Source organism: Zooshikella ganghwensis DSM 15267, assembly GCF_000428585.1.
Taxonomy (GTDB): domain Bacteria; phylum Pseudomonadota; class Gammaproteobacteria; order Pseudomonadales; family Zooshikellaceae; genus Zooshikella; species Zooshikella ganghwensis.
In genome coordinates this window covers 1-44,972 of record NZ_AUAF01000032.1, presented here as the reverse complement: position 1 = coordinate 44,972, position 44,972 = coordinate 1, and the positions used below count along the sequence as shown (strand labels likewise).

The following is a 44,972-nucleotide window of genomic DNA, read 5'->3' as shown; positions in this document are numbered from 1 at the left end:
CTATACCCTTCACGAATGATTTCTAGGTTTTGTTATCTTCACTCCTCACCCCAATCACCTATTAATATAGGCTCATGGGACTTCGTCACTCGATGGTCGCACCTAAAAGCCCTTCGTATTGGGTATCCATCTCAATATCCGCGCAAACCTGTTTATATCCACCTCCAATCTCGTTGAAATAAACATTAATGATAACGATGTACTGCTTAGCAAGATAAACGCTGGGTAATGTTCGTTGAACTGTTCGCAATAACTAAACCTTTAGGAAGGTATTTTAGTGTGTTTAATATCTCATTAATTATTTTAACTGCCTTGTTATTTATAAATTGATATTCCATAAACTTATAAAATGATGATGTTATGCTTATGACTTTGTCACGCAAATATATGTTTAACTTCAGTTTTTAGATGTGCTTTGATGCTTTCTATATAAGTCGACTGGTTTGCTTAATGGATTGGTTCTTGTTTTTAAGGCGAAATAGTTTGTTTGATTTTTTTGAATGATGTTAGAGAAATAGATATTCACTGTGCAGTCTGCTGAATTATTTGTTTAAATTGTAATAAATAAATGTTGTTTAAATGGATTGGATTGAATCCGTTTTAATATCGTGAAACAGAGAAATATAATGGTTGTTTTATTTCACGTTTTTTATATAAAATATAATGCGTTAAATATGCTTAGCCATAATCAAAACAGTAAAGTGTCCTGCTTTTTTATTTAAAAAATCAAACCTTATTACGAAACATTTTTATAAATACAAGCATGAGTACATCAGGGTATTTGAAGTGGTTCGTAAGGGGCAATACTAAGCGTCAATGGAATAGCTGACAAGCTGTAGTTTAGCTGTTGTATAGGTATATTTTATGAGAAAAACACTTCTGGGTCTTTTAATTACACCATGTTTAGTCGCCCCAACAGTGAATGCAGACGATGCATTCTCATTGCCTAAACGAGAAGGATTTTATGTTGGTGGAGGGTATGGCCTAGCGAAATATCAAGATGGCTGTGATGGAGTTGACTCTAGTTTTGCGTCGTCTATAACGGATTGTGATCGAAAAGATCAAGGTTACAAAGCATTTGCAGGCTATCGTTTTAATGATTTTTTTGCACTGCAAGGTGGCTACTATGATTTAGGTGAAGCCACTGCTGATGCTGAAAATGGCTATAAGGGTAGCTGGGAAACAGCTCATGGTTCACGGGAAATTAAAGGTTATGCCGTACAGTTAGTGACACTATACCCGGCAGATGAATACCTGGATATCAAAGCAATGATAGGTGCTTTTCATTGGCAATCTGAAACTTCAGCAACAGGCTATTCTGCAAGTCAGGCTATATTCTCTTATGACAATGATGAGCGTGGTACAGACTTAATGTATGGTGTAGGGGTTAATATTCATTTAACCAATCAGCTGTCGCTTGGCATTGACTATGAGCGCTTTAACAACGTAGGTGATGATCGTTACGTTGATGACGATGATATCGATTTTATTAGTGGTTCAGTTCAGTATACGTTTTAATATATTCAGTAACCACAAAAAAAGGCACCTAATGGTGCCTTTTTTAATGGGGTGAAATTATTGTGGTTGAGGATAAAGTGAGGGAAGAATATTACCCTCATGTTGAGGGGGATTTGACCTAAGCTGCTTTATTTGCTGGAGCAGTTGGTCATAAAGCTGACTGGGATCTTCTGCTGAATTACTTTTGCCATAGCGTGATTGCTGTAGACGATTAAATAATTGCTTCAATTTTTCATCATGCCAAAGATGTAAGCAGTTTACCAGAGTTGCTGCCTGTGGGGCTTTTAAATGCAGTTGGCTCCAGGCTATAAAAGTCTGACAAAGTGTTGGGTAGTCCTGTTGTTGGCAGGCGTTTTTTAATGCTTTGAATGCAGATGATTCTGTGTCGTTTTTGTGGTTAACGGTTAAGGCGCTGTCAATATTACGAACTGCAACCTTGGCTTTAAACCACCAAAGGATAAGTGTACAGATCCATAACAAAGCAAATAACAGACTTAACCACATCCAGCCTGTTGCTTGGGGTTGATCAATAGTGTCAGGAGACGAATGATCATTGGGTAATTGGCTTTGGGCTGTGTTACTGTCATTTATTTGAGTAGACGTTGAGGTTGCAGGGTTTGTACTTGCTGGTTGTTCGGTGGTGGTTTGACTACCCGGGGCCGCAATCACCTTAAGCGTTCTTGCGGGTAGCTTAGCTGTTCTCGTGCGTTGTTGTGCGGTGTCAAACCAGGTGTATTTAACAGCAGGCAAGTTGTATGTGCCTGGCTTAGTAGGTACTAGGGCAACAGACTCTTGTCGACGCCCAACAATGCCATTAGCTGTTGCCAGGTTTTCAGTTTTGGTTTGATCAGGATAGGTCTTTAGTCCAGGCATATTTAAAGAGGGGAGGGGTGGAAGTTGCGCAGCACTCATTCCATCAGCCGTAATGGTGATTGTTCGAGTAATGGAGTCACCTACCTGTAGTTGCTCACGTTCACCACTCCATTTTTCTTTTAGGGTTATATCGGATGCAGGTAGCCAGGGTTGATGCTTAGGGTAATCACTTGGTGCAGCGAGCACCATTAAGTTGATAGGTGCCGTATTGACCTGGACAGGTTTACCTAGCGTGCTGTTAAAAAAGCGGTCAAAAGGCTGCTGGCGAAAAACTTTTGTGGCAGTAAAGGTTTGCTGAGGAATGGTGATTTCACCACTTTTTTGCGGAAAGATCGCATATTGTAGCTCAATCACACTGAAGCGTTTGCCATTGATAATGCGGTCAAAAGAGCGAGGTTTTCCAACCGGTTTGACAATAGCATCTGCAATCTCTAATTCTGAAATTTCACGATCACTGTATAGTGGAACTGAATGAAATATCTGTACTGTTAATAAAGCCTGCCCTTGAACAAAAACTTCTTCTTTGTCCAGTCTGGACTCCATGAATACATCAACATTGCCATTGTTGACATTTGCGTTACCTTTTTTGACATCAAGAGTGATAGGTTGGCTACGTTCTCCATCTAACGTGATAGGGGGAATAATCACATAACCCCTGCGCTTAGGTTTAATGGTAACAATCCAGTCTGTCCAGGCCTGGCTTTTACCGTTAACTGACTGAAACTGGCTACGTTGCTGGGTTGATAAGATACTGAAATGTTCTTTAAGGGGCGTTAAATCAGGTTCGTTAAAAAACTGTTGCTTATCACTTCGCAACGTTAACTCTACTGTTTCATTTTCGCTGATTGTAGTGCGATCAACGGATGCCGTCAGTGTCGCATAAGCAGGAAGAGTCACTCCTCCGACACAGCAAAGCAAAAAGCATAAGCGAAGGTATAACCAAAACACGAAAGGGAAGTCATGTTTTACCATAGCGTGTCATCTTCCTGTTGCTGTTGATTGCGCATGCGCTGTTGGTACAAAAATTTACGGCGTAATAAGCCACTAGGATCATCTGGAATTTGGCGAAGCCAGCCTTCTATTGCTTGCTGATTTTCGGTTTGCCCGTCATCAGCTTCAGCATGTTGAGGGGCAATAGCCTGGCTGTTTTCACCCTTGGCATTATCAGGTTGTGGCGAGCTGGGCTGTAGTTTTTCATTACCTTTGGCTAGCTCATTTTCTTGCTTTTGGGTTTCAGGCTCAGTGTGTTGGTTATCTTTAGCGGCTTTGGATTGCTCACCTTTTTTTGGGTTTTTTTCTTGTGAGTTGTCTTGGTGATTCGATTGCTTCTGTTGTGTTTGTTGGTTACTAGGCTGTGAGCTGGTATTGGACTCACTTGCTTCAGACTGGTTATCCATTTGCGGTGATGGTTGCCCAGCGTTTTTTTGGTCTTGGGATTGACCCTGCTGTTGGGATGATGAATTCTCTTGTTGCTGTTGCTGTTGCTGTTGCTGTTGCTGTTGCTGTTGCTGTTGCTGTTGCTGTTGCTGTTGCTGTTGCTGTTTTTGCAGTAATTTTTCCAACAAAGCTTTATTGTGTTGAGCATCATTATGTTTTGGCTCAAGCTTTAAGGCTTTTTCATATGCATCAATAGCCTCCTTAAGCTGGCCTTGTTTAGCCAGGCTATTGCCCTGATTGAAAAAGCCTGTAGCGGTCTTAAGCTGGCCAAATAGTTCGGCAGCTGTTTTATAGTCCTTGCTTTTATAGGCTGCTGTGGCTTTCCAGGCAGGATCTTTGAACAGTGCTTGTGCTTGTTTAGGGTTATTCTGTTGTAGTGCTTTGGCGCCTTGCTGATCAGGGGTTTGCCACAAGTCTTGCCAAGCAGCGGCCTGTGTAGAAGGAGATTGCAGTGGTAGATAAAAACATAATAATAATGAGACTAGCCATCCACGACGAAATGCAAGCAACGCAATAGGCAGAAGCATAAGGGTTAACCAGACTCCTTGGTCTTGCCATTGGTCGAAGCCTTGCTGAGTAATCTGACGCTGCTGTGTGCGATTATTTTTAGGCAATACATTGTGTAAATCATTGTCAGTCAGCGTCAAGTTACTATAAGTGCCACGATTTTGATTGGCTAAACGTGCGAGTCTTTTGCTGTTTCGCTTGGCAATAATAATGGCACCATTATCATCTTTTAATAAACCCTGGTTGCCAAGCTTGATGGGGGCACCTTGATCAGTACCTACACCAATAACACTCAGTGATACAGGCTCATCAGCTAGCAGCTGACTGATATCTTTTAAGGCTTGCTTAGTAATACCATCAGTCATTAATAACAGGTGCCCTTGGCCTTTGCTTCCTTGTTGTAACAAGCTCAGTCCTTGTTTGATGCCAGCAACTACATTATTGCCGACACTTGGCATGATTTCGGGCTGAAGTGCTTTAGTGAGATTGGCGACAGTTTTAGTATCTTCTGTGAGTGGACTGACGACAAAGGCATCTCCTGAATAGGCGACAAGTCCAGTGAGCCCTTCTGTTCGAAGCTTGAAAAGGTCTTGGAGTTTTCGTTTGGTGGCAACCAATCGACTGGGCTTAACATCTTCGGCATACATCGAAAGCGTTTGGTCAACCACAATAACCAGTGGTGTTTCACTTCGGAGAACAGGGACACTGATTTGCTTCCAGCTTGGGCCGGCCAGTGCAATGGTGGCAAGAAGCCAGCCAAAAAATAAAGCAATAAGTGGCCAGCGATGTTGGAAGTGTTGTGATTGTTGACCTACTAAGTAGGGTAGCAATTCTGGGGCAATGACTTGCTGCCAGGTACCACGTTGCTGTTTGACATACCATAATGCAATGGCCAGTGGAATCAGTGCAATGAGCAGTAATAGCCAGCCTGGACGTAAAAAGTGAAAGTGGGTCAAGATATCCATTTAAGACTTCCTCATTGACCTCCGCTGACTGGATTGGGCAAGGATAAATCCTGCCCAAAGCAAACTAATTAACAAGGCAAAGCCCAATGGCCAGTAGTGCAGTACTTTAATTGGACGGAATAATTGCGCCTCTTGTTCAACGGGTTCGAGTTTATCCAGCTGTTGATAGATGTCTTCAAGCTGTTCTGTGTTTTTGGCTCGAAAGTAGCGACCGCCTGTTTTTTCAGCAATGGTTTTTAGTGTTTTTTCATCTAAGTCACTTGAAGGGTTTACTTTTCTTCGGCCCAGAGGAGACCCTAAAATGCCTGGCTGAATCATTTCCTCAGCGCCTACCCCAATGGTATAGATTTTAATATTTTCTTTAGCGGCTAGCTTAGCAGCCTGCAAAGGTTTGACCTGGCCTGCACTATTATTACCATCAGTCAGTAAAATCAGTATCCGACTTTCAGCAGGGCGTTTTCTTAACTGTTTAATGGACAAGCCAATGGCATCACCAATGGCGGTATAGCTGCCGGCCATACCGATAAAAGACTCTTCCAGTAGAATACGTAATGTGTCTTGATCAAAGGTTAGCGGGGCTTGTAAATAAGCTTGGGAACCAAACAGGATAAGTCCTAAGCGGTCCCCTTTACGGCGGGTTAAAAAGTCATCCAGTACAGACTTAACAACCGTCAGTCGGTCAACATGTTGGCCATTGAGGGTGAGGTCTCTTATTTCCATACTTCGAGATAAATCGACAGCAAGCATAAGGTCTCGTGCATTGCTTGATATGGGGACAGGATCTCCCACCCAACGAGGCTGACTTGCCGCCAAAAGTAAAGCTATCCAAATCAGTATGAGAAAAAACAACGACCAGCGTCGTCTTACTGTTGTTGATGAAGATGAGCTATCTGTTAGCTGGGTAATCGTTCGGTAAAAAGGTACATGTAATGCTGATTCCTCCCGGGGAGCTGGTCGGAATAGCTGATAACAAAGCCAAGGCAATGGCAATAAAATTAATATCCAGGGCCAGTGTAATTCAACCATGATGCTTTTTTGGTCCAGTTAATTAACAGCGCATGCAAGTGTTCAGTATTGCAGAGTGGGTTAGGTTGATAGCTTGTCACTCCAAGGGCTTGACCAACACCTTCTGTAAAGGCTTTGGATTGACTTGCCTGATCAAGGATTTTTAGCCACTGCTGGCCACTGAGTGAGGCTATATTCGCACGTGACTGTGTTTGTAGCAGGGTTTGTTTTAAATACTGGTTAGCCTGGTGCAAATAGGTGCTTGTGGCTTGATGCTGTTGATAGTGCTGCCAAATTTGATCAAGCTCAGCCAAGAGGCGCCGCTTATGTTGGAAACGCTGCCAATACCGAAACAGATGCCAACCACAAAAAATAATAACAGCAATCGCCATTACCGCTAATATCCACCAGCCTGGTGACAGAGGCCACCAACTGATGGGCGGAGGCTCATGAATAGGCTTTAACTCGGACAGGGCTTGTGTTAGCTGAGGATTGAGGGCATTCATACAACACGTTTACTCCAGGGTGAATGAAATACCTGTTTTAGTTGATCAATGGCTGGCTGTTGAGTTGTCAGGGGGTGAAATGCCATCCGGTAGCGACGGCAAAATGAAATTAAGGTTTGCTGATGCTGTTGAGCTTGTTCAGCAAAGCGTTGACGCAATTGCCTTTGCTGAGTATTGATTGAGCAACGTCGTTGACCATCAGTAAAGGTATAGTAACCTGGTGGTGGTAATTGACTCTCCAGAGGGTCCTGAATATGAAACATGAGCACATCATTATGACTGGCAAGCCGCGATAAATACTGACGTGCACGTTCAGAAAAGCGTAAAAAATCACTAAAGATAGCGACAGTTGAACCCGGTTTTATCAGTCGGCAAGCATGACCCAGCACGTCAGCAAAGTAGGTGGTAGAGGGGGGCGTAGGCTGTGTCGTCATACTAAGCGCATGATTATACGCATGTATATTATGTAACAACTGCAGTACAATTTTCTTTTGACGCCGGGGTTTGATTTCTTGATGGTTTTTCTCAGAAAAAACGATACCACCCACCCGATCGCTATTGGCCAAGGCTGCCCATGCCAGCGCTGAGCCAGCTTCTGCAGCAATCACTGACTTAAAGTCACCTTGACTACCAAAAAACAGTGACTGGCTCTGATCTACCAGAATAAATACTGGGCGTTCTCGTTCTTCCTGAAATACTTTGGTATGTGGCTCTTGGCTGCGGGCAGTCACTCGCCAGTCGATTGTGCGTACATCGTCACCAGGCTGATAGACTCGTACTTCGGCAAATTCAATACCCCGTCCTTTACGACTGGAGCGGTATTGTCCACTCAATGCACTTTTGGCAATGCGTGGTCGAAACAGGCTTAGCTCCTTAGAATGAAGGCGCAGCTGAATTAAGTCATCTAGTGATGAATAGGCTCGATAAGTCATATTAATTAGGCTATTGGCACCACAGAAATTAATGTGTCTATGACTTGTTGCGGACGAATACCTTCAGCTTCTGCTTCAAACGAAAGTAAAAGGCGATGGCGTAATACATCATGGACAACGGCTTGCACGTCATCAGGGCTGACAAAATCTTTGCCCTGTAGCCAAGCGTAAGTCCGGGCACACCTATCAAGGGCTATGGTGCCGCGAGGGCTGGCGCCATACTCAATCCAACCGGCTAGCTGCTGGTCATATTGGCCTGGATGGCGGCTGGCTTGTATAAGCTGCACAATATACTCGATAACGCTGTCAGCCATATGTAAATCAAGTATTTCCTGGCGTACAGCAAAAATAGTTGCTTGAGATACAGGCTCAGAGGGTGGCGCTGGGGTATGGCTTTTGGCTTCCCCGCGCACTAGTTGCAAGATTTGTCGCTCAGCGGCTGCATCAGGGTAATCAATAAGAACATGCAATAAAAAGCGATCAAGTTGCGCTTCAGGTAATGGGTATGTTCCTTCCTGCTCAATAGGGTTTTGAGTTGCCATCACCAAAAACAGCTCAGGCAGTGAATAGGTTTGTTTACCAACACTCACTTGCCGTTCAGCCATAGCTTCTAGCAGGGCAGACTGAACTTTTGCGGGGGCTCGGTTGATTTCATCCGCCAGGACAAGATTATGGAATATAGGGCCTTGTTGAAACTGGAAGGTACCATTTTCTGGGCGATAAATATCCGTACCCGTCACATCGGCAGGGAGTAGATCAGGCGTAAACTGAATACGGTGAAAATTCGCTTCAAGCCCATGGGCTAGCATTTTGATAGCTTTGGTTTTGGCTAGGCCTGGAGCACCTTCTACGAGCAAATGGCCATCCGCCAGTAAGGCAATAAGCAGGCGTTCAATGAGATGCTGTTGCCCAATAATGACCGTAGCCAGATAATCACGTAATGCATTTATGGCAGCTCGATGACTCATACACCTTATCTCTTTGTAAAACTCATACGACACATCATGCCAACACAGAGTGTCCGGTAATGAATTATGTTTTAGTGTTTAGTCCTGCTAGCTATGGGGGTTATGCTATGGTTTTTCAATAGGACTAAACATTGGTTTTTTCCCTTTACACATTTATACAGCGGGCTGTATTCGGAAAATACGACTTAAGAGGCTTTTGAAAGTTCCCCTATAATTTTGAGACTAATTAGAAAAAGCTGCTGGCTTGGGTGACTGCGCCAACAATACCTTTTGAAGCATACTACGTTATCCCTTGCACACCAGTTATTAATTTTTTAGCTACCTTGTGTAGTGTTTAGCTTCTCTTGGAGTGAGTGGTATGGGCTATATTGCGGCGGATAACAAAGCGGACTTCCTGGCCAAACTAGTCAATGAGCTAGAGTCTCATGTGCCTAAAGAGCAGTATGAGCCACTTGGGGCTTTTACTCAGCAGTTTTTTTCTGTCACGGCCTTTGAAGACCTCGCTCGGCTTAGTAAAAGTGATGTTATTGGGAGTACATTATCACTATGGCGTTATATCCGGTATCATGATCCCGCTCAACCAAAGATAACGGTTATAAACCCTGAGTATGAGCATCATGGCTGGCACTCCACGCATACAATTATTCAAATATTGCATCAGGATTTGCCTTTTATTGTTGACTCGGTGCGGATGACATTAAATCAGCGAGGGTCAACGATACACTATCTACAAAACAGTGTTTTCAATCATCTGCGTGATGCTTCGCACCACTTAGTGCTGTCTGGAAAAAACACAACGGATACGGTTAAACATAAAGAGGCAGTACTTTACCTTGAGATTGATCGGCTGGATAGTCAGTACGAACTAGAAGCATTACAGCAAGAAATAACAGCTGTTTTATCGGATGTTCGTCTGGTGGTGATGGATCATAAAGCTATTACGAAGCGGGTAGTGGCCTTGGCTGAACAAATTACTCAATGGCCTGTGGGGGAACACGATGAGATTGAAGAGATCAAAGCATTTCTACAGTGGTTAATTAAAGATAATTTCACGTTTTTAGGTTACGAAGAATTAAAGGTTGAGCAAAAAGGACAGCGAAAAACCATTAAACCAGTAAAAGGGATGACTTATGGTCTACTCAAATCTGGAAGGTTATCCTCGCAAGTGGACTGTGATTTTTACGATAATGAATCAATCGTTAGTTTTGCAAAAGCTGGAGAGCGGTCAACGGTTCACCGGCCTGCGTACCCCGATTATATTTCGATTAAGCAGTTAAATGAGCATGGCGACGTTGTTGGTGAGGCTAGAATTCTTGGCCTTTATACTTCACCTGTTTATCACCAAAGTCCACACCATATCCCTTTATTACGTAAAAAAGTAAAGCAGGTTATTGCTAGGTCTCGTATTCATCCTAAATCACATCATGGTAAAGAGCTTAATCAAGTACTTCAGGTGTTGCCGAGAGAAGAGCTGTTTCAAATGTCATTTGATGAGCTATACCACACGGCATTAGGCATTTTACAAATTCAGGAACGGCGGCAAATCCGGCTGTTTATTCGACAGGATAAGAATAAACTGTTTTATTCATGCTTAGTGTATATTCCTCGGGATGTGTACACCACACGGTTGCGGATAAAAATGCAACAAATTCTGGAAGATCGATTAAATGTACAGGATGCAGAGTTTACCACTTATTTCTCTGAGTCGGTCTTAGCACGTGTACACTTTATTTTACGCGTCAACCCTGATCACGAGCATGATTATAACTTGCAAACTTTGACAAATGAAATAATACAAGTTGCGTATTCATGGGAGGATGAATTTCGAGACACACTGCTTGAAGCAAAAGGTGAGGTGTTAGGCAATCACCTTATTGCGCAGTATTCTGATGGATTTCCTGCTGGCTATTGTGATGTTTTTTCACCCCGTACGGCGGTTGTTGATATTGGGCACCTTGAGTCTTTAAGTATTGATGAGCCTCTTGAAATCAGCTTTTATCAGTCTATTGATGATGTTGAAACCACACTGCACTTTAAGGTTTATCACTATTTTCAACCTTTACCGCTGTCTGATTTAATACCGATTATTGAGAATTTAGGTTTAAGGGTGGTGAGTGAACACCCTTATAAAATTCGTAAAAAATCAGGGGAAATTTTCTGGACCCATGATTTTACTCTGGAGTATGCGCTTGAGCAGCCAGGTAACAGCCAACAAACCATCAATTTTCAGCAGGTTAATCGTATTTTTCAGGAAGCTTTTCGTGAAATATGGTTTGGTCGAGCGGAGAATGATGGTTTTAATCGGTTGATACTTGGGGCACAGTTAAACTGGCGTCAAGTGGCGATGTTGCGTGGCTATGCACGCTACTTAAAACAGATTCGATTCAGCTTGAGCCAACCTTATATTGAGTCGACATTAATTCAAAACATTGTCATCACTAAGCTGTTGGTTGAGCTGTTTAATATTCGTTTTAATCCAGAATTTGAGGGAACAATTGCACACCGACAACAACAGCAGCAGGCGATTGAATATCAAATTGATGCGGCATTGGATGAGGTTAATGTATTAAACCAGGACCGTACCTTACGTCGCTATGTTGATGTTATCAGTGCAACATTACGGACTAATTTTTTTCAGTCGGTGGATTCAAATACGTCGAATACCAGTAAACAGCCTAAGGCGTATATTTCATTTAAATTTGATCCAACGCGTATTCCTGAAATGCCTCTGCCTCATCCTAAATACGAAATATTTGTGTACTCTCCTCGGGTAGAAGGTGTTCATCTGAGGGGCGGAAAAGTTGCCCGAGGTGGGTTACGTTGGTCAGATCGGCTAGAAGATTACCGTACTGAGGTGTTAGGACTAGTAAAGGCGCAACAGGTAAAAAATGCCGTTATTGTGCCTGTGGGTGCAAAAGGCGGCTTTGTGCCTAAACGGTTACCCACTGGCGATCGAGAGGCGATTATGGGCGAAGGAATTGCCTGCTACCAGCTCTTTATTCGTGGGTTATTGGATTTAACTGATAATTTGCTTGCAAATGAACTCACTAAACCACCACAGGTGGTGTGTTATGATGATGAAGACTCTTATTTGGTTGTCGCTGCGGATAAAGGCACCGCGACTTTTTCTGATATTGCCAATGAAATTGCTCAAGAGTATCAGTTTTGGCTAGGCGATGCTTTTGCTTCAGGTGGCAGTGTAGGTTATGACCACAAAAAAATGGGAATTACCGCGCGTGGAGCGTGGGTGTCAGTTCAGCGTCATTTCCGAGAGCAAGGTATCGATGTCCAGCAAGAGACTGTTTCTGTTCTTGGTATTGGTGATATGGCTGGTGATGTATTTGGCAATGGTATGTTGTTATCAAAACAAATTGCGGTGGTGGCTGCATTTAACCACCAGCATATTTTTGTTGACCCAAATCCAGATGTAGCCGCGTCATTTGTTGAGCGTCAACGGTTATTTAAGTTACCTCGCTCAAGCTGGATGGATTATGATCAGGAGCTGATTTCTAGTGGTGGTGGTATTTTTTCCATAGATGCAAAATCGATCCTTATTTCTCCTGAGATGAAGCAACGCTTTGGTATACACGCACCTAGATTAACACCAAATGAGTTAATTCACGCCTTGTTAAAGTCGCCTGTTGATTTGATTTGGAATGGGGGTATCGGTACATATATTAAAGCCCAACGGGAGACGCATAATCAGGTAGGGGATAGAGCCAATGACTCGCTACGTATTAATGGTATAGATCTGCGTTGTAGTGTGGTGGGGGAAGGTGGAAATTTGGGAGTGACACAACTTGGTCGAGTGGAGTTTGCGCTTAATAAGGGAGCCATTAATACAGACTTTATAGATAATGCGGGTGGCGTGGATTGCTCAGACCATGAGGTCAATATCAAAATTTTGCTAAACAGTATTGTTGCTAACGGGGATATGACCATTAAACAGCGAAATCAGTTGCTGGAAACCATGACTGATGCTGTGGCTGAGTTGGTGTTGCTAAATAATTATCGACAAGTGCAGGCTATCTCTCTTGAGGCATGGCAAGCGCAACAGAAAATAGATGAGTATCAGCGTTTTATTCATCACTTGGAAGCGCAGGGAAAACTCAATCGTCGTATTGAGTACTTACCGGATGATGATACGCTTGCAGAGCGAATAGCACAGCATCAAGGTTTAACCCGCCCGGAATTATCAGTATTGATTTCTTATAGTAAGTCTGATTTGAAAAATGCACTGGTAAGTTCTAAGGTGCCTGATGATCCCTATTTAGCACAAGAAGCGCTTACTGCTTTTCCGGCTGTGCTTGCTGAGCGCTTTGGCGAGGAAATTCCCAAACACCGGCTTCATCGCGAAATTGTCGCAACGCAATTAGCGAATCATTTAATTAACATGATGGGTATTACCTTTGTTCACCGTATGCAGTTGTCAACCGGAGGCGATGCGGCTGAAATTGCTCAAGCGTTTGTGATTGCTCGGGATGTTTTTGCTGTCAGTGATTATTGGCAACAAATTGAGGCTCTAGATAATCATGTGGCTGCAGCACTTCAGTTGCAAATGATGCAGAATTTAATACGTCTGTTACGGCGTGCATCGCGTTGGTTTATTCGTAATCATCGAGCAGACCTGTCACCCAGTATCTGTGTTGCTCACTATGGGCCTCGTATGCGCGAGTTTATTGAAGTGTTTCCAACATTGCTTAATGAAGAAACATGTCAACGCTGGCAAACTGAAACAGACGAACTGATAAATCAGGGTGTTCCTGATGTGTTAGCGGGGGTTGTTGTTGGTTTTCGTCATGTGGTGAGTGGTTTAGCGATTATTCAGGCGGCAGATCAAACTGGATGTCCCTTACCATTAGTCGCACGTGTTTATTTTGCTATGGCTGAACGTTTACACTTAAACTGGTTTACACAAGAACTTGGTAAATTACCTGCGGATAATCACTGGCAATCGTTAGCCCGGGAAAGTATCCGCGATGAGCTGTACTCTTTACAGCGGGCATTGACAGTGAGTGTGCTGTTAACAGATACCTCGGCTAAAGAGGCTGATATTGAGGCTGTTGATATTCCTGCGTTAATACAACGTTGGGTAGATGCTAATGAAGTTTTAGTCAAACGTTGGGACTCTATGCTGGATGATTTACATAGTCAGGGTGCTTCTGAGCTTGCGATGTTTACGGTGGCAAATAGAGAGCTGACTGATATTGCACGATGTGGCTTGGTAGAAAGTTAGTAAGATACTAACGTATACTGGGCCACTAAAAAGGCAGCATTAGCTGCCTTTTTACATAAAAAAACAAATGTATTTTTTAGTGTGGATTGATATAGAGGTATTATATGCCCAATGCGAATGGTTTTTAGGTGCGGCCATCGAGTGACGAAACCCCATGAGCCTATATTAATAGGTGATTGGGGTGAGGAGTGAAGATAACAAAACCTAGAAACCATTCGTGAAGGGTAAACCTTAAAGTTTGATATTGTGAGTATGTCATATGGCATGTTACTTTTACAGAAAGTTTTTACAGAATATCCCTAAAGCAGGGCAGGATATATCCTGAAAAAAAGTATGTGATTTTTAGTGGCTGTTAGTGCGTCAATATTCTTTTTTGTGGTTGTATACCCTTTGCGGAGCAACTTCAATGAAGGAGCTGGTGTAATTATAAATGCTTGCATTATCAACGAATAATAATTTTAAAATAATATTGAGAGTACCTCTATAAAGGCACTTATTACTTAACAATTATAAAAACTATACCCAAAACGAAGGGTTTTTATGTGCGCTATTCATAGTGCACATAAAAATGATTCGTGAAGGGTATACTTTAACAATATGGTGAACATTATGCATCTGACTATCAATTCAAAGAAAGTTATATTTGGTTTAGCGATGGGATTGCTTTCATTGACAGCAACGGCTAGCACAGAAAGTTTAATTTCAAAAGCACCTGAGGGTGCAAAAGTGTATTTTATTAGTCCTCAGGATGGCGAAACCGTATCAAAAACAGTGACGGTCAAGTTTGGGTTACAAGGTATGGGCGTTGCACCTGCAGGTATAAAAAAAGAGGGTACAGGACATCACCACCTGTTGATTGATGTTGATACATTGCCTGATATAAAGCTGCCATTACCTGCGAATGATCATATTAAACACTTTGGCGGTGGGCAAACAGAAACAACGATAACGTTAAAACCAGGAAAACACACATTACAATTACTAATGGGAAATTATTTACACATTCCTCATGATAAACCCATTATTTCAGAGAAAATAACGATTACTGTTAAGTAATAAAACGGTTTTATCTTGAAACAATCTTCTGGCGATTACCATTGTGTAATGGCTAGAAGATGATTAATAAGCGTTCATTTATTTCTCTAGAGAACCATTGTGATATTCTTTATTTATAGGCGCTTAATGGTAGTGAACGCAGTGGTTGCATGCGCAGTATAGTTTTGTGACAGCTTCCAATGAGGGAAGGGGATAATCCAGATAGCACTTGAATGAGTATGCTATACTCATCGCACAATTTTATTTATTGTGGGTAGTGTTGTGTTATGCATGCACTTTACTCTCTTGTATTGTTGAATAAGTGTTACCCTGGCGTTGATGAAGCTGCTGCAAAAGTCAAATTGGCGGGTATGCTTAAATTGGATAAGCAGACGCTTGAGCGATTGCTAGCAAAACAAGAAGTTGTTATTAAGCGTAAATTGGATAAGGAAGCGGCCCAAAAATATAGTGATAGCCTTAGTCAAACAGGCTTTATGGTATCCATTAAAGAAGAAGCCCCACCTATTGAGTCATCATTAAGTCTTGTTGCGAAAGAAACTACAGACAAGTCATCAGAGCCTACCTGTCAGCCAGATGAAGCCCAACCTGAGGCCGGTAATGTTTACCGCTCACCACAGGTTGATGTTGATATTAGTCGTCGAGTTTTTTGTCGCCATTGTGGTGCTCAACTAAGTGCTGAGGCTTACTCTTGCCCAACATGTGGTGCTAGGCAAATTATTGGTAAAGAAAAAAATAAATATGTTGCAGGCTGCCTGGCTATATTCTTGGGTTTTATAGGTGTTCATCGCTTTTACTTAGGTCAATGGTGGGGAATATTCTATATCTTGCTGATTGGGACTGGTTTATCGCTCATTATTTCCATTATTGAAGGTATTGTATTTTTATGCACCCCAAAATCAAACTGGTTACGTCGATATGGTAATGTGCCTGCAACCACACCTGTTGCAGCGATTATCGTGGGTATCTTCGCGTTTATAATTATCGTTGGGATATTAGCGGCTATTGCTATTCCTGCTTATCATGACTACGTTGTACGCGCTAAAGTCAGTGAAGGATTAGCCTTTTGTGAGCGAGCTAAAGAGCAACTAGCGCTCTATATTCAAGCAAATAATAGTTTTCCTGAAAGTAATACACAAGCCGGTTTGCCCGAAACGATGGGTAATGAAATTGTATCGTCCATTCAAGTTTCTAAAGGTGGGGTATTAACGGTTAAATTTCATAAAGAAGTCACTCATCAACCAGGTCAGACAATAAAACTTCGCCCTTCATTAGTCAATGGGCAGGTGGAGTGGGACTGCTTGGGGGGTAATCTAGCGCCAAAGTATAGACCTAGTACATGTCGCTCATCGAGTGACGCTCAGAGCAAAGTTAAAGAAGTTGTATCTGAAGATGGATCCTTATCAGTCACTGTCCCCTCACGTTGGAAAGTGATGGAGCAATCACATGACGAAGCAGTTTTGCAGGTGGGCCACTTAAGAGATGAAAACTACCTTATTATATTGGCAGAGAGTAAAGTTGATTTTGTTGAAAGTGTTGGTATTAGTGAGTATGGCGAGCAAGTGACGGATACTATTTTGAATAATTTAGCACAATCAGCGTTGATCTCTGGGCCAACAAGTCTGGAGATAAATGGGCAACCTGCACTCAGTTATGAAATTGTGGGGCAAGCTCAACGGGTAAATATCTATTACTATTTGGCTGTCGCGCAAAGTGATGAAGCCTATTTCCAGCTTGTCACCTGGACACTTAAATCAAGAACGAATAAAAATAAGCCAACCTTGCAGCAGGTTATTAAGAGTTTTAAGACGCATTAGTGCGCTGGGCAATTGCAAAACAAAGATTAAAAAGTGATATGGGGGATTGTCGGGGAGCACAGCTATCGAAACAATAGATTTGGCGGTGAGGGAGGGATTCGAACCCTCGATACGCTGTTAACGTATACACACTTTCCAGGCGTGCTCCTTCAGCCACTCGGACACCTCACCAGAAGCGTTGCCCAATGACACCGGGCAACGGCGCGCTAATGTATAACAAATACTGATAAAAGGCAAACGCAATTGAGTTATAGTTTAAGTTGATTGTGCAGTGTGGATCTATTGATTATTACTATTTTTGTTCATGAAAGGGCAAGCTAGCGTTTCTTCAGGCTCCATGTACTGGTAGAGCTTAGTACGCCGTTTGAATATACTTTGTACTCAATGCGCAAAGCTTTATATGAGCGTTTGATGGTTGTTATAATTTCTCTTCTTGCAATACCGCCACTTTTATTAACAGTACCTTTTACATCAGTTGTAGTCGAAGGACCTTTTGAGTTGATCTTGATTTGACTATATTGAACAAAGGAAATCTCGTTTTGACTGATGGTCTTAACCTTTACGTCTCCTGCAGTGCGGTTTTTGTTTAAACGTAAAAAGCCGTTACTGGAGAAAAGGCGGAATATTTCTGTACGTTGTTTACGCTGTTCGATAGCGTCCATATCAGCGGTAATTACAATATCTTGCTGGCTGAATACATCAATTTCAGCTTTTATGGTAAAGTTATCCGCCTTTTGACGAGGGTTCTTCTCTGTTCCCAAGCAAAAGAACCCTGTCGCAGTACCACGCCAGTTGCCACGTAAATTTTTAAACATATTACGTATGCTGCTTGCCTGTGTGTTTGTTAGTTTAACGGGCTTTATCTCTTCAAAGGTTTGACCTGACTTCTTTTTTAGGGGGGATGGTGAAAAGCACTCACTTGCCTGTGTGGGAGCGATACTGAGACAGAGATAAAGAGCGATTAGGATTGTTGGGGCAACACGCATAGTAATAATTTACTCTTCTTAGTGTAGGTCAAAGATAGTTCAATATGCTTTATACTGGGCATTATGCATTGTATTTGTAGCTTTTGCTAGAGGGCTATTAGTGGTAATATTCAGGCTTTTAAAATCCTTAGATATCTTTTTTAGGAAGCGCTTTGCGATTCTTAGTTTTAGGTCGTGCTAATTTATACAGGTTCAACTGCTTCCATCAAGTGTTCGTTACCCCCTTAACACTATTGATAATGGCATCGTGTCAGCTTATTGATATATGTGATAATAATTTTAGTTGAAGTAAATAGTGAACAAAATGACTAAAGAGGTAAAAATGAAAACTCAAATGATAAAAGTACTTGTAGTATTGTATGGTTTAATGTTTTTTAGCGTGTGTCAGGCTGGAACGTGGAGTACAGCTGGTCAAGTTACTGAAATTAATTTACAACCAACAGGGGATAATAGTCTGTTTCCAGAACAAATATTTTTCAATTTTCCAGAAAGCTCAATTTCCAATTGCTCTAGTAAAACACTTTATCATTTAATCGGGTAATGAGAAACATATCGATAGAATGTTCTCAATGTTGCTGACAGCGCGATCTTCAGGGAAAAGTGTGAGGATTTATGCAAGTGGTCGTTGTGATAGCTGGGGGGCTACCATCGTTGATGGAATCATAATCCAGTAAGTTAAAAAATTAAGCGGCTAGTACTAAGCCAAAGGAAATTTAATCGTTAGGCGTAGTGTAAATATATTATGCTGGCTGAATTAAGGGGTAAGTAAGGAGTTTTTGTGTTTAAAAGCATGAAGTTAGGACGTTTTAGTTTTATAGTTACTCTTCTCTATTTTAGTTATGGTTATGCTCAAGCAGAGGAAATGAATGAGGCTATTCTGGGGGATTACCAACAACCTAATACAGGTGCGTTTAGAACGAATATTAACGATAATGTCAATGAGTCAATTGATCCATTTACTGGAATATTACAGCGGCATTATATTGACTTGGTAATGCCGGGTAATGGTGGTTTAGATATCAAAGTTCATCGAGTGTATACGAAAAAACAAAGTGAAGACTTAATTGAAGATAATATGCTTGGTAGAACTTCAGTAGGATTAGGCTGGGATATTCACTTTGGTCGGATATTGACAAATGCATTTTTAAATCATTCAAACTCACCATCGAGTTGTAGGAAAAATTATGTTCACTTCAGGTATAACCCAGTTCTTCAGATGCCTGAAGGTGGGCGCTCTGTCTTATTGAATTCTACTTCTAATGAGTATGCATATAAAACAAAAAGTCAATGGATTGCAAAATGCCTCCCACGTAATCATAGTAGAAAGAAGGGAGGCCTAAAAGTTTATTCGCCTGATGGCTTAGAGTATATCTTTGATATATATGGTCGCTTGCCAGGTGGTAAAAAAGTTTATTATGCTTCCAAGATATCAGATACGAAGGGAATGGGCTAACCAAAACAGTTCGCCGAGGTGATTTAACGCAAAGTATTCATTTTAATGCGCTTGGCTTGCCTTATAAGACCCTACAGGCTGGTGGTGGTAAAACCATTTCACAGGTAACTAAATATGATATTTTAGGGAGAAAAACAGCTATTAGTTATCCTGCTTATGGACATAATCCTGCTAAATATATCAGCTTGGGCTATGATCCACTAGGTCGCATTACTCGTAAGCAGTTCCCCGATGGTTCTGTTGAAACCTATACCTATCAAGGTAATACCCTGCAAGTAAAAGATGCGAAAGGGCGGGTGACTAAAACGACCTATGTGGGGTATGGTGATCCTGAACAAAAAGAAATTTCCAGAATTGATGCACCTGAGGGGATGTCGACGGTTATTAGTCGTAACCCACTGGGTATGGTCTCTGCCGTTTCTCAAGGAGGGATAACCCGACAATTTAAGTACAATGCTAAGTTGATGCTTGATCAGGAAATTAATCCTGAGCTTGGTGTGACACAGTACTACTATGATAATGTGGGTAATGTTACCCGTAAACGGGTAGGTGCTGGTGGTACATACCGTTATCAGTACGATAATCTTTATCGGTTAACAGGTTTATATTACCCAACGAACAGTTCAGGCACACCTGATGTACAATATCAATACGATGCGCTGGGAAATGTCACACAGGTAAACAATGAACAAGTTACCTGGCAGTATACTTATGATGCACACAATAATTTGGTTAAAGAAATAGCGACACTTAAGGCCAAGTCTGCTTCAGCAAATTACACAATTCAGTATGCCTATAATGCCAATGATGTATTAACCCAAGTAACTTATCCCAGTGGGCATGTTATAGGGTTGACTCCTAATGCATTAGGTCAGGCGACCACGGTGGGGCATTATGCCAGTCAAATTGCTTACCATCCTAATGGTCAGTTAGCCAGTTTACGCTATGGTAACGGTCAGATACTGACGGTTTCACAAGAAGCCAACCGACAGCGGCTAAACCGTATTCAAGTGAATGGCACTAATAGTGTTGTTGATTTAGCTTACCAATATGATGTTGTGGGCAATGTGGTAAAAATAGCTGATGGAATTTATGGCTTCAATAATCGAACGTTGGGCTATGATGGATTAAACCGTCTTGTAAGTGCCCAAGGGAAATGGGGTTCTGCTCAGTACAGTTACAATTCTCGTAATGATATTACCCGCAAAGTGTTGGGTAATAAAAGCTACAATTATGGCTATGATGGACAGGGTCGCTTACAGCAAGTAACAGGAAGTCAATCCTACCAGTTTTCTTATAATGGTGTTGGCAGTGTAACCAGTAATGGCTCATTAACATTTGGCTATGATGGTAGTGGGCTTAATGTAGCTCGGGCTTGTTATACAGCTAATAATAACTGTCAAACAGATCCTGACTTTTTCTTTCGCTATGATGGGCATAACCGCCGGGTGGCTACACTTAATAAAAGTGGAAATACCTACTACACGTTGTACAACAAGTCGGGCCAGTTGCTTTATGAAGAAGATGCTGTGTCAGGTGATGTGACAGAATATTTTTATCTAGCGGGACAGCAAATTGCTAAACGTCAAACCTGTAGTGATACTGACACTGACCAAGACAAGCTGCCTGACTGCATTGAAAAACACTGGGGCTATGATGCTAATAATTCAGCTGATGGTCTAGCTGATAATGACGGTGACGGTATTTCAAATGGTGAGGAGTATCACCTAAAAACAAATCCTGAACTAGCTGATTCTGATGGTGATGGTATTAGTGATAGTGATGAAATCAAGTATGGATTTGATCCTCTGGTGAAAGATGCGGATAAAGATCTCGACCAAGATGGCTTAACAAATCTTCAAGAGCTTGAACTTGGAACCGATCCTACTGATGCTGATACCGATAATGATGGTCTCCCTGATGGTAGTGATCCTCAGCCAACCTTTAATGTGGCTGTGTTGATTCCTATCCTCCATAACTTGTTGTATTAGTGCAGGGAGTATTTGTAATGATGAAAGCATTTTTTCAATCCTTATCCATGTTTAATTTTGCATTAAAGCAAAAACAGTTAACTTATGGGCTACTTGTTTGGTTACTTACGGTGATGGTTTTGCAGCCTGTTCCGGCTGCAGAAATTATCACTTATTATCATAATGATTTAACGGGAACCCCCGTTGCTGCCAGTGATGAGAGTGGTAATTTGTTATGGCGCGAAGAATATACACCTTACGGTGAACAATTAACCCAAGACAAAAAGTCTGACTCTAACCGTCGTGGTTTCACTGGCCATGTTCAAGACCGAGATTTAGGTCTTGTTTATATGCAAGCACGTTATTATGACCCCGTACTTGGTCGTTTTCTGGCGTATGACCCTGCAGGTGTAAATCCTGAGTTGCCTTTTACCTTTAATCGGTATGCCTATGGGAATAATAATCCCTATGGTTATGCAGACCCTGATGGTGAATTAGCCTTTTTAATTCCTGCGGTTATTTGGGGTGTTGGTGCAGCAATGACTGCTTATGACACTTACCAAACCTACCAAAATGAAGGTGCGGCAGCGGCTGCGCAGTCTCTTGCAGTGGATGGTGCTATTACGGCAGTTTCTGGTGGTGTAGGAAAGTTAGCCACTAAAGCAGGGAGAAGCGTATTTAAATGGGCTAAGCGTTCGCCCTGCGGATGTTTTGCTGCAGGTACCTTGGTTAAGACGAAAGAGGGTTTAAAGCCCATTGAAGAGGTTAAACTGGGTGACCTGCTTGCTGCAAAAGATGAGGAAACAGGTGAAATTGCCTGGAAGCCAGTTATTAAGCAGCATATCTATGAGAATCGACCCTTAAATACGTTGGTGCTTCAGACTAGTGCGCAAAATCCAGTTGAATTGACCGTTACAGATGACCATCCATTTTGGGTAAAAGGAAAAGGCTGGGTTAAGTCTGTAAATCTAAATGTCGGCGATGAGGTTGCTAATTACGAAACAGGTTGGCATAAAGTCGTTAGTTGGACATCTTTAAATACTGCTGGCACAACTTATAATTTTGATGTTAAAGACTACGAAAGTTACTTTGTTAGTGAGCAGCTTGTTTGGGTGCACAATGGTGGACCGTGTGATGTAAAGACGCCACATACAGTAAATACTGGTGGTAAAGCTCCCAAAACCTCAGATCCAAACTCCATAATAGAAAGTCGAAGAGCAGATGGTTCATCAAGTGCCACATATTATGATGATAAGGGACGAGCATTTAGTCGGGAGGATTACGGTCAGCAAAGTACTCATGGTTCATTAGGTCAGCGTGCAGATGGGCGATCAGTAGCTCATGAACACAGGTTTGACTACAATGAACGTGGTTTCCCTATTAAGCAAGATGTTTATAGAGAACTTTCAGAAAGCGGTAAGCCTGTGGGCCCTTGGATAAAAAAGAAATGAGTGAGACTATTATTGGTTATATTAATTCAATCAATAGAAATGAGTTAATAGCTTTGGAAAGTGAGATTCAGCAAGAAACACCTTTTGGTTTTAAGTTTACAGACGATTTAAATTTGTATAACTACCCAAAGTGTTTGTTACTTCGTAATGATATTGTGCAGTTTGTAATATCTGATTCAAATGAATCAAACACTGCGACAATATTGCTTAATGAAAATGATTACGATCCTGATGATGAGTCTGAAAGTGATTTTCAAAAGCAATTCCCTTCATTGTTAAAAGATAGGATTTTTGAAATTACGAAGATTATTAAATTATTGGTAGATAAGATATCGGTTAGAGAGTTAGGGTTTTCAATTAGTTTCTGTGATGAAATAGAGCAAGTAAAACACAGCTCTATAGAATCATTTGAAAGAGTGGTTGTTACTGACTGTATTGAAAGTTGTCCACCAAATACACTCTATATTATAGACAAGTAAGAAATAAGGAGGTGTTTGCCGTTTCCTTGGGGCAAACAGTTCAACAGGAGCTATCCAACCGTTGTTTGTCATCAGTACAAATTGAAATACAATCGGTATTCATTGAGCATGAAAGGTTAGTAAGCTTGACACAAATTTTACTGGCTAGGTAAAAAGGCTGGCTGATTGTCACTGAACCGTCTGCCGCAGGGAGGCGGCAGCCGAGCCTCCAAGGAGGGATTCACGGTGTGTTCAGTGGCAGTTAGGCTGCCTTTTATGAAGGCGGGATTTGTCATTCATAATATTTAAACGATCTGCTTATGAGCAGGGATAAATTATAGAAGCTTTTTAGTGGCTAAAGTGTAAATTTGCACTTTATTAATCAGGTAGTAATCGGGAAATATATGAGACTCTTTTTTAGAATAACTGCATTGGTTTTATCATTAGTTACACTCAGTCTACATGCGTCAGATAACACGCGAGCAAAGGTGGTTTATGCGGGTATAACGGGTGCTGGAACAGTATTTGTTAATGTTTTAACTGTTATCAATGAGCCTGGTTGCGAAAAGAAGTCTCTTTGGATACCTTCAGAGTCAACAGTGAAAGCTCATGTTTTAAGCACTGCACTTGCGGCTTTTGCGGCAAAGCAAGATGTATATGTTCAGACAAAAGGCTGTTATAAAGGTTACCCGACACTGGATAACTCAGATAATTCGTGGTTTCATATTTATCCTGCTGAGTAATGATTAAATTGATGCCTTTGTTTTTTTGAGTATATTTTTTACCCTAAATAGTCAAGGGCATCAATTAGTTTTTAGATCTATTTTCTACTTATTAAAAATAGCTCGCCCTGAATTAAGGATATGTTTTGGGTCCATCCATTGCTTTAGCATTTTCATGGGGCGCCAGTAGTGGCCAAAATGCAGACTCCAGTCTTTTTGTTTCATAGGAATAGCCCCCACAGGATAGTAGTAACCTCCTATTTGTCGTGCACCTTCATAAATATCACGATTCAACACCATTAATTCTCTCGTGCGCTCTTTAGTCGGAGGAGTGGCATTACGCATTAGTGAAAAATAAAAGAAGTGCTTTTCGTTTGGTTTTCTTAACAGTGGGGTAGACATATTACATTGATTAAAGCCTGACAGTAGGATAGGACCTCCTCCTAAGTCTTCAGGTTTTAGGGATTGTAATGTTTTATTTATGAAGCTTTCTGCTTTTGACGCTGGTATTAATAAAGGACACCAGGGGTGTGGATAATCCCAAAGGCCAGTACTACGGAGGTATTCTACAATAGGTGCTAAACGATTCAGGAAAGTAAAATATGGCATATCCTGTACAGTTAAGGCTTCTGGGTTATAGTTAAGTCCTTCCAACAGGGCAGTATTTTCTGGGGGCTGGTCTGAGTTATAGTACTTGGTTGCTTGTAGAATAAATAGCCAACCACCTGTTTCACTGGCTTGCACGCCACCTTGTACACCATCAAAGCGATTGCTTTCAATAAGCAATAAGTTATCTTTACTAAAGCTTGCAAAATCGGTATATACCAGTTGAAAGTATCTTGCCATTGAAAAAGCAGGCTGAAGCTTAAAACGAGCACTTACTATTACTCCAAACTGGCCCAAACCTGCACGAAGTGCATTAAATAACCAACCATTACTTTTCGCTGAACATTGTAAAAGTTGTCCTTGAGCCGTTACGATTTCTATTGACTCGACGATATCCGTCATGGCTCCATGCTTAAAGGACTGAGCACCAAAACCTCCCACAGAAATTGCACCGCCTACAGTGATTTCTAAAAAGTCCACGACAATTGGTAATGTTTTTTGGTGCTCCAGTAATGTTGGCATAACATCTAACCAACGGGCACCAGCCTCAACGTGAAGTGTTGTATCGGTGATTGATTGTATTGTGTTGAGTGATGAAGTATCGATCACAACACCCGCTTCAGCTAGCGTCTCACCATCTGTTGAAAAGCCTTGTCCTTTCGCGCTGACAAAGATTGAGTGTTGATTAGCAAACTTCATTAATTTAATGATGTCATGTTTTGATGCAGGGAAAAGTACGGCTTTGGGCACTTTATACTCAATATGACCAAAGTCTTCTGCAGCTTGAGTAAGGGTGTCAGTATCGGTGAGCAGTTGTCCCTCAAAATCAGGGAAATCAGTAGCTAATATGCCATCGGCATATTCATTTGGATAGGTTGCTGTTGTAGCCCAAGTGCGGGTCACGGTATTAAATCCAAGTACGACACTTGCGGTAAGAACGCCTTTGACTAGGTTTCTGCGAGACAATCCTTGTTTCATTTACTGATTACTCCATGTTGAATAGTTTGCGATGAATATTTCTTGCTCAGGGTATAAATACTCTCATTGGGTACAAAAGTGACTGGGTTAGAGTATTAACAATTTAATTATTATTTTGCTAATTGAGGGTGATACAAACTTATACCCAAAGTGAAGGATATCATCATAAAAAAATTAAAAGAAAGAAGGCAATTAATAACGCTGACAGTATGGTCTTTTCCTGACGATCACTGTAAGTTTGTTTTTTAAGCGAAAAATTGAACGAGGATAGGCGTGTGGGTAAGCAGCAACCCCCTGTTATTTTAACGATTGCAGGCTCTGATAGTGGTGCTGGTGCGGGGATTCAGGCAGATTTAAAAGCAATTAGTGCTACGGGGGGCTATGCGTGTACGGTTTTAACAGCGGTTACGGCGCAAAACACCTGTGGAGTATTTGATGTATTTTCTATGTCATCAGCACATGTTGCGAAACAGCTTGATGCCGTATTTACAGATTTTTCAGTGAAAGCAGTTAAAACAGGGATGTTAGTTAATGCGGAAATTATTAAAACAGTCGCGGCTAAATTGAGTGATTATAAACCACAATGGTTAGTGGTTGACCCGGTTCTGGCTTCTACAAGTGGTAAAACACTCCTTGAAAAAGAAGCCATTAACGCACTCAAGGATATACTTTTTCCATTAGCAAATGTTGTTACCCCTAATCTGATAGAAGCAAGCCTCTTGGTAGGGGAAAAGGAAGATGGCTATACAGATGATAAAATATCTGAGCTGATTATTCGGTTACGAGACTTAAACACCAAAGCGGTGTTATTAAAAGGAGGGCACTCATCTAATCAAAAAAAGTGTACTGATGTTCTAGTTTTGCCGGATAAGCTTAAAAACTTTTCTGCCGCAAGAGTTGTTACGCCCAATTCTCATGGTACAGGTTGTACACTATCTGCTGCATTAGCTTGTTATTTAGGCCAAGGGTTAGCACTGGAGATAGCGGTTGAAAAAAGCAAGTGTTATTTGACGGAAGCGCTAAAAAACAGTGCATCCTGGCAGCTTGGTAAAGGGTGTGGTCCTTTAGGGCATTTTTTTGATAGGTAATAAGCTATACCCAAAACGAAGTGTTTTTATACCCCAAGGGCACAAGGGTGCGGCCGTCAAGCGATGAAGCCCCTGGGCAAGTTTACTGCTGTGAAACTTGCGGTAGCCACTTTAATTGATATAAAAGCGCTGCTGGGCGGTTATATTAATAAGTGACTGGGGTGACAGTTAAATGCTCCTCGGCAATTGCTCCTGCTTTGCTCTACTACATGACATCCATGTCATTATGCATAAACTGCATTCCCACCATCCTTGGCGGTCAAGAGCGCTGACAACAAACCCTACTAATGTGTCGGGGACACATTAGAACAGCTTCGCTGGCCCGTTAGGGTGAGCGCTATGGATAGCGCACATAAAAATGATTTGTGAAGGATATATCTAACACGCCAGCGATCTTTATCAGAAACTTTTAAAAAAGATAAAGAGATTAAGTTAAATTAGTAACCTCGATTTTTCAACGTACTTCAGTTAAGCTAAGCACCGTTTCCCTTTCAAGTTGTCGGTGAGTAGTATGCAGTTTGCCGTTGATAAGGCGTATTGTATTAGCCTTAAGGAACGTACAGACAGGCAGGAAATAGCAAAAAAAAATTTGAGTGTGATAGGCAATCCTGTTGAGTTCTGGTTAGTTGAAAAAGATAAAGATAACCCTGAACGAGGGTGCTATAATTCGCACAGAGATATTGCTCGGCATGCACTTGAGCAAGGTTTTCAGCGGGTTTTGATATTTGAAGATGATATTCTTTTTCATAAACAAGCCTCACCGAGTCAGCTTAAACGTATTAATAACTTCCTATGCTCAAACCAAGGTGACGTTTTTTATTTAGGCGGGTTTTTAGGTCGTCTTTGGTTGACTTATCGTCCTAATATTGCAAGGTGTAAGCTGTTTTGCACACATTCTTATATTTTGCAAAGAAGTGGTTTGGAGAAACTGGCAGCTGCTGATTATCATCACGAGCCTATTGATATTATTTATAAGCGTGAGTTTGACTCTTATACAGCATTTCCTATGCTTACCTCGCAGTTACCCTATTCGGTTGTAGCAAGTGATATTGCCAGTCATCGGTTGGAAAAAGATAATGCTGAATTCACGGATGAGCATTGGCATTGGAATCGACGCTATCAATACTGGTCAGCATTAAAAAACATCAAGTACACACTATTGAACCGTCCGAGTTATTGGAAGCGTAAGCGGCAAAGCAAAGAGAACAAGCCTGCCGTTGCAGTTACAGACTGACATCACAGGATGTGAGCTTCATACAACACTTGAATGACAACGTTTTTTGCTTTTATCTGGCAGCTTTAATTATTTATAGCTAAGGTTACTAACATAACTATTGGAAATAGTGTTGTCAGTACCTGTAGCTAAGGGTGCTAAACCATGGAAGGTTCGTTAAGGTGAAAGGAAATGCCTGATTCACTCCAAAGTATGACTCAATGGGCTACTCAAACCCATACTTCTTCACCTGGAGGCGCGAGTAATGCTCAGCTCCAGCAGCGAGCGCGTACCATCTACGACACTCATTCTCCAGGCTCAAATCAACTTAGCCAACCGCAGCAAATGAATCATTTGCTTTCACTGCAACAGTTACATGCTAATCCTAGTATTCCTGTGCAAGTATACCCCCAGGGTAATCGGGGTGAATCACCAGCTCAATATATGTTAAGACGTGGGTTTCGTAGGGCTGCACATAAATTTTCTTACCGAATCATGCCTCTGACTGGGCCAATTCATAGTCGTGCACGGATTACCCTAAATATTGATCCGCAACGGTCGCAACAAGTCTCTCAAGCGATGGCTCAAGAGTTGACAGCAAACACAAGTGTACGTCAAACGAAAATGATGGGACCTGATCGGCTTGGGCAGCGTACCGATGATGCGATTATGTACATGCGCCGTCATAGTTTTGATACTGCAAAAACGACAGCGCAGAGCCTGGCACAAAGAGTTAATGATCCAACGGCTTTTGTACAGCATACACCTTATGGTATGGAACCTATTCCGGGTATGCCAGGCATGTCTTACTCTGAAGCACACCCATCATTAAGTAGTAGTCACGGTACAGCGCGTAAGCAAATTATTGCTAAGGCAGTTGAATCTTTTCGGGCACTGGGGGGGAATAGAGATACGGATCAAGAAAATATGGCAGGCCATGTTGCTTATCATGCCTATCGAATGGGGTTTAACCCTAATGCGCCGGCATTTGTTGTCAAGCGATCCCACAAACGGCTATTGCAGAGTATTCGTGACTATCCAGCGCAGAAGCGTAATGCAAATATTGCAAAAATTACAGGTACCTCAACACTCAGAGCCAATGCCTTTGCGCAGCGAGTATTAAGAGCTCATGGCATGCGTTAAGAAATAAAGCTGCTTTATTTCTTATGTATTCATCGCTATAGGCTCGTTGACCCAGCGTGTTTCACCATCAAGCATTTCCAGGATAATAGGCTGGGTGTTACACAAATCAGCAATTACTTCTGCCAGTGAATATGAGTGCGTTGTTATAAAGAGCTGTGAGTATTTAGCTGCGTGGCCAATCAACAGTGTTAGGGCAGGTAACAGGTCAGGATGGAGACTGGTTTCAGGTTCATTTAAGGCCAGCAGACTCGGAGGACGGGGACTGAGTAGTGCTGCCGTCAGACATAAGAAACGTAAAGTGCCATCTGATAGCTCGCGGGCTTCAAACGGGCGGCGTATGCCGTCTTTTTGCAAGTAAATAGCAAATCGACCGTGGTTAGGTAGAATCAAAAGTCTTGAGTCTGGAAAGGCTGTCTCGATAATTTCATGTAAGGTTGACTCATCTCCGGTTTCGATAATCGTCTGTAAAGCCGCAGCTAAGTCATTGCCATTATGACTGAGTACGGGGGTCAGGGTACCGACTTGAGGTTGACGAACCGCAGCTGGTGGGCCGGTATCAAAATAGTGATAAAAGCGCCATTGCAGTAACAGCTCTCGGAGAGTGAATAACTCAGGATACAAGTGAGGTTCCTGTAACTGAGATAATACTGACTCACTAGGTAAAAGTGTTACTGGGTATTCGTAGCGTTTTCTATCCGCATGAGTTAGCCATACCGAGGTTGCTTTTCTGGTTAGCAATGTGTTGTTTTGACGACGTTTCGCTTTCAGCCAGACGTATTCTTCCCTAAATACTGGGTCAAATTCAAAGCAGGTATTTGCGGGGGTTTTGGGCGTTAGCCCTGCATGTAACTCGTAGCTCAACTCTTCAAAAGAAACAGCAAGCTTGATCCGGCGAGGTGTTCTTTTGGTATCACTGTGTCGTTTTTCGCCAGCCCAAAGTGCTAATGGCATACCGCCTTCATAAATGATGGATGAAGCAAACTCACCTTTTGCAGCTTTTGATAATAAAAGCAGGGCACGGTATAAGTTTGTCTTTCCGCATCCATTTGGACCTACCAATACATTCACAGGATGGAGTGGCAGTGACAGCTCACGTATAGAACGGTAGCCTTCGATATGAATTTGTTTGATCATCAGCTTAATGTTAATGACTGCATCAAAATCGAGAAGATGCTTTTTAGCTTAGCATCGAATAAGTAACTGAGCTTGACTTGGGTGTAACTCCTAGGTTTTAAAATTGCTCTGAAAGTAGAGCGGAGTTTTAGTATGCAAGCAAGTCACTTAGCAAAGCGGGTAGGTGTTACCGCAGAGACAGTCAGGTTTTATACGCGACAAGGCCTGTTATCACCCCAGCGTAATCCGGCAAATGGTTATCATGATTACGGTAGGCATGATGAACAGCAGTTAAATTTTATCTTGAAAGCAAGAACACTGGGTTTTAGCCTAAAAGAAATCATGCAAATTTTACAGCATGCAAAACATGGTGACTCACCTTGCCCTATGGTGAGGGACTTATTAGCTCAACATATCCCTCAGGTTAAACAGCAAATTACAGAGTTAAGTACATTACTTACTCGAATGGAAACAGCGCTGAGCCAGTGGGCTGTTATGCCTGATGGTGTCCCCAAAGGTGACTCAGTGTGTCAGCTGATTGATAACTGGCAACAAAATGAATGAACAGACTGCTTTTAGTAACTCGTTAGTAGTTATAAGCGGTGAGTTTGTATAATTCAGTTTCTTATAAATAGCCTAGGGGTTGTTCAACTATAGTAATTATTATGCGTAATGAGAGTGAGCTTGTTAAATATCAAGTGTGCTTCATTATGCTTACAATAAAAGCATTATTTTAAGTAGTACCCATTAATGCTAATTAAAATGGCATAGGAAGGCAATTATGTGGGGCAATTCATTATCACTATTGTGGGGGCAGAGAAATAGGACAAAACGAGTCTCCCCTATATGTCGTATAAAACTTATTGCCTTTTTGCTAATGACTGTAAAGATTATGGGTTGTAATACTAAAGAGTCATTAATGGGTGAGGAAAGAGCTGAGCAAACTAGGGTGCCAATTGCAATTGGGGTTATGGCTGGTGAGCAATATAGTAACTTCTGTAATTTTATGCTGGAAAATGATGCCTATCTTTTTAACCCTAGGCAGCCACACACATGGAAATTTATTTTTACTCGTTTTGCTAGTGGTGCTGAGGCAAAAATGATCATCAATGGTCGACTAAGGACGTTGCAACTATCAGAGATTCGTGATCAGTTTGAGAAGTTTACGGTGCGGGACGAACCCACAATCAGTGTGGAATTGATAAAATCTAAAACGAATAACACCATCAATCATATGGAATATCATGGTCAGCTAACAATACGTCAGTTTGCAGAGCAGCTTTCATTTGATGTGGTTGGTTCATGTCATGTTTAGTGCGATCTACAAATAACATAAATATACCCTTCACGAATGATTTCTAGGTTTTGTGATCTTCACCCCTCACCCCAATCACCTATTAATATAGGCTCATGGGGCTTTGTCACTCGATGGCCGCACCTAAAAACCATTTCTATTGGGTATATTTGCAGCAGTGGGCTGACTATCCCTCCTGCTGCAAACAATTGATTTGCAAAGTGTATACTTGAACTATAAAGGACGTCTAATTAAGTCTTCGTTGAATTGTTTTTGGTTATCACTGTCTTGCCCTGTATGACGTAACATGACCGAAGGCACTTTAGCTTCAATACCAGTCCATTGCTTTAGCATTGCAAAGGCTTTTTTCTGATCTTCTTCACTTACCGTTAAAATATCCGTGCCATGATTTCCATCCTTAACCCAAAAAGAATGAGTACTACGCCTGCCTGAGTTAGGTAAAAAGAAGGCACCTGCAGTCCAAGGATCAATGTCACCGTAAAATAACATCAGATTGCTGCTTTTTAATACAACGAAATTAGCGATATCCCACATCGCTCGGTAGTCAAAAGCTTGAGAAGGCCACTTCGAAACATAAGGACGATAGTCGTTAGGGTCATACTGCAGCAGGTCTGTTATATGCCCTAGCATAAGGCGAGGATAACCGAGCTGGGTAATGGCCTGATAAAAGTATGGCTCATAAGTTTTTCGGCCAATGTCACTCAAGAAATAGAGAGGTCCCCAATCTACCATAAACTGAAAAAGATCTGCGTCTGAGGCATCGTTTGTGGGAATATCTTTACAGTTAGCAATATCACCATATTGCCAGAACTGAAAATACAGTTCGCCTACGGTCATATCCAGCACTTGATCTAAACCACCTTCAAGACTGAAATTCATACCTTGCTCATTACTATAACGCTGAATATAGGCTTTCATGATATCCCGTCGTTTTAGTAATTCTCGCTGATACTGCTTTAAAGCGGCGCGACAGCCAGCAGGCCCAACCTGTTGTTGGAATGTGACATAACGCGGATCAAGACGGCCAAAGCTTTGAGGAGCCACATTCGCCACCGTACCATCAACATCATCAGGGTAAAAACGACGATGATAAATTGCGGTCATTCCTCCTTTACTGCTGCCACGAGAAATCCATTTTCCGGTATAAAAGGGGCGTATTGCTGTGACAATTCGGTGGTGGTCTGCAGCTGCTTGTTTAATGGTTAGATATTGCCAGTCTTTGGGTTCCGGGGTGGATTCAGCAAAAAAACGATGCTCTATTTTCAGTTGGTTGGCATTGAGTACTTGGGTTAAGTTATATCGGTATGTGCTCACTGCAATGGTATAACCATTAGTGGCTAAGACCATAGGGGCATTTTGGTCTTTATGGAGTAACACCATTCGTTGTTTAAACGAACCTAACCAAGGACGCTCATGGTCAATGGGCTGACTATATCGTATTAAAATATATCGATAGCCAGAGGGGGGATTATTAAGCTCTTCTGCTTCCATGCCGGGAATAGCTTGCAAATAGCTTAATATATCTTGAGATGCATGAGCCAAGAGAGGTTGAGCTGAACTCCAGCTAGCCCAGAATAATGTCAAACATAGCAAAAGACTGCGTATTATTATTCTATTTATTCGCATAAAGTGAGTTATCCTAATCCATGGTGAAAAATATACCCTTCAGTACAGGTATAGATCTTGGGGTTAAATTAATTGCCGAGTTACGTGAACAGCAGCAAGAATTGATAGATTCCCAAAAATAGTTTTTTAATGCAAGGACAACACCTGTTGTCCTTGCATCTTAAGTTTAGGATTCGTTTTAATCCGAGTTTATTGTACCCAATAGCGTGCTTGCCAACCTTTTCCACTGACAATGTCATCGCTGGTAAAATGGATTAATAAATTGCCACTCTGGCTGGTAATCGTTGTTGGGAGGGAGGATCCATGGTACCGGCCAAGCATGGGGGCTGCAGTTGTAGTACCATCATAAATAGTGACAAAGTCATGATTTCTTTCAGTATTAAATGACTGAAATTGCAGCTTTAACTGGCCTGCTACATTTGGTTGGAGAATAAATTTACAATCACTGTTTACGGGATAATTCCACTGCTGACTGCCATCACTGATCTCTCCTTGGTTAGCGGTAAGGTACTGCGTACTTTCGCAAAAAGGAATATGGTTTAAAGATGGACGAGGTGCGGCTCTTACAAAAGCCATACGTTGATTAAAATTATAATTTCCTCGCGGTGCTGGCGAGGTTAACTGAAAGTAACCATTCATGTTTCCACCCCAACCCCAGTTCATATGAAAGTAGTCATGACCATCATAACCATCGACAATCCATGCATGACCGGCGTTACCACTGAGTCCCGTTAAAATGACGACACGTTTTGCCTGTAACTCATGGATAATAAGGTCGCGCCAGGCGGGAAGGTTGTCAAACTGGCTGACGTACTCAAAGCCATTTGTAATATAGTTAAAGTGTTTTTCTAGTGCATTTGGGATAAAACGCATGGGGGCTAAAGATAAGCTTGAACCATAAAGTGTTTTTACCGCCGTACCACTGTGGAACATCAGTGTGGCAACATCATTATTCGCGGCTAACAGCTGGTCTGGCATATTATCCCACTGATAATAGGTTGTACGGTAATCGGTTGAGATAGTGCCTTGATCAGAGTAGGTGTAGCTATTATGACTGTAACCGTGTTCAGGGTATTGATGGTATTTTAGAAACTGAGCAACTGCAGTCGCTACACAGCCTGTCAGCGACTCGTTGGGTATTAAATCATTATAGAAACCATTTTGTGACCACTTTGTTGTTGTTAAGGGGGCAACGGATGTATTTGTTGTAGATCGCTTGCTCCTTGCATTACGTGAGGTCGCAGGCTTGGTATTAGGTGCTGTATAGTCAGTCAGCCAGTTCATGAGTGGTGAGTGATTCTGTAAAAATGTCATCTCACCGTGAGTATTATTATAAGCCAAAATTGGATTGCGTTGTTGTTGTGCTGCGACAATCACAAAGCCTTGGTGATTTATTTGAAAAATATAAGCTTTTGCTTTGTTATTGTTATCGTATTTAATTTGAGCATGAGTTACATCAACAGTATTTGTAGCATACTTGTTTTTAAAAAACTGGGTAGCAAGGGTTTGGGCGGAAGACTGGCTAATGTCTGCAGAAAAAGCGGTTGATGTAAAAGATAATAAAATACAGGCTGTAAACTTAGAAACTTCATGAGTGGTCATTGCCTTTTTAGCAATGTTATTGGATATACATTTAAACATAACACCTTTCCTTGGAAGATACACTTTTAGTGAAGGGTATCTTTAATCAGTTGTTTAGGGCCTGTTAACACTATTTGAATCACCACTGCCGTAGACTATTTTTTCGCCTAGCAAGGCACAAGGAATGCTGTGTAGTCATTCTACATAAATGACTTGTAACACTGCTAGGTGGAAAAATAATCACGGCCCGAAGGGTTATGACGGTAAAAGCACTACTTGTTGTTGCTCATTGTTCATTTAGAACAACTAAACTTCACTCTTCGCGCCTAGATTAGTGCTTTTACCGTCATAACAGTGATATTCAAGTAGTGTTAACAGGCCCTAGTTAAATAAGTTTTTTGGTTAAATAATGAGTACTTTAAAAAATCACAATTTTAAGAGATGCCCTAAAAATAAGTACGGATGTGCTCTTTTATAGTAAAGTATAAGCGACATGAATATATCAAACTACACGAATAAATTCAGCAAAAAGGATACACTTGGTTTTTACTGAATTTATTCAATAGCGAACTGCTTTATGCGATCTTCCCGTTATGTTTAACTAAGCTTTCATACTATCTCATATAAATTTTGCTCGATGTGAATTTTGTGAGACAAAGGTGCTAAGAGTAAACGTTTATACGACTTTAATCTTTACTCATCGTCAAATAATTCTAAGCGCCAATAGTTTAAAGTACCGGTATAGCGTGAGAATACATCTTTCACATTGAGCTGCCAGATACCACCTTGTTGCAAGTTATCTAGTTTTATTTCGTAGCGTGCGTTGAGATCTCGTTGGCCTTCTTGAGACATATAAGGTTTCAGTAAAAAGCGGTGTCCGTTAGGTGGCGTTACGCTGATTGCAATATCACCAATATCTGGATGAGTAATATCTACGGTTATTCTAGCGCGAATCACGGTATTACCTAAGCCTACTTTTATATCACTATTAACCCCCTCAAAATCTCGGTCAGGTATCGCAACAGATGTATTGTTGCGGTAGTCTATAACGCGCATTTCATAACTACCTTGAAGAGAGACCTGCTGGAAAGCTGTTTGTCCATAAAGCATTAGGTAGTAAGTACCAGTCTTAGGTTGATCAATTTGACAAAGTTCTTCATTGGTATTTTTAAGCGGACGGCAATCCCAAATAAAACGAGTTGGTTTGTCTTTGTGGCGCATATAAAGATCGACGTTGCCAGCCCCGCCCCAAATTTTAAATGTCAAATTATGCATGCCAAAAGGAACAGGCATTTGAAAAAATAAGGCTTGTTTTTTATCTGCTGATAGTCCTGGTAGCGTTTTTTTATGTTCTATTTTAATGACCGAGTCATTGGGGGATTGGCAGCTAGCATTAACCCCCACTTGTGCAAATGCTGACTCAACATCATCAGCATTGAGTTGCAAGTCTTTTGCGGCTTGAACAACACCACAACCACCTTCATTGAATTTTGTTTCAGGGCGCCAATAAAGCTGGTTTGCCAGCATAAAGGGGGTGAAGGCTTGGCGAACATCCCAGCCTGGGGTGGTGGCAAGTAAGTAAAATGCCTTATTAAAAACACCGGATGTATAGTGTACATCCAAACCCCAAGTATAATCATCAGCATGGTCGATAGAACGGCCATCACGAGTAGGGTCTGCAAAATAACGTAAAGCACCTGAGGTCTTCGTTATAGTACTACCTACCATCCAGTCATTTTTTTTATTGAAGTAATACTCAGCGACTTCCCCTGCAATGTCTGAGTATGACTCGTTAATGCCACCTGGCTGTTTGCGATAAATTAAATTTGAGTGTTGCTCGGTAAAACCATGTGCAACTTCATGGGAAACAACATCAAGGCTAACTAAAGGGTAAAAGGATTTATAACCATCTCCAAATGTTACATTACGTCCATCCCAGAAAGCATTTTCATAATGCTGACGGTAGTGAACCTGAATAGTTAAACGCATGGCTAAAGGAACAATTTTAAACCACTCTTCATACATGTTGAGAATGGTTGTGCCAAAAAAATGAGCATCGTTTAGTGGAGAAAAAGCACCATTAATGGCTTTATAGGTGTTATTAGCGCAGGGGAATTGATGCACCTTGCCACGTGCAGTATGGTGGTTGAGGTCAACGGTATCAATATAGGGACCTGTCATACGACAGTCGTCGCTTACAGTTAAGAAACCATAGTCTGACCCGTAGTGATAAATACCTGTTTTTTCATTACCTCCCGGTCCTGTTGCTTGGCGGGTAGTTAATCCTTGCCAATGGTCCAGAATGTCTTTACTGTGCGCACTAATAATGTAGAACGGTCGTTTTGGTTTGATGGTATGAGCCACAGGGGTATGAGCCATAAATGATACAATATAAACAAGTTGAGCTTGACCTTGTTTATCAAGATAAATGTAAAGCGTTGCTTTTTTATTAGTGATAAGTGTTGGGTTTCTTTCATTTGTTGCAGTATGTGAAGAGCTTTGATGAAGGAAGATATTTTCTGCCGCTAAAGCAATGTTGAGTGCTTGTGGGGATGAAAGTGAGGGTTGTATTGATTCTATATCTGATTGAATATCTCTCAGCAAAAAACCTGAAAAATTCAGTAACTGATTACGATGGTTATAACTGGCAACAAGGTTTGAATTCCATACAGGAATGCCTTGATAGTATTGTTGATAGCGATGTTTTATAAGTTGTTCACTCACTTCAACTTTGGTGATCAGTTGTAAACTTTCTGATGACGTTAAATGAGTTAATGTCACAAGCGATTGAGAATCTGATGGATGGGTTATTGAAATAGATTCCATTGTGGCGCAGAATGCATTAAAACTGTACGGTAGTGCATAAATTAAGAGTATACTTAAGATTATTCGTTTAATTGTGCTGAAAGCACAGAAATGGAAGTGTGCATCATTAAGTAACATGTCGTATGTCTCCATGACAGATAGCGTCCTAGTGCTAATGACTGTAGACTTGTATTGGTAAGTTGCCAAATAACAAGCGTGGCTTATGATTCGCAGTCTCGTTAATGAGCAGCAAAAAATGGATTGTTTTTAGTGTTGACCATGTATTGAGCTTAGGTATTAATTTGGATTACTTAAATAGAGCGATAAAGTAAATAATGAATAAAACGATTGGGAACAAAGTTGTTTCACATTGTCCAGTCTGTACTGCAGAAAGTTTGCAGGTTTATCATCAGGATAAATATCGAATTTATTTACAGTGTGTTACTTGTAGTTTTATTTTTGTGCCATCGGATTATCATTTAACGGCAGATGAAGAAAAACAGATTTATGACCAGCACAAAAATGCTATTTATGATCAAGGTTATCGACGTTTTTTATCGCGCGTAGTGGAACCATTAGTGCCTAAGTTAGCGGCTAATGGGCAAGGCCTTGACTTTGGTTGTGGACCAGGACCTGCGTTGGCAGCCATGCTAGAGGAGAGAGGCTTTGGTGTGAATAAATATGATTTATTTTACTACCCAGATAAATCAGTACTTAATCAAACTTATGATTTTATTACGGCTACAGAAGTCATTGAACATTTAGCTGATCCATTACACTACATTAAATTATGGTTGGTGATGTTAAAGCCTGGAGGTTGGTTAGGGTTAATGACCAAATTAGTGACTAATCAACAGGCTTTTACCCATTGGCATTATATTCGGGATTTAACACATATCTCGTTTTTTAGCCCCCCAGTGTTTGAATATCTGAGCACTTGTTTGCCCATTTCATTTGAAATTATCGGGAGCGATGTGATTCTTGTTCAAAAAAAACGCACTATGGACATAAAGCCAAAATAGCCTGAAAAGCACCTATAGCTAAAGTCTATATAATAACCTTCGAATACGCCGTGAATCCTTCCTTAGAGGCTTGCTTGCCGCTTCCTTGCGGCACTATGCTTGATGGAGATTATTCATTCTTTGTGTCGTCTATTATAAAAACGGCAAGTACTTTGGGACCATGAGCGCCATAGGCTAATGTTTGTTGAATGTCAGCGGTTTTAGATGGGCCTGATATAAATACGATATTTGATGGCATCACTGAGGGCCAACATGTGTGGTTAAGCAGGGCATCAAAACTCTGAACAATTTGTTGGGTATAAAGTACGACAATATGAATAGGGGGAACCAGTGATAGGGTGCGTGGTTCAATGGGGGAGGGTAGAAGAACAAGTGTTCCCGTATCAGCAATCGCAGCTAGGCAGTTAGTGATGGCTGCATTGCCTTCATCAAATAAATGATTTTTCCACTGTTCTATTGGTTGTGCATAAGGCTTAATTGTGCGTGGAAATGGTGCAGTTAAGGGGGAGGTTGTGGTTAAAATGTGGTTAATATTTTCAGGAATGGGATCTCCCGTGAGTAAGCAATTAACTTTTTGTTGGTTAAGAAACGTTAAAAGCTGTTGTTGGCAGTCGTAAGCTCCCCCTAAAACAACATGAGCATGTGCTTTCTCTAATTGTTCTATCAATAATTTAACCTTATGCCCTGGGTTGGTGATTACCGAGGAATTTGATTTATCAATTGTTTTGTTATTTTTATCTTTATTATCTGTAATCGAATAAAGAGGTTGTTTGATTTTAGCCTGATGTAAACGATTAAGTATTTTGGTGCGTGCATCCATGACTTTATTTTCTAATGACATATTTTTTAATTAGCAAGTTATTTATTTTTTAGGCGCTGGTGTAATGTGCTTGAAGCGGGTCTTGGTGGTGTTCGATAGAGGGTCCAGCCACCTAACTGTCGAGGTAATAAAATACGCCACTTGGTAACTAAGTAGGTCATAAAATAATAGAGCTTAGGGTGACAGTTAATCCAACTCCACGTTTTCCAGATAAGGTGTTGTCCACGTGAATACTTTAGGCCTGTAATAGGCGTTGGTTGTTGGGGAATAGTCGTATGATTACAATGGTTCGTTTGATACTGTTGTGTGGCTTCTTGTCGCCATCGAAGTAGTAATTGTGGGATGGGAATGTTAACAGGGCAAACTTCACCACAAGCGCCGCATAAACTGGAAGCAAAAGGTAAATCAGCTGCATTATCTTGTGTTTCAAGCTGAGGTGCTAATATTTTACCGATAGGGCCAGGGTAAGTTGTGCCATAACTATGTCCTCCTACGCGGCTATAAACGGGACAATGGTTCATACAGGCACCGCAACGAATACAGCGAAGAGTATCGCGTAATGAGGCATCTTGCCAAAGTTTGCTGCGACCGTTATCTAACAAAATAACATGTACTTTTTCTGGGCCATCTTTTTCTCCCTTTCGTCGTGGTCCTGAGATCATGTTGATATAAGTTGTAATAGATTGTCCTGTAGCAGAGCGGGTGAGTAAACTTAATAGGGGGGGTAAATCTGTCAAAGAAGCAATGACTTTTTCGATACCCATCAGTGCAATATGGGTTTGGGGTAAAGTGGTACTCATTCTGCCATTACCTTCATTTTCAACCAGCACCAGAGTGCCTGTTTCGGCCACAGCAAAATTAACACCGCTAATACCTACAGTTGCATTTTCAAAGCATTGTCTTAGATACTGACGAGCCTGCTGAATTAGGATATCTACATCATCTTGGTAGATACCAGAAATGTGTTCTTTAAATAGCTGTGCAATTTCTGCCTTGTTTTTGTGAATGGCCGGCATGATGATATGAGAAGGTGTTTCTTTGGCCAGCTGTACAATAAATTCACCCATATCGGTTTCTAAGCAGGGTATGCCTTGTTGTGCAAGGTATTGGTTAAGATGTATTTCTTCGCTCACCATCGTTTTGCCTTTTACCACAGGTGCTGGTGAGAGGTCAGGGTTTGAACTGGTGGTTTCTTTAATGAGTCGAGTGATAAGTATATTAGCCTCATCTGGCGTTTCAGCCCAGTGGACTTGAATACCATTGTTAATTAACTTGGCTTCTAGTTGTAGTAATAACTGTGGTAAATCGTTCAGCGCAGCGGTCTTAATTGATGTACCTTTTTGTCGTAAGGTTTGCCATTCTAATGGGTCATTGAATTGTTGCTGACGACGCTTTATTAAATAGTCCATCGCATTACGGTAGCTGTGTTGTAACTCCTCATTTTGGAGCACAGAGGATGCTTTCATTTCGAATGGTGATGATGGCATATACAAACGTCCTTTGTTGCAATAATCATTGAGCGCTGTGTTAGGGTTTCCTTGGCTGACATCGTTGCCGTAAAAAGCTGGCTAAATGTTCTCCCTGTAGTGGTGTTTTTTGGCGCTTTGCCAAGCAGCCATTAATGTTAAGTAAGCAAGCACAATCAGTACTGATAAGATGCTGAATATTGGTTGCCTCTAGTGCTTTACACTTATCATTAACCATTGCACCTGAAATTTCAGTAAATTTGACTGAGAATGTTCCACCAAAACCACAGCATTCTTCTTCATGAGCTGGTGATACCACTGAAACATTATGCAGTTGAGATAATAGCTGCTGACTACACTGGAGGGTATCCATCTCCCGTCGTGCACTACAAGCTGTGTGTAATGCAGCGTGTACTGGTTGACCATAGTCAGTGAGGGTAATTTTTAAGTGGTGATATAAAAATTCGCTAAACTCGACGATACGTTGGCTAAACCGGTGAGCTTGTATAGATTGAGGGTGATTATCAGGGAAAAGGTGTGTGTAATGATGTTTCATCATGCCTGCACATGATCCTGATAGTACAACAATTGGCCAGTTTTCTGGGAATGCTGCAATTTGTGTAAGGGCCACCTGTTGGGCTTGTTGAGGATAACCACTGGTATAGGCAGGTTGCCCACAACAGGTTTGTTCAGGGGGAAAATGAGCTTTGATATTGTATTGTTCTAGAAGTGTAATGGCATCAATACCGGCCTCAGGAAAAAATAAGTCAATGGTGCAGGTACCATAGAGATAGACATGTTCTGTCGTGGTCACTTAAAAACTCCTTTTCAAAATTTACCACGATTTATACTTTGTGCTGAAAGCGTAGGGTATATCTTTCGGCACGAGTTATATAATAACGCATATAATGGCTGATGTAGATAAACAGATTAATCACTCGAGATTTTTTTTAAGGTGTGCAATACGATTGAGTAATCGATCAATTTCTTTTTTGCTGTGTTGAAAATGGGAAGATAAGTGAATCTTATAGTAGTTTAAATTCTCCAACTGTTGCTCTATGGTTTTAAAACTGTTTTCAACACTTTCTGTTGCCGATATTACGTTTTTTTCATTTGATGTTAGGTCAGAATCAATATTATTGATTAAAGCTTTATTAAAAGGAATATCCAGAGATTGTAGTTGGGTTGTAAGAGGGAAATCATTCTGCGTTGTTGACTTAGACTTTTTCTCGGAAGTTAATTGATATAAGTTGTTAACGGCATCAACTAAGCAGTCAAGCTCATCATAAGCTTTTGTTGGGTTTCGGGATAACGTTAAGGGTTCAATCAGTGTGGCATTTTCTTGTTCGTTAATGTAACGGGCAATCGTTATGATATGTTTGGTGACCAGCTGCCAAAAAACAATTAGCAGCACAAAAGCGACAATGGCAGTTTTGGTACAGTTGGATAAAAAAATAACAATAAGCTTCTCCCATAAGCGCCGGTAGGTTTCACTTAAGTCTGCTACAACGGTGAGTTTGCCGAGTTCGACTTGCTCTGAATTCCATGGCGTAATGGTTAGAGGGAATGTTTGTTCTGTTAAAAAACGCGAGGATTCGGGTCGTTGACCAATCACTTGTGTTGTATCGCCTGACTGCTGTACTAGCTTGACCAAGACGACTTCAGGTATTTGTAGTAAAGACTGTAGTTGAGTATCAATCTGTTTTTCATCAAATGACCATAATGATCGGTTAAGGTTAGGTAAGCTTGACTTTTCAATTTGCAAAAATATTTTATTGACGCGCTGAATGTCTTCAAAGTAGTCATAACTTAATTGAATAGCTGTGGTACCAACAGCAATCATGGTGCTTACGCTGATGACGACGACCAGTAGTTTGCGTCCAATTGGGCTATAAAACTTAAATTTTCCCATAGAGGTGGTTTTAATGCTTGTTAGTGTCGAGCTTATTTTTTACTTTTTTTGTTGAGATAAATCTACATCCTACCTTTAATGGAATCCAATATGTAAATCGCTTTATAAGGTTTTGTTCATAAAAGCAAAGACTCAATAAAAAAAGCAGCAACATAAGCCTCATATGAAATACCAGAATAATTTCACTCCCCAAGCAATAGACTAGTCCAAGATGCTTCAACTGGCCTGTCAGTCTTTCGGAGGAAAGAGCTTTGTAGTTGTTAAAGACTCAAGTTATGATTGGGTATAAGTATTTTTCCGAGATTGACATTAATAATGGTTAATATGCGGCAGTTAAGGGTAATCAGATATGGGTAAGCACACTCAAAAAGATTTTTTTCCTCTTTCTATTGCTATTTTGACGGTATCTGATACGCGAGATGAGGCTACAGATACATCAGGGCAGTATTTGGTTGATGCAGTAAAACAGGCGGGCCATACATTGCACAGTCGATGTATTAGCAAGGATGATATTTATCAATTAAGGGCTATTGTTTCTGGCTGGATTGCTGACAGCTCTGTACAAGTTATCCTTGTGACAGGTGGTACTGGTTTTACAGAGAGAGATTCGACGCCTGAAGCTCTGTTACCCTTATTTGATAAAACAGTTGATGGCTTTGGTGAGCTATTTCGGCAAATATCCTTTCAAGAAATTGGTACATCTTCACTACAGTCTCGTGCACTGGCGGGTTTAGCAAATCATACCTTAGTGTGTTGTTTACCTGGTTCGACGGGTGCTTGCCGAACGGGCTGGGAAGGCATTTTGAAGCAGCAGCTTGATGCTCGTCATGGGCCTTGTAACTTTATTCCACATTTAAACATGATGGCAGCAAAGTGTGATACACGAAAGTAAAAAAACATTATTAGCTTAGGCTGAGCACTTTAATATAAAAGCGGGTGAGTTAGAGAAGGGGATAACGGCTGAAGGGAACCAGCCGTGAGTTTGCTATATTACTTCACATCATATGATGCCTTAACACTAATATTTTCATAGTTCGAATAACCATTAATCATGATGTAATAGTTGTTTGCGGGTGGTTTTTTGAGTGCGCAAACTTCTTGCTGTTGAATCATGTATGGTCGGCATGCCCAGCTTGTTAAGGTTGGTTTACTTCCTATTTTAACATATAAGTCAGCATCACCACTGCCATCGTCGAGTACAATGGAGAGATTTTTTGCATTCTGAGGTACTTTAACGACGAAGTATTTTTTTGCACCTTTTTTACCTGAAATACTCGTAACGGCCTTGCCATTTTGTAGAACATCGACATCAGGATCTGGGTTCGGGTTCGGGTTCGGGTTCGGGTTCGGGTTCGGGTTCGGGTTCGGGTTCGGGTTCGGGTTTGGATTAGTGTCAGGAACACCTGGATTACTTATTCTGGACCAGGCGCAGTAACGCTGTCCATGTCCTTCCAGCCAAAAGTAATTACAGTCGGAGTCGTAACTGTCCCGCCCGGTATGTACTTTATAACCGGAAAGCTTTGCCCCATTTAAGTGTATAAAGCTACCGTTGTGTTTTAAGCTAAAGTGTTGGTGTGGCCCAGTGGACATTCCACCATTACACAGCGCTTGTGGTTTATTATTTGCTTAATTTGCCAGTCGCTGATTGCGCTCAACAGTTTGGCCACTGTTAACAACGACATTGCCAAGGTGGTAGTAAGTGGTGGACCACCCTCCTTCATGAACGACCTCAACAAAGCACGATGAGTGCTTTTTGACCTTTCCACCTGCTGAAGCAGTAACCCATTTGTTCGAAGTATCAGAACCCCAGCTACCTCCATTATTTAAATCCAATGAGGATTGAGGGTAGCTACCACTACCGGTATTGGTATGACTACCGCCAATACGCCAGTATTCACCTTTTGGGTATGGAAGTTGTAAAAGGTTATCTGGTGGTAGTTGGGCAAAAGGATAACTGTTGTTATTGGGGTTGTTGGTAAAAAATTGTGCTGAATCGGGTGCTGTGTTGGCTTGTTCAATTGGGGGGAAAAGCCGCTGATACGTTTGATAGAACTGATCTGCAGTTGGGTGGGCGGGTGCGCTATCCATTACGTCATCAGTAATAATGATGGCATCATCTTGTTCTGTTGCATTATCCTCTTTGGGGGTAAATTTAAGGCTCTATATGGATTCCTAGGGGGTTATATCAATAGCTCTATTAGATCATTAAGTAAGCTTTTTCCTCGGCACTTTATATTGTACACAAACTCAAATAATGCTAAATAAAAAGGTAGTTTTTCTTGAGAAATACCTCGATGAGGTCTTAACCATGAGCGTAGTAATGACCAACAACCTTCAATGGTGTTAACATGTACTTCGTGAAAACCATCCCCATCTTCATCACGAGCATACTCCCCTTTCCCGTGACAAACGGTTTTATGTTGATAT

The 44,972-nt window shown here is 41.3% G+C and carries 36 protein-coding genes, 1 tRNA gene and 1 pseudogene; 17 read left to right on the top strand and 21 right to left on the bottom strand.

What is annotated here, in order from left to right:
* Window positions 1-85: 85 nt before the first annotated feature.
* Window positions 86-250, bottom strand: coding sequence for a hypothetical protein (locus tag F607_RS34010; protein WP_157365412.1), 165 nt, complete (start codon window positions 248-250; stop codon window positions 86-88).
* A gap of 614 nt (window positions 251-864) precedes the next feature.
* Here F607_RS34010 and F607_RS0109625 point away from each other — a divergent pair.
* Window positions 865-1,518 carry an outer membrane beta-barrel protein gene (locus F607_RS0109625; RefSeq protein WP_027707925.1) on the top strand — a complete coding sequence of 218 codons (654 nt, stop codon included), beginning with the start codon at window positions 865-867 and terminating at the stop codon, window positions 1,516-1,518.
* Between the two features lie 57 nt (window positions 1,519-1,575).
* Here the strand turns inward: F607_RS0109625 and F607_RS28995 are convergent, their stop codons facing one another.
* From F607_RS28995 to F607_RS0109595, 6 genes are read right to left on the bottom strand one after another with little or no spacing between them, the layout of a single operon-like run.
* Window positions 1,576-3,363, bottom strand: a complete 1,788-nt coding sequence (locus F607_RS28995) for a BatD family protein (RefSeq protein ID WP_051311236.1) — start codon at window positions 3,361-3,363, stop codon at window positions 1,576-1,578.
* Window positions 3,357-5,300, bottom strand: coding sequence for a vWA domain-containing protein (locus F607_RS0109615; RefSeq protein WP_027707924.1), 1,944 nt, complete (start codon window positions 5,298-5,300; stop codon window positions 3,357-3,359). The genes F607_RS28995 and F607_RS0109615 overlap by 7 nt, the downstream gene beginning before the upstream one ends.
* Window positions 5,301-6,326, bottom strand: a complete 1,026-nt coding sequence (locus F607_RS28990) for a vWA domain-containing protein (RefSeq protein WP_038290843.1) — start codon at window positions 6,324-6,326, stop codon at window positions 5,301-5,303.
* The gene (locus tag F607_RS0109605; RefSeq protein ID WP_027707923.1) at window positions 6,296-6,811 is read right to left on the bottom strand and encodes a DUF4381 domain-containing protein; all 516 of its coding nucleotides are present in this window, start codon (window positions 6,809-6,811) and stop codon (window positions 6,296-6,298) included. The genes F607_RS28990 and F607_RS0109605 overlap by 31 nt, the downstream gene beginning before the upstream one ends.
* Window positions 6,808-7,743 carry a DUF58 domain-containing protein gene (locus F607_RS0109600; protein WP_038290841.1) on the bottom strand — a complete coding sequence of 312 codons (936 nt, stop codon included), beginning with the start codon at window positions 7,741-7,743 and terminating at the stop codon, window positions 6,808-6,810. The genes F607_RS0109605 and F607_RS0109600 overlap by 4 nt, the downstream gene beginning before the upstream one ends.
* A gap of 5 nt (window positions 7,744-7,748) precedes the next feature.
* A complete protein-coding gene (locus F607_RS0109595; protein WP_027707921.1) occupies window positions 7,749-8,711 on the bottom strand; it encodes an AAA family ATPase in 963 nt (320 codons plus the stop codon).
* 358 nt (window positions 8,712-9,069) lie between these two features.
* Between F607_RS0109595 and F607_RS0109590 the strand changes: the two genes are divergently transcribed.
* The 3 genes from F607_RS0109590 to F607_RS32725 all read left to right on the top strand — a co-directional run bounded on the left by F607_RS0109590 (window position 9,070) and on the right by F607_RS32725 (window position 16,817).
* Entirely contained in the window at window positions 9,070-13,947 is a 4,878-nt protein-coding gene (locus F607_RS0109590; protein ID WP_027707920.1) for an NAD-glutamate dehydrogenase, read from the top strand.
* Window positions 13,948-14,556: 609 nt separating this feature from the next.
* Window positions 14,557-15,003 (top strand): DUF4399 domain-containing protein, encoded by a 447-nt coding sequence (locus F607_RS0109585; protein WP_268967637.1) that lies wholly within the window; start codon window positions 14,557-14,559, stop codon window positions 15,001-15,003.
* A gap of 266 nt (window positions 15,004-15,269) precedes the next feature.
* Window positions 15,270-16,817, top strand: coding sequence for a pilin (locus tag F607_RS32725; protein WP_051311234.1), 1,548 nt, complete (start codon window positions 15,270-15,272; stop codon window positions 16,815-16,817).
* An 80-nt stretch (window positions 16,818-16,897) separates the two neighbouring features.
* Here the strand turns inward: F607_RS32725 and F607_RS0109570 are convergent.
* Both F607_RS0109570 and F607_RS0109565 read right to left on the bottom strand, forming a co-directional pair.
* Window positions 16,898-16,988 (bottom strand) — tRNA-Ser (locus F607_RS0109570).
* A gap of 146 nt (window positions 16,989-17,134) precedes the next feature.
* The gene (locus F607_RS0109565) at window positions 17,135-17,803 is read right to left on the bottom strand and encodes a hypothetical protein (protein ID WP_027707918.1); all 669 of its coding nucleotides are present in this window, start codon (window positions 17,801-17,803) and stop codon (window positions 17,135-17,137) included.
* Between the two features lie 322 nt (window positions 17,804-18,125).
* Between F607_RS0109565 and F607_RS0109560 the strand changes: the two genes are divergently transcribed.
* The 6 genes from F607_RS0109560 to F607_RS0109535 all read left to right on the top strand — a co-directional run bounded on the left by F607_RS0109560 (window position 18,126) and on the right by F607_RS0109535 (window position 23,878).
* Window positions 18,126-18,344, top strand: coding sequence for a hypothetical protein (locus F607_RS0109560; protein ID WP_027707917.1), 219 nt, complete (start codon window positions 18,126-18,128; stop codon window positions 18,342-18,344).
* Window positions 18,345-18,581: 237 nt separating this feature from the next.
* The gene (locus F607_RS0109555) at window positions 18,582-19,256 is read left to right on the top strand and encodes a hypothetical protein (protein ID WP_038290837.1); all 675 of its coding nucleotides are present in this window, start codon (window positions 18,582-18,584) and stop codon (window positions 19,254-19,256) included.
* Between the two features lie 56 nt (window positions 19,257-19,312).
* Window positions 19,313-21,247: an RHS repeat protein gene (locus F607_RS0109550; protein WP_027707915.1), complete on the top strand. Its 1,935-nt coding sequence runs from the start codon at window positions 19,313-19,315 to the stop codon at window positions 21,245-21,247.
* 17 nt (window positions 21,248-21,264) lie between these two features.
* Window positions 21,265-22,677 (top strand): RHS repeat-associated core domain-containing protein, encoded by a 1,413-nt coding sequence (locus tag F607_RS32720; protein ID WP_051311232.1) that lies wholly within the window; start codon window positions 21,265-21,267, stop codon window positions 22,675-22,677.
* On the top strand, window positions 22,659-23,156 hold the full coding sequence (locus F607_RS0109540) for a hypothetical protein (RefSeq protein ID WP_157365411.1): 498 nt from the start codon (window positions 22,659-22,661) through the stop codon (window positions 23,154-23,156). The genes F607_RS32720 and F607_RS0109540 overlap by 19 nt, the downstream gene beginning before the upstream one ends.
* A 383-nt stretch (window positions 23,157-23,539) precedes the next feature.
* The gene (locus F607_RS0109535) at window positions 23,540-23,878 is read left to right on the top strand and encodes a hypothetical protein (protein WP_027707913.1); all 339 of its coding nucleotides are present in this window, start codon (window positions 23,540-23,542) and stop codon (window positions 23,876-23,878) included.
* An 84-nt stretch (window positions 23,879-23,962) separates the two neighbouring features.
* Here F607_RS0109535 and F607_RS0109530 read toward each other — a convergent pair whose 3' ends face one another.
* Window positions 23,963-25,441 (bottom strand): FAD-binding protein, encoded by a 1,479-nt coding sequence (locus F607_RS0109530; protein ID WP_027707912.1) that lies wholly within the window; start codon window positions 25,439-25,441, stop codon window positions 23,963-23,965.
* Between the two features lie 275 nt (window positions 25,442-25,716).
* On the opposite strand from F607_RS0109530, the gene thiD reads away from it, so the two are divergent.
* The 3 genes from thiD (at window position 25,717) to F607_RS0109510 (ending at window position 28,885) form a co-directional block, all read left to right on the top strand.
* Window positions 25,717-26,529, top strand: coding sequence for a bifunctional hydroxymethylpyrimidine kinase/phosphomethylpyrimidine kinase (gene thiD / locus F607_RS0109525; protein ID WP_027707911.1), 813 nt, complete (start codon window positions 25,717-25,719; stop codon window positions 26,527-26,529).
* A gap of 511 nt (window positions 26,530-27,040) precedes the next feature.
* Complete coding sequence (locus F607_RS32715; RefSeq protein WP_051311228.1) at window positions 27,041-27,763, top strand: glycosyltransferase family 25 protein; 723 nt, start codon at window positions 27,041-27,043, stop codon at window positions 27,761-27,763.
* A 171-nt stretch (window positions 27,764-27,934) separates the two neighbouring features.
* Window positions 27,935-28,885, top strand: coding sequence for a T3SS effector HopA1 family protein (locus F607_RS0109510; protein WP_027707910.1), 951 nt, complete (start codon window positions 27,935-27,937; stop codon window positions 28,883-28,885).
* Between the two features lie 21 nt (window positions 28,886-28,906).
* Here F607_RS0109510 and F607_RS0109505 read toward each other — a convergent pair whose 3' ends face one another.
* Window positions 28,907-30,019 (bottom strand): AAA family ATPase, encoded by a 1,113-nt coding sequence (locus tag F607_RS0109505; protein ID WP_051311226.1) that lies wholly within the window; start codon window positions 30,017-30,019, stop codon window positions 28,907-28,909.
* Window positions 30,020-30,151: 132 nt separating this feature from the next.
* Here F607_RS0109505 and F607_RS0109500 point away from each other — a divergent pair, with 132 nt between their 5' ends.
* A complete protein-coding gene (locus F607_RS0109500; RefSeq protein WP_027707908.1) occupies window positions 30,152-30,562 on the top strand; it encodes a MerR family transcriptional regulator in 411 nt (136 codons plus the stop codon).
* A gap of 355 nt (window positions 30,563-30,917) precedes the next feature.
* Window positions 30,918-31,313, top strand: coding sequence for a hypothetical protein (locus F607_RS0109495; protein ID WP_027707907.1), 396 nt, complete (start codon window positions 30,918-30,920; stop codon window positions 31,311-31,313).
* Between the two features lie 213 nt (window positions 31,314-31,526).
* On the opposite strand, the gene F607_RS28965 is transcribed toward F607_RS0109495, so the two are convergent.
* The 3 genes from F607_RS28965 to F607_RS28960 form a co-directional block, all read right to left on the bottom strand.
* Window positions 31,527-32,939 carry a S28 family serine protease gene (locus F607_RS28965; RefSeq protein ID WP_051311224.1) on the bottom strand — a complete coding sequence of 471 codons (1,413 nt, stop codon included), beginning with the start codon at window positions 32,937-32,939 and terminating at the stop codon, window positions 31,527-31,529.
* A gap of 189 nt (window positions 32,940-33,128) precedes the next feature.
* On the bottom strand, window positions 33,129-34,580 hold the full coding sequence (locus F607_RS0109480) for a C10 family peptidase (RefSeq protein ID WP_027707906.1): 1,452 nt from the start codon (window positions 34,578-34,580) through the stop codon (window positions 33,129-33,131).
* A 633-nt stretch (window positions 34,581-35,213) separates the two neighbouring features.
* Window positions 35,214-37,346, bottom strand: a complete 2,133-nt coding sequence (locus tag F607_RS28960) for a M4 family metallopeptidase (RefSeq protein ID WP_169719780.1) — start codon at window positions 37,344-37,346, stop codon at window positions 35,214-35,216.
* 314 nt (window positions 37,347-37,660) lie between these two features.
* Here F607_RS28960 and F607_RS0109470 point away from each other — a divergent pair, with 314 nt between their 5' ends.
* Complete coding sequence (locus tag F607_RS0109470; protein ID WP_038290835.1) at window positions 37,661-38,347, top strand: class I SAM-dependent methyltransferase; 687 nt, start codon at window positions 37,661-37,663, stop codon at window positions 38,345-38,347.
* A 109-nt stretch (window positions 38,348-38,456) separates the two neighbouring features.
* On the opposite strand, the gene F607_RS32710 is transcribed toward F607_RS0109470, so the two are convergent.
* From F607_RS32710 to F607_RS0109450, 4 genes are all read right to left on the bottom strand, one after another.
* On the bottom strand, window positions 38,457-39,188 hold the full coding sequence (locus F607_RS32710; RefSeq protein WP_051311220.1) for a LutC/YkgG family protein: 732 nt from the start codon (window positions 39,186-39,188) through the stop codon (window positions 38,457-38,459).
* A gap of 17 nt (window positions 39,189-39,205) precedes the next feature.
* On the bottom strand, window positions 39,206-40,654 hold the full coding sequence (locus F607_RS0109460; RefSeq protein WP_038290833.1) for a LutB/LldF family L-lactate oxidation iron-sulfur protein: 1,449 nt from the start codon (window positions 40,652-40,654) through the stop codon (window positions 39,206-39,208).
* A gap of 40 nt (window positions 40,655-40,694) precedes the next feature.
* Window positions 40,695-41,447 (bottom strand): (Fe-S)-binding protein, encoded by a 753-nt coding sequence (locus F607_RS28950; RefSeq protein WP_051311218.1) that lies wholly within the window; start codon window positions 41,445-41,447, stop codon window positions 40,695-40,697.
* A 120-nt stretch (window positions 41,448-41,567) separates the two neighbouring features.
* Window positions 41,568-42,545: a hypothetical protein gene (locus tag F607_RS0109450; RefSeq protein ID WP_027707903.1), complete on the bottom strand. Its 978-nt coding sequence runs from the start codon at window positions 42,543-42,545 to the stop codon at window positions 41,568-41,570.
* Between the two features lie 349 nt (window positions 42,546-42,894).
* Between F607_RS0109450 and moaB the strand changes: the two genes are divergently transcribed.
* Window positions 42,895-43,437, top strand: a complete 543-nt coding sequence (moaB, locus tag F607_RS0109445) for a molybdenum cofactor biosynthesis protein B (protein WP_027707902.1) — start codon at window positions 42,895-42,897, stop codon at window positions 43,435-43,437.
* 98 nt (window positions 43,438-43,535) lie between these two features.
* On the opposite strand, the gene F607_RS34590 is transcribed toward moaB, so the two are convergent.
* The 3 genes and pseudogenes from F607_RS34590 to F607_RS0109430 form a co-directional block, all read right to left on the bottom strand.
* A complete protein-coding gene (locus F607_RS34590) occupies window positions 43,536-44,135 on the bottom strand; it encodes a PPC domain-containing protein (RefSeq protein ID WP_027707901.1) in 600 nt (199 codons plus the stop codon).
* Between the two features lie 36 nt (window positions 44,136-44,171).
* Window positions 44,172-44,633: a M23 family metallopeptidase gene (locus F607_RS32700; protein ID WP_027707900.1), complete on the bottom strand. Its 462-nt coding sequence runs from the start codon at window positions 44,631-44,633 to the stop codon at window positions 44,172-44,174.
* 92 nt (window positions 44,634-44,725) lie between these two features.
* Window positions 44,726-44,972, bottom strand: a pseudogene (locus F607_RS0109430) (IS1595 family transposase); the annotation flags it as partial.

Excerpts from the sequence above, each read along its gene's own strand:
- F607_RS0109625 (WP_027707925.1), top strand. The coding sequence starts at position 865 with ATGAGAAAAACACTTCTGGGTCTTTTAATTACACCATGTTTAGTCGCC.
- F607_RS28995 (WP_051311236.1), bottom strand. The coding sequence starts at position 3,363 with ATGGTAAAACATGACTTCCCTTTCGTGTTTTGGTTATACCTTCGCTTA.
- F607_RS0109615 (WP_027707924.1), bottom strand. The coding sequence starts at position 5,300 with ATGGATATCTTGACCCACTTTCACTTTTTACGTCCAGGCTGGCTATTA.
- F607_RS28990 (WP_038290843.1), bottom strand. The coding sequence starts at position 6,326 with ATGGTTGAATTACACTGGCCCTGGATATTAATTTTATTGCCATTGCCT.
- F607_RS0109605 (WP_027707923.1), bottom strand. The coding sequence starts at position 6,811 with ATGAATGCCCTCAATCCTCAGCTAACACAAGCCCTGTCCGAGTTAAAG.
- F607_RS0109600 (WP_038290841.1), bottom strand. The coding sequence starts at position 7,743 with ATGACTTATCGAGCCTATTCATCACTAGATGACTTAATTCAGCTGCGC.
- F607_RS0109595 (WP_027707921.1), bottom strand. The coding sequence starts at position 8,711 with ATGAGTCATCGAGCTGCCATAAATGCATTACGTGATTATCTGGCTACG.
- F607_RS0109590 (WP_027707920.1), top strand. The coding sequence starts at position 9,070 with ATGGGCTATATTGCGGCGGATAACAAAGCGGACTTCCTGGCCAAACTA.
- F607_RS0109585 (WP_268967637.1), top strand. The coding sequence starts at position 14,557 with ATGCATCTGACTATCAATTCAAAGAAAGTTATATTTGGTTTAGCGATG.
- F607_RS32725 (WP_051311234.1), top strand. The coding sequence starts at position 15,270 with ATGCATGCACTTTACTCTCTTGTATTGTTGAATAAGTGTTACCCTGGC.
- F607_RS0109565 (WP_027707918.1), bottom strand. The coding sequence starts at position 17,803 with ATGCGTGTTGCCCCAACAATCCTAATCGCTCTTTATCTCTGTCTCAGT.
- F607_RS0109560 (WP_027707917.1), top strand. The coding sequence starts at position 18,126 with ATGAAAACTCAAATGATAAAAGTACTTGTAGTATTGTATGGTTTAATG.
- F607_RS32720 (WP_051311232.1), top strand. The coding sequence starts at position 21,265 with ATGATGAAAGCATTTTTTCAATCCTTATCCATGTTTAATTTTGCATTA.
- F607_RS0109535 (WP_027707913.1), top strand. The coding sequence starts at position 23,540 with ATGAGACTCTTTTTTAGAATAACTGCATTGGTTTTATCATTAGTTACA.
- F607_RS0109530 (WP_027707912.1), bottom strand. The coding sequence starts at position 25,441 with ATGAAACAAGGATTGTCTCGCAGAAACCTAGTCAAAGGCGTTCTTACC.
- F607_RS32715 (WP_051311228.1), top strand. The coding sequence starts at position 27,041 with ATGCAGTTTGCCGTTGATAAGGCGTATTGTATTAGCCTTAAGGAACGT.
- F607_RS0109510 (WP_027707910.1), top strand. The coding sequence starts at position 27,935 with ATGCCTGATTCACTCCAAAGTATGACTCAATGGGCTACTCAAACCCAT.
- F607_RS0109505 (WP_051311226.1), bottom strand. The coding sequence starts at position 30,019 with ATGATCAAACAAATTCATATCGAAGGCTACCGTTCTATACGTGAGCTG.
- F607_RS0109500 (WP_027707908.1), top strand. The coding sequence starts at position 30,152 with ATGCAAGCAAGTCACTTAGCAAAGCGGGTAGGTGTTACCGCAGAGACA.
- F607_RS0109495 (WP_027707907.1), top strand. The coding sequence starts at position 30,918 with ATGGGTGAGGAAAGAGCTGAGCAAACTAGGGTGCCAATTGCAATTGGG.
- F607_RS28965 (WP_051311224.1), bottom strand. The coding sequence starts at position 32,939 with ATGCGAATAAATAGAATAATAATACGCAGTCTTTTGCTATGTTTGACA.
- F607_RS0109480 (WP_027707906.1), bottom strand. The coding sequence starts at position 34,580 with ATGTTTAAATGTATATCCAATAACATTGCTAAAAAGGCAATGACCACT.
- F607_RS28960 (WP_169719780.1), bottom strand. The coding sequence starts at position 37,346 with ATGGAATCTATTTCAATAACCCATCCATCAGATTCTCAATCGCTTGTG.
- F607_RS0109470 (WP_038290835.1), top strand. The coding sequence starts at position 37,661 with ATGAATAAAACGATTGGGAACAAAGTTGTTTCACATTGTCCAGTCTGT.
- F607_RS32710 (WP_051311220.1), bottom strand. The coding sequence starts at position 39,188 with ATGTCATTAGAAAATAAAGTCATGGATGCACGCACCAAAATACTTAAT.
- F607_RS0109460 (WP_038290833.1), bottom strand. The coding sequence starts at position 40,654 with ATGCCATCATCACCATTCGAAATGAAAGCATCCTCTGTGCTCCAAAAT.
- F607_RS0109450 (WP_027707903.1), bottom strand. The coding sequence starts at position 42,545 with ATGGGAAAATTTAAGTTTTATAGCCCAATTGGACGCAAACTACTGGTC.
- moaB (WP_027707902.1), top strand. The coding sequence starts at position 42,895 with ATGGGTAAGCACACTCAAAAAGATTTTTTTCCTCTTTCTATTGCTATT.
- F607_RS34590 (WP_027707901.1), bottom strand. The coding sequence starts at position 44,135 with ATGTCCACTGGGCCACACCAACACTTTAGCTTAAAACACAACGGTAGC.
- F607_RS32700 (WP_027707900.1), bottom strand. The coding sequence starts at position 44,633 with ATGGATAGCGCACCCGCCCACCCAACTGCAGATCAGTTCTATCAAACG.